Origin of the sequence: Coleofasciculus sp. E2-BRE-01, from assembly GCF_040221695.1 — a bacterium.
Classification (GTDB): domain Bacteria; phylum Cyanobacteriota; class Cyanobacteriia; order Cyanobacteriales; family Coleofasciculaceae; genus Coleofasciculus.
Window position 1 is genome coordinate 1 of sequence record NZ_JAVKEA010000088.1, and the last position, 57,671, is coordinate 57,671.

A 57,671-nucleotide genomic window follows, 5' to 3' on the forward strand; every position below is an offset into this window, starting at 1 on the left:
TTCATCCACAATGTTTTTTTCAAACAGGTTCCGTTTAATACATAGCTCCCCAACATTGCTCGCTTTCCCCCACACCCCACACCCCATACCCCACACCCAGTATCCTATCGTGGGTAATGTGGCTTAAGTTGACACCCATGGTTTAGGGACTGATATTGATGGTTTTCCTTAGCGTGGCTGCAAAACCCGCCCTGACCAAATGACGAATGACGAATGACAAATAACGACTGACAAATGACAAATAACGACTGACATTAATTTTCAATTAACCGATTTTCTTGCAAATAGGTGCGATCAGTAACTATCATTGTCAATAATCGGGTTTTTTTGAGAGGGTGATTATGCCTCCGTATACAGCCGCTTCGCTGAAAGCTGAACTTAATTCCCGGGGTTGGCGGTTAACGCCGCAGCGAGAAACGATACTCCACGTTTTTCAAAATCTTCCCCGAGGGAACCATCTCAGCGCTGAGGAACTCTTCCATTTGCTGGACAAGCGGGGAGAACCTATCAGCCTGTCTACAATTTATCGCAGCGTCAAGTTGATGGCTCGCATGGGTATCCTGCGAGAATTGGAGTTAGCCGAAGGACACAAACACTATGAACTGAATCAACCGTTCCCCAATCATCACCATCATCTAGTTTGCATTCAGTGCAACCAGACGATTGAATTTAAGAATGATTCGATACTAAAACAGGCAATGAAACAGGTGGACAAGGAAGGCTTCCAGCTCATTGACTGTCAGCTTACCATACACAGCATTTGCCCCGAAGCCCTCCGTATGGGATGGCCCTCCGCACTTCCCAGTAATTGGCGCTGCACGCGAGCGATCGTGGCAGAAGATCCCCAGGAGGTAGACAATTAGCTTAAACACGTCCTCATGAATTTGTCCAATGGTTGAACCAAGGACAGCCAAGCGGTGATATTCGGTGAGTAAAACTTCAATATATTGTGATTTTCATCACTGACAACGGTTGAGTGGTAGCTAAAATTGCACGGATTTAGCTGTTTTCGCCAGATAATCTAGGGATTTGTTAATTTCATTCCCCCTAACCCCTAAATTGTTAGATACTTTAGACTATCAAACAGACGAATAATATCCAGTAGCGATTTAAAGAAGATTACGGCGGTATGCATATCAGCGAAATTACCCATCCGAACCAGCTACACGGTTTGTCGATCCGTCAACTGGAGGAAATTGCCCGTCAAATTCGGGAACGGCATCTGCAAACAGTAGCCAAAAGCGGTGGTCATTTAGGTCCAGGGTTAGGGGTTGTCGAACTGACGTTGGGATTATATCAGACACTCGATTTAGATCGGGATAAGGTGATTTGGGATGTCGGTCACCAAGCCTATCCCCATAAGATGATTACGGGACGCTATAATCACTTCCACACCCTACGGCAAAAGGACGGGGTGGCTGGTTACTTAAAGCGTTGCGAGAATAAGTTTGATCACTTCGGTGCGGGTCATGCGTCTACCAGTATTTCAGCCGCCCTGGGAATGGCGCTGGCGCGTGATGCGAAAGAAGAAAACTTCAAGACAGTAGCGGTGATTGGTGATGGGGCATTAACCGGAGGTATGGCATTAGAAGCGATTAACCATGCTGGACATTTACCCCATACCCGGCTGTTGGTGGTACTTAATGATAATGAAATGTCCATTTCGCCCAACGTGGGCGCGATTTCCCGCTCTTTGAACCGGGTACGCCTGAGTAAGCCGATGCAGTTCCTGGCGGATAATTTAGAGGAACAGTTTAAGCATTTTCCCTTGTTTGGGGAATCCTTGACTCCCGAATTACAACGGGTGAAAGAGGGGATGAAGCGGTTAGCGGTTCCCAAAGTTGGGGCGGTGTTGGAAGAACTGGGCTTCACCTACATGGGACCAGTAGATGGTCATAATTTAGAAGACTTGATTACCACGTTCAAAGCCGCACATACCTATTCCGGTCCCGTCTTGGTGCATGTGGTAACAACCAAAGGTAAGGGTTATGCGATCGCAGAACAAGACCAAGTCGGTTATCATGCCCAAAGTCCCTTTGATTTAACCACCGGGAAAGCGATTCCCTCTAGCAAACCTAAACCCCCCGGCTATTCCAAAGTCTTTGCCCACACCTTGGTTAAATTAGCCGAAAACAATCCCAAAATCATCGGCATTACCGCAGCCATGGCGACGGGAACCGGGTTGACTAAACTCCAGGAAAAACTGCCCAAACAATACATCGATGTGGGAATTGCCGAACAGCACGCTGTTACCCTAGCCGCAGGGCTGGCTTGCGAAGGAATGCGACCTGTAGCCGCAATTTACTCCACCTTCCTGCAACGGGCGTATGACCAGATCATTCACGATGTCTGTATCCAAAACCTACCCGTGTTCTTCTGCTTAGATCGCGCCGGGATTGTTGGTGCTGATGGTCCGACGCACCAAGGGATGTATGATATTGCCTATCTGCGCTGCATTCCCAACATGGTGGTTATGGCACCCAAGGATGAAGCGGAACTGCAACGGATGCTGGTAACGGGTGTGAATTATACCGATGGACCGATTGCCATGCGGTATCCACGGGGGAATGGGTATGGCGTTCCCTTAATGGAAGAAGGATGGGATGGGCTACCCATCGGTAAAGGCGAAATTCTCCGCAATGGCGATGATATCCTGCTGATTGGCTACGGTTCGATGGTGTATCCCACGATGCAAACGGCGGAAATTTTGAGCGAACACGGAATTGAAGCCACTGTGGTTAATGCCCGTTTTGTCAAGCCCCTGGATACGGAGTTGATTTTGCCCCTAGCCCAGCGCATTGGCAAGGTTGTCACCTTAGAAGAAGGGTGCTTGATGGGCGGTTTTGGCTCAGCCGTGGCGGAAGCGTTATCGGACAATAATGTTTTGGTGCCAGTGAAGCGGTTTGGTGTCCCGGATAAGTTAGTCGATCATGCTAAACCTGATCAGTCAAAAGCCGATTTAGGGTTAACGCCGTCTCAAATGGCGGAACAAGTGCGCGAAGCGTTCTTTAAAAAACAGCCGTCGGTGGTGAGTTAATGTCCAATCGTGTAGAGACGTAGTATGCTACGTCTCTACGGGTACTGTTTCCAGCAGAAACGCTTGCACTTTTCCTAATTGTTGTTTTAAGGAATCCAGCCGCTCATTTGCTTTGACTAAGGTTTTTTCCCGCGCCTGTTGTTCTAATTGGGCGGCGATTTGGGGAATGAGTCGCACACCAATATTTGCACTCGTACCCTTGAGCCGATGCGCTTGTTGCTCAAGCATCTGGAAATCTTCCATCTGGAGAGCGTGATACATTTGTTCAAGTCCCGGTTGAGCATGTTTGACAAAGGCTTGTACCAGTTGCTTTTGCAAGGCGATTTGACCTCTGGAAATTTCCTGTAGGCGTTTTGGATCGAATAATGTGTGATCAAGGTAGAAGCCTGTAGACGCCAAATGACTCTCTCCCCCAGCTTCCAGACGTTCCACCGGAACGTCTCTACAAGTATCCCCAGACTTTGCCCAACGTTCAATCATTGCCTGTAAGGTATCTTGATCAAAGGGTTTACTGAGAAAGTCATCCATCCCCACCGCCAAACATTTTTCGCGATCGCTCTCTAAGGCACTCGCTGTTAAAGCAATGACAATCGTATGACGATTTGACCCGTCTTGGCGTCGTAATTCACGAGTCGCATCATAACCATCCAACACAGGCATCTGACAATCCATAAACACGATATCGTAAGATTGGGCTTGTAATTTCGCCAAAGCCTCTGACCCGTTACTGGCGCACTCAGCCTTATACCCTAGCATTTGCAACTGGTTCAGAATCACCGTTTGATTTATAGGATGATCTTCAACCAGTAAAATTTTCAAGTTGGATGAATCATTAAGATGAGTGGGTTGATGGATAGTGGCTTGCCAAGTCTCCAGATCTGCCTCAGGCGTCACCGCAGCCAATAAACTCTCCCATAGCTGTGACGCTTTCATCGGTTTAATCAGATACCCCAAAATATCCATCGATTCCAACTCTTGCACCGTATCAAGCTGATGCATTGTTGTCATCACAATCAATTTAGTGGACGCCAAACTGGGATTACAGCGAATCATCGGCACAATCGACTCACCCTGACTTCCAGGGAGTTGCAAATCCAGAATCGCCACATCATAGGGATGGCATCGTGTCACCGCATTCCGTAAAGCGTCCATGGTACTGGTACTATCCGTGGCTTCATCAATCTGTATCCCCCAGGCTTCGAGATGCGATCGCACGGTTTGGCGAGTTGTGGCATTTTCTGCGGTGACTAAGAGTTTGAGTTGGCGTACTGCTAAGGGAACGGCTTGGGCGGGCGGTAAGGGTTGTGTCTTAACGGGTACAGTAAACCAAAATGTTGATCCTTTACCCACCTCACTCTCAACCCCAATTTTACCCCCCAGCAACTCAACCAATTGCTGACAAATCACCAATCCCAAACCCGTTCCCCCATAGCGCCGTGTTGTTGAAGCCTCGACTTGGGAAAATGCTTGAAACAACTTGGATTGATCCGCCGAGTTAATGCCAATTCCGGTATCGGTGACGGAAAATCGCAAGGTAATTGAAGATTGAGATAAAGTATCTGTGGGTTGATGCCCACTGACCGCTACCCGCACCACCACTTCCCCTGCATCGGTAAACTTAATCGCATTACCGACCAAATTCAATAGAATCTGACGTAAACGTCCCGGATCACTCTGTAACTGTCGAGGAACATTGGGTTCAACCAAGATAGCTAATTCTAACCCCTTTGCCTCTGCCTGTACTGCTAAAACATCAATCACAGAATCCAGGCAACGTTCTAAACTAAAGTCAATCTGCTCCAAAAGCATTTTCCCGGCTTCGAGTTTAGAAACATCAAGAATATCATTAATTACAGTGAGCAGATGTTTAGCACAGCTTTCGATCGTGCGAGTGTAATTAAGCTGTTGAGGGTTCAGATTCGTTTGCAATAGTAACCCCATCATCCCTAAAACCCCATTAATCGGGGTGCGGATTTCGTGACTCATATTTGCCAGAAATTTAGACTTGAGCCGCGCCGTTGCTAAAGCCGCTTCTCGCGCTTCTACTAACTCATTAATCGGAAAACAGGCAAGTACAATTCCGCCAACATCCCCAGTTGAGGTATACCAGGGATGAATCGCCCAATGTTCATAAATTGTCGTACCATCAGCCCGTTGCCAGACAGCTTCACTCTTGGTAATAATCTCTCCCTGTAACGCCCGTTGATGAGCGTCTCGCCACGGTTCGGGTAGGTCCGGGAATATATCATAGTGACACCGATTGATCAGGGATTGTTCGTCTAAGCCATAAACAGTGAGCCACTGTTGAGAATGAGCCAGATAGCGCATTTGCCGATCAAACATTGCCATCGCTACGGGTGCAACGGTAATAATTTGTCGGAGTTGTTGGCGTTCTTGTTCTAAATTCTGATTGAGTTGCTGTAACTGGGTGGTTCGTTCTTCAACGCGATGTTCTAATTCCAGATTGGCTTGCTTCAGTGCAGTTTCCGCTTGCTTACGACTGGTAATATCTAGAGCCAAAGATAAAATTGAGACTAAATTATCGTCATCATCGCGAAGTGCCGAATTGTACCATTCGCAATCAATGATTGAACCCTCTTTGGTGTAGTTACGATTACAAAAAATACAGCGAGACGTACTACTATCAAGTAGATTCGTCATCACCACATCAACGGCATCCCTATCTTCAGTAAATACCAGTTGTAACTCATCAATCTGCCGACCTAGGACTTCCTCAGCCTTCCAGCCAAAGATTTGTTCAGCCTGTTGTGACCAGCGTTGCACTTGATAGTTACTATCCCATTCAATTACCGCCAAGGGAGAATTTTCTACGTGAAACGTGAGACGTTGTAGAGTATGCTGTAATTCAGTTTCTGCTGTTTTGCGTTCTCTGATTTCTTGTTCGAGTTGAGCCGGACTGGGTAATGCTAGGGCTTTGGGGATTAATTGCACTAGCAGGAAAGCTGTAGCCAGGGAAACGATCGCGGTGATTGCTTTGATGAGTCCACTAAGCCAGTAATCGGGATGCCATAGCGTCCACACGTCCATAATATGGGTCGTACCACAGGCTAAGATAAAGGCACTAAACAACCAGAATATCCAGTCAAAGGGCAAATCCTGTCGCTTGTGGACGAAGTAAACTAAGGTTACTGGAATCGAATAGTAAGCCAGTGCGGTTAACGAATCGGACAATAGATGAAGCCATACCAGTCCTGGTTGCCAAAGATAACAATGTCCATGGGGAATATAGTTTGCCAAGACTGTCCACATATTAACCCTCCCTCCTGGGTGTTGTGACGCTGGGTATTTCACGTTCATTGTTCATGGCAATGAACAACGGGTGATGAACTATTAATAATTGATATAGCAGATCGCGCTGGTCTATTTACAAGTCAAAAGGCTGAAGAACTGCTAAAAGCCCTATATAATCAGTATTTTTCCCCCCTATTGTCTATGACACACCGAGCGAAGTCGAGGTGTTACCTATTGCCCAGCGCGAAGCGCTGTAACTGCTTACGCGAAACGTTTCACTCGTTGTTCTCTAACTAACGTCAGACTTACCCAAGAGGCGCGATCGCTATAGCGGCGAATCATTCGTTGGCGCAGGTTGGGTTCGATTAACCAACCCACTTCAAGGACAAAACTGTGACCAGATTTAATCGTTAATGGACAATTAGAAGACGCGCCATCGGGAAGCAGTACCACCTGAACGGGTAATGAACCGTCCTGGAAATAGAGCATCGCTCCGTCGATTCTAGCACTGGAGGTTAGGGTCTGAACGGATTCACCGACGCCAAAGGTTAGCTGTTGAACGAGGCGGTTACTATCTGGGCGTTCAATCGTAAGTTTAGTGGAATAGGTATCCGGCGATCGCAAATCGGGATATAGGGTGATGGCTTCACCTTGCCATTCTCCCAGTAATTGATCAACGGTTAGGGGGGGACGTTCTGGGGTATCGGTTCCGGCGCGTTTTTCCCGAATTAAGGTTAACTGAGACAGTTGAGCCTCTTTATTGTAGAGTTGCACTAACCGCAGGCGACGATTTCCGGCAATTAAGCCCAATTCAGCGCCAAATTCGGAAAAAGGACCCCACTGCATTGAGCCTTGAGAAAATGCTCCGGTCTCAAAAAATAGCACACTTCTGGCTAAGGTACTGTATTCTAAGACCGTTTCTTCTACAGCGCGATCGCGGGGATAGCGACGAATCACTTGGCGCACTGTTTTATTTTGATTAAGTCCCTCCAAGCTGACAACCGTTGGAGTATCCGTCAACGCTTCTCCTTGCGGCGAGAAGCGGGTAAACGAACCTTGCCATTCGCCTAGATTTTGTAGTAAACAGTCCCATTGCGATCGCATTATTTTTCCTGTTCCCTGTTCCCTGTTCCCTGTTCCCCTTATTAACTCGACGCACTGGTATAAAACCGGAGGGCAAACCGCCAAAAGATACCGGACACTACCAGTAATCCTAACGCCAGAATCGCCGCACCCACCACCCAGACGAACTCACCGCGACCTAAAATCACCTCTGCGGGTATCGTGGTTAAGAACGCCACAGGGACAACAAAAGTAAAGAAAAATCGATAAACGGTGGGATAAGCCACCATCGGAAAACGCCCTGCTTCCAACAACCCGCGCAGCACTTCAGTCACATTATAAATTTTGACAAACCAAATACTCGTGGCTCCCAGTATAAACCAGAGGCTGTAAAGACTGATCAGACCAAACCCCAGGGGAACAGCACCCAAAAGGTAATCAACCCCACTAAGGTTAAGGCGTTCACCTGCATAAGCTAGGAGGATTCCAGCAAAAATTAAATCGGGCAATCCCCAAGGCGATAGGGTGCGAGATGATAGCCAAAACTGGGAACTAATCGGCTTAAGTAAGATAAAGTCGAGCGTACCCTGTTGGACATGCTGGACAATGCGATTGAGATTAGGACTTAGCAGCGTCGCCGCAAATCCTTGGAGAAGGGTAAAAATCCCCAGAATCACCAAAGCCTCTTCCCAACTCCAACCCTGAAAGGTGTAGCCGGTGCGATAAAACAAAAATAACCCAAATAAACTGCCCACTAAGTTTCCGAGACTGCTTAAGGCAGCAATCAGAAAGTTGAGGCGATACTCGAGTTCAGCGGCGAGAGCAGTCCTCCAGAACAACTGGAGTACGTTCAGATATCGTTTCATCTTGAGTGACATCCTCCCACACCAAATCATAGATCATGGTGTGGGCTTCCAACATCGCTGTTAGACATTGCTGCCCTGCGCCACTTATCTAGACTAAAAGCCCCCGACAGCCCGACTTGACAGCCAATTTCTTTCCCCCAGAGTCCCTGGGTACTTAGTTGCTCATAACCTCGGTTACAGATTTCTTGCGCTGAAGCTATATCCCTATCAACTTCATATTTGCATTCCGGGCAACTATGCCATCTATCAGACAGTTCTTTTGGGACTTCAATGCGGCAGTTTGGACAAGTCTGAGATGTGCCTCTGTGGTCAACTTCAGCAACATAAACACCGCGTTGCTTGCCCACATAATAAAGAATATCTCTAAACTGACCAAAACCGGCGTCAACTGTATGTTTGCCTAGAAACCCTTTCGCCATAGTTCGGAAATCAATATCCTCTAAGAAGATAGTTCCCGCCATGTCGCAGAGTTTATGAGCCAATTTGTACTGATAGTCTTTTCGCTTGAATGCAATATGATTATGCAATCGTTCTACTTTGCGTCTGGCTTTTTCATAGTTCTTAGAACGCTTCTTTTTCTTAGATAACCTGCGTTGTAGCACTTTCAGCCTACGATGCATATCCTTGAAAAACTTGCGTCCTGGTTCTACAAAGCCGTCACTGGTAGCCAAATAACTATTCAATCCAACATCAACCCCAATGAAATGACCATGAGGTACGGTATCAGGAAGAGAAATATCAGATTGAATGCTTATGACTACAAACCAACCTACCGCTTTTTTAATTACCCTAACTTGTTTAACAACAAAACCATCGGGGATTGGTCGATGCAAATTAATCTGAACTTTCCCAAGCTTAGGTAATTTAATCTGCCATCCGGTTATAGGATTTGTCTTGAATTGAGGGAAAAGTATCGATTTCTTATGTCCATACTTTTTGAACCTTGGAAATCCATAACCCCGATTTCGGAAAAAATCCCAAGCATCATGTAATCGTCTGATGGTTGTTTGCAATACCTGAGAAGGTACTACCTTTAGTCTTGGGTAATCCTTTTTAGCTTTGGGTAAATTGTTCTGTTGTTGCTGATACCCTGGAAAAGGATAATCAGCAGCTATTATGTATTCTGATTCTAAACTACACCTATCTATTGGACACTTCCTTGAAGCAATCCAATCTTTTAGCTCCCTAAGAGCATAATTATAAACACCTCTACAAGTTTCGAGCCACTCGTTCAGTGATTCGACTTGTTCGGCATCAGGATAGATTCGATAAGTGTAATTTAGATTCAGCATATATTGATTATAACTTAGTCTACTGTAAATAACAAGTTATAGTAAACGCTTATTTTGAGAGTATTTTGGGGGAATCCATGTTGTTACTGAGCTTGTCGAAGTATCCCAACGCGCTCATCAAAGATTACAGCGTGGGACTTATAGCTCCCCCAAACCCCCTCACAAGGTTAAGATAGCAGAAATCACCGCTTAGGTTGGCGGTTAGGCAGAGCAAAATTGTGACAAAATGTCAATTAAACCATGAGGATCTCCCATGAGAAAAATTTTAGTGATTGAAGACGAAAGCTTAATCCGGGATAATCTCTTAGAACTGCTGGAAATGGAAGGATTTGATGCCATCGGAGCAGACAATGGTCAGGCTGGGGTGGAAATAGCCAAAGAGTTTCATCCGGATGTAATTTTGTGTGATGTGATGATGCCTAAATTGGATGGTTATGGCGTTTTAGAAGCATTGCGTCAAGATCCTAGCACGGCTGAAACTAAATTTGTCTTTCTTACAGCCAGTGCCGATCAAATTAATCTGATGAAAATTAGAGGGTTAGGTATTGATCATATTCTCAAACCCTTTAATGTGGACAAATTCTTGACATTGCTGGAACATCAAAATGGTTAAATGACGTAGCCAAAACAGCCGCCAATGCAGAACGCCTAACTGAGATAATTCATGACTGGATCGATTGTGGCGTTCAGACCTACTATTTGCTAGTCCTTGCCTTCCTTGTCCTATCTACATACGCCGATCAACCGCAACTGAGTGAAATTCCCCAAGAAGCTAGCTTTCCCATCAAAATGCAACCATTGGCGCAAACGACGCCTTGGCGTTCATAATGTCAATAGAGTTCAAGGAATTTTTTGTGTCTCAAAAACGCAGGGTTTGGGTTATAGTCGTGCTAGTGTTAGCTGTGCTGGCATTTGTTGGTATATCGACGATTCCGCTGTTGAGGAGTGTTGTAGAGAGCAATCAGCCGTCTGCTGTTAGCACACCCAATGCCCAACCCAGCCTATCCACTGAACAGCAAGAGCAACTTGAAGAACAAGCGAAAGGGTACGAACTGGTTTTACAGCGAGAACCGGAAAATCAAACCGCGTTGCGGGGACTATTAGAGACAAAACTACAGTTAAGGGATATTGAAGGCGCGATCGCACCGTTGGAAACCTTAGCTGAACTGAATCCCGACCAACCCGAATATGGGGTGTTGCTAGCTCAGGCAAAAGAACAAACTGGCGATCGCGAAGGTGCATCCCAAGCTTACCGTCAGATTTTAGCCTCACAGCCCGGAGATATCAATGCCTTAAAAGGATTAGCCGCCCTGTATATTCAGCAAAACCGTCCAGAAGCGGCGATTGGTTTATTGCAAGAGACAATTAAAAACGCTGGACAACAGAATCAGACTCAACCGGGTAGAGTGGATGTGAGTTCTGTCAAATTGTTGTTAGGAGAAGTCTACCTGAGTCAACAGCGGTTTACCGAAGCCCTCACCATTTATGATGAACTGATCGAAGAAAACCCCCAAGATTTTCGCCCGGTATTGGCTAAAGCCCTAATTCTGCGCCAACAAGGGAAAACCGAAGAAGCCAAGCCTCTATTTACCACTGCGGTTTCTCTCGCACCACAGGAGTACAAAGATCAAGTCAAGCAACTTGCCACATTAAGCGAACAGCCGACACCTGCACCAACCGCATCCCCTGATAATAACGAGACACCTGATTTTCCCGAACCGCTTCCGGAAGGGGAAGAAAATCCTTAACAGTAAGGTTTGGGTTCCCAAACCCCTACATTGGTTGCTATTTCAACTACGATAGCTTTAACGGAGGCTTTTCGGTGGCAGGTATCAGACAATGGTGCGATTAAAACGGTGGCAGTGGATCGTATTGGCAATGCCGATCGCGTCCATCATTATCTTCTTACTCTTATCTGCGGGTTGGCAAATCCACGAGTGGGGAATTAATTGGATCTGGGGTATCTTTATCCTGATCTTCGCAGGTTGGCGTTGGCTGCTAGTAAAATGGACACGGACAACCGTCGATCAGGTAGAAGCAGCGGTAGCTGAAGTTAGCGATCAACTCGACGCTACCACAGAGGAAACAACTGCCTTACCCGCCACAGATGAGGCGACTCGAAACGCCGAAGCCGCCCTGCAAACGTTGCTGAAAAAAGCACAGGATGATCCGCCCATCTGGGAAGACTGGCAAACCTTTTGGCAACGATGTCAGGAACTTGTTGTCGCCATCGCCCATATCTATCAGCCGGAGGCGAAATATCCCTTACTTAATATCTATATTCCCCAAGCTTATGGGCTGATTCGGGGGACAGTGGATGACTTAGATCAGTGGATGCAGAAGTTATCACCAGCGTTGAGTCAGGTGACAGTGGGACAGGGATTGCAAGCCTACGAAGTGTACCAGAAACTTGAACCCTCCGCCCGCAAACTCTGGCAAGCGTGGAGTTGGGCGCAGTGGGTAGTCAATCCGGTGGCGGCGCTAGCCAAACAAGCGAGTAAGCGTTCGAGTAACCAAGCTACCCAGCAACTGTTGATGAATTTGGCACAGATGCTGCGCGAAGCGGCGTTAAAGAATTTATCTCGACAAGCGATCGCGCTTTATAGTGGAAGTACCCCACCGGGTTCAGCTACCGTCTCCCCACCCAAACCGCAACTCCCCCAGGTAAAAACCAAAACCCTGCGCGATATCCTCGAACAAGCTGAACCGATAGAAGCGGTTGAACAAAAGCCCGTGAGTATTTTGCTGGTGGGGCGTACTGGATCGGGTAAAAGTAGTCTAATTAATACATTATTTCAGGCAGAACGAGCCGAAGTCGATGTCTTACCCAGTACCGATCGCATCCAGAATTACCACTGGCACACTCCAACTGGAGAAACCCTGACGCTGTGGGATACGCCGGGATATGAACAAGTCAACCGATCCGATTTGCGGGACTTGGTACTCGATTATGCCACGAACGCCGATTTACTGCTACTGGTAACCCCCGCCCTCGATCCAGCGCTACATGTTGATGCGGAGTTTCTCAAGGAAATCCAAGCAGATATTGAAGACTTACCTGCCATTACAATCGTCACCCAAGTCGATCGCCTGCGCCCGATCCGAGAATGGCAACCCCCTTATGATTGGCAATGGGGTGAACGTACCAAAGAAAAAGCGATTCGGGAAGCGACAGAATATCGCGCCGAAAGTTTAGGGGAATGGTGCGATCAGGTTTTACCTGTGGTGACGGCGGATTGGAAAACTGGGCGTACCCCTTGGAATATCGAGGCGCTATCCTTAGCATTAGTTGACGCGATCGCACCTGCCAAACAACTGCGTCTTGCCCGCTTTTTGCGAAACCGAGAAACCCGTACAGCGGAAGCCGCTAAGATTATTGACCACTATACGTTTCAGATGGCAACGACTCAGGGGTTGGCAGCGTTTCTGAAAAGTCCTGTGCTACAGTTTGTATCCACAGTAACAACCGGATCTCCCACGTTAGCCTTTGCCCTCGCTGAACAAATTCCCGTCGAACAGTTACCCGTAGTCATTGGCAAATTACAGATGGCGTATGACTTATTCTCCCTGCTGAGTGCAGAGGATACTCAGATGCAATTCGACTTGCGATCGCTGTGGTCATTATTGCTGGACAATTCATCTTCACCTGATCGCAATGCGTGGGCATTTGGTCACGCTTTGGTAGAATATTGGACACAGAATATGAGTGTTGAACAATTACGCCAGAAGTTTAAGTTTTATCTGAACCAGCAACTGGACTTTGAAGAAAAGGAAACAGCGTAAGTATTTAACCGTAATATGGTATGAATTAGGAAATATCCCGGTCAAACACTGTTGTACCACTAACATCAAGACGCGATCGCACGATGCCTACCTCTAGTCACCCCCTCGGAAAACCTGAATTTCGTCGCGAACATCGCTTAGGACTCGTCGTGTATGGTGGTGTTTCTCTCGCCATCTATATGAATGGCATCTGCCGCGAATTCTATAATGCGGTACGGGGTCGAGGTATCTATAAACTGATTAAAGCCCTAACGGATGCGGATATTGTTGTTGATATTCTATCCGGAACGTCAGCCGGCGGAATTAATGGTGTGTTACTGAGTTACGCCCTTGCCAATAGCACCAAAGACACAGTTGTTGACTTTAAAGAATTTGGGCAAATTTGGCGTGAGAGTGGGAATATCCGCGAACTAATGCATCATCCCTCAACCCAAGAAACCCAACGGGAGTCGGTTTTGGATGGTGCAGACTATTATCAAACTGCCCTAGCCGAAGCCTTTGAAAAAGGCATTTATAATCGCACGGATGCGCCAGATGGGGAGTGGGTATCTGAGTTGAATGAACTCGATTTATTTGTCACAGGAACTGACATCCTGGGACGAATTTACCAGCTATTTGATGATACAGGTCGAGTCATTGAAGTCAAAAATCACCGCCAGATTTTTCACCTCAAGCATCGTCAGGGACGTCACGAACCCTTTAATCCGGATAGTGACCCAGCGGATTTAAATCGAACGCCAGAACAAACTTATCAATCCCTGGCAAAACTTTGCCGAATTACCTCATGCTTTCCCGTGGCATTTCCAGCGGTTAATGTTGGCTTAAATAACGATGCCAATGACATTGATCAGCGTCTGATTCGATGGGGACAATTGGAAAGCCGTGACTTACCAGAACAACGACCGCCAGATGGTTATCAACTCCATTTTATTGATGGTGGAGTGTTGGATAATCGCCCCTTTAGTTACACAATTAAAGATATCTATTTTCGCACCGCTAACCGTCCTGTCGATCGCAAGCTGATTTATATTGATCCCAATCCCGATCGCTTCTTGGCAAATCCTAACTTTAATTCCATGGCGAAGCCTAGCACCTGGGACGTGCTTCAGGATGCGTTAGTTGGACTCCCGACGTATGAAAGCATTAGCAACGATTTGGAGTTAATCCAAGCCCAAAACGATAAAATCAGCCGCTATAACAGCATACTCGCTAGTGTGGAAGCACCCGATCCATCAACTCCTAGTATTTCCCACAAAATTACCGTCAATGAAGAGATTTACCTCCGCAGCCGCCTGATTGGTTTGCGCGATCGCATTCTCCCCCTGATTTTACGCATGGATCGACAGCAAACCATGGCTTCAGGGACAGATAAAAAAGTCATTTTAGATAAAACAGGACAACAGTTAATTGCGGGTATCATCAGCCCAACCAACAGTCAAGATAAAGATATAATTCTTCAACAAGCTAGTCAGCATATTCGTAATCTGGATATAGACTATGCGTTGAGGAAGCATTTCTACATTATTGATAAGCTATTTCAGCAGCTTGAGAAAACAACCGAAATCGCTGAATATAATAAGCAGCGATTACTCGTCAGTCGGTTAAATCGACAACTTAAACTGCTAGAAGTAATCCGCTTTACCTTAGATACATTACTCAGTCATCCGCAGGTTAGTGAATCTTTCTACAGTTTACTGGAGCAAAATTTAGAAAATTCTGATCCGGAATTTCAACAGCAGTGGCGCAAGCAGGTTTATGATCGTCTCTTGCGTTTGCACCGCTTTTTCTTTGATGCGGATGGTTTAAATGACCTGTCTCCATCAGGCTTAGATCAAAATCGCCTGGAGTTCGTTCCCGCCAACTTTTTTAAGACATTGCCCACCGCTGCGGAACAGTTAGGAGTAGCATTAAATCAGCTTCAAGAAAAACAGATTAACTGGTTACCGCAAAAACAGATTTCTAGTATTATTGCCCAATTCCAGCAAAAAATTCGCCAACTTGATGATGATCCATCACTGCTAAACCGTATTTGGTCGGATCAAAAATACAAGGATAGCGATCCAGAAAACTGTAGTCAACTGTTTTGCTCCATTCTTCATCAAATTAATCAGGCATCAGAACGGTTAATTCAAACCAGTAAACTCAACGATTCTGAGGATATTATTAATCGTTACCAACAGTTTTGTGACTTAGATCGGGTACTCTATCCCTTTGAATATTTAACCAATCTTTCTGAAAAAGATATAATTGAAACAATTCGCTTTAGTCCCGATGATGCTCAGCTAGGGTTAGGGAAGGGAAAAACATTAGATGATAAATTGGCTGGGGATACCTTACAAGCTTTTGGCGGATTTTTCAAAAAATCCTGGCGTTCCAATGATATGTTGTGGGGGCGATTAGATGGACTCAATCGTCTTGTTGAAGCCTTAGTGACTCGTGAATCATTGCAAAACTTTTCAATTTTTTTGGCGCGACAAACCCAAGAACAAGGATGTACAGAAGATGAATACTTAGAACAACTGGTTCAAGACTGTTTCCCCGATACCACAACCAACACTCGTCAGAAACTCAAATCCCATCTTCACTTATTAGCTGATCCAAATCTGTCTGATGCAGCGATGCATATTATTTTAGACGATCTGGTTTTAGAAGGTCATCGCTCAATTTTAATGACCGACTTAGAAACAGTGATTGAAGATGAAATCAGCGAACAACTAACCTGGAATCGCCAACGGGTTAAACCCACTGATCCTGATGATATGGAACGATTACTGGCTCAACTCGGTGATCAACCACCTAGCTATCAACCCGTTCCAGGTTATTTTGAGAAAACGGTGAATACTCTAGCGGCAGCAAAATTAGCCAAAGATGCTATTGGTAGGTTCTCTCCCCAAGCCAAAGAAGACTTCTTTCGCAATCAATACCGGATTGGTAAAGAAACCATTTTAAAAGATATTCCCGGAATTGTGCTGGCAAATCTTGCTACTCGTGCGGCTTTAATCCTGCGAGATATTATGATTACGACTCTAGGAAAACACCGTGCCAAGAAACTTCAAGGGCTTTTAAGTTATCAATTTGTGAATAAGTCATTACAACTTGTCTATTGGTGGTTACAATTGAAAAGTCCCACCGCGTTTCAGAGTCGCAATTTTATCGGTAAGCGACCGCTAATATTAGTTCTTCAGGTACTACTCCTACTCACTGCCATTATCTGTGTGGTAATTACTGTCTCTAATTCACCTATACCTACCGCCGTCGCCCTCATTGCTATAGTTTTGTTTTGGTTGCTAGGGTATGCGTGGAAAAAGTCTTAATTGTCATTTGTCTTATGTCATTTGTTAAAAAGAATAGAGACTTCCATTTTAAAATTCATGTCATGTTATGAATGCCGATTTTGTAATGCTCTCATTTCCTGCTGCACATCCACAACAATCTGTAACGCCTCATTGAGTAAACGTCCATGTTCCGTCGCTTGGTCGCTAACTTGTAACGCTGTTAATGCCATGAGGTTATTATCAAATAATTCAGAATTGCATTTGATAAACTTGTCATTTTCCCTCAGAATTCGTTCAGTTTTTAAGGCTCGAATAATATCGTCACGGGTTAGCCGAAGTGCCTGAATAACTTGTCCCCGATTTGTTAACGCCACACCCGGATTACCAACGGCTTCAATTTTGTCATTAATATTAATGGCTTGAATCACTCGATTAAATCGGTTTACATCTTCAAATAGTCGAATTAAATTCTTGCATTTACGGCTAATGGCAATTTTGCGAATATCGTTGAAGAATAAGGTGATGGCAAGAATGGAAGGACTCGCAATTAACAACTTAATATGTTCCGGAAAAACCTGGAGAAGTACAAACCCTGTTAAACTAATCAGGATAATAACCAAAAGGGTTTTCGTAATCTCCGCGATAAATTTAGGCAGAGTCGGTGGTTTCAGGACAGTATCAACACTTACTCCACTCAAATGTTTGAGTTCTCCTTTGGTAATTTTTAGTCCCTGTAAGTCAGGTTGCATTTTAGGTATGATAGTTTGACTCTAGCGATTCGGGCTTGGCTTAATCAGTGATACACCTAATTGTATCTTCCTCTGTATTAGCACATCCTACCTACTGAAGAAACCTGATGACTCATTCTTTAGTTCACTCAATTCGGCAAAAGTTCCAGTCGTGGTTTACCCAGGCGCAAGCCGCAGTAGCAATCGAGGATGAAGAGGTTGAGTTGCCCGATGGGATTCAGACTCAACTGGGGCAAAAAATCCAGGCACTCCCCTGTTCTCAGGTTTATCAAACCACAGTGCAAGAGGCGATCACCGCTGGGGTTGAAAACTGGCAACGTCACCTGGATGTCGCCAATAGTTTGATCATTTTGGGCAGCCCCGTAGAACCAATTGCCAAAATTTTGAGCGATAGTCTGCAAACCTGGCACAATCCCCCTGTAGAGGTATTCACACCTCTACCTTGGCGAATGCGCCCTCATGATCCATTAATCATGTCTCAACAAATTCAGCAAGCCCTGCAAGGCTACCCACAGATTGGTGTTAAAAATCCTAAGGATATTGGCGATCTGCTTGAGGCAGACTCCCTGGCTGATCGAAAAACATTGATGATGATTCCCTGTCTGGATCAATGTTTTCTGCGCTGTATTGGGGGTTGGAATAGCATTGAATACTTACGAGACATGGTTATTCATAATCGCAATTGCTTTTGGGTTATAGGCTGTAACCATTGGGCTTGGGATTTTCTGGATTTTGTGTGCCAGATTAGCGCCTATTTTAGCGAAGTGAAACCGTTACCGGAACTAGATGGAGCGATGATTCAAACCTGGTTAAACCCGATTGCCAAAACGATGGTTGAACCAGAAGCGATAGAAGACTCAGAAGATAATCTTCGTCAGGCTTATTGGAGGACTCTTGCTAGTCAATCCTCTGGTGTCAGTAGTATTGCCTTTGGCGTATGGCTAAATAGCTTACGAATCAACCGCGATCAACTAGAGGATGGTAATTTATCTCAAATGAACTTGAGCGAGACAGCGACAACCAACAAAACCCGTTTTACCTTACGTCAAACTAAACCCACATTGCCTAGTTTGCCATCATTAACGGGGATTGACCGCTATTTACTTCATTCGTTGCTAATTCATGGGCAGATGAGCCATGTCCATCTTGCCTTGAGCTTGGGTGAACCCGAAAGCCAAATCCAAGCTCGGATTCAGGGGTTATTGCGAGCCGGGGTACTAGCTAGCAGCAATGGCATGCTATCAGTACGTGCTGCCCATTATGCCAAGCTGAAAATTGAATTGACGAATAATAACTTTTTTGTTGGCGAGGATTAACCATGAGTGTATCGGGTTTTGAGCTGATCAGTTTTGTTCAGGCAATGCCGGCGTTATTGGCACAAACCGAGGCATCGGAAACCTTACCGCAACAAGTTCTTACCAATATTACACTGCAAAAAATTTTTCGTTCTCTCGTCGCTATTTTGATCGCTTATGGGAGCATGTTTGTCATTCAGTCGCTCACTAGCTGGATTTCAGAACGAGTTCCCCGCCGCTTTCGATTATTGATCAAACAATCTTTGCCCTTTTTGAAAGGGTTGATTTTGATCCTAACGTTTTCCTATCTCCTGAATCTGTTTCTGAACTTGTCTCAGGAGAACCTCCTCGCATTGACAGGTACGATCGCTATTGCCCTGGGTTTTGCCTTTAAGGATTACGTGAGTTCGATCATTGCAGGAGTAGTTGCACTGTTTGAAGCTCCCTATCGAGTGGGCGATCGCATTCAAATTGAAGAGCATTACGGTGAAGTTGTGGGCTATGGTTTGCGTGGAATTCGACTCCAGACTCCTGACGACAACATTGTCACTATTCCCCACAACAAAACCTGGACTGAAGCTGTCTCCAATGCCAACAGCGGAGAGCTAGAAGCTCAGATCGCCACTGACTTTTATTTTGCTCATACTGTAGATGCTGAACAAGTCATCCAGATTCTGTACCAGGCAGCTTACAGTAGCAAATATACGCAGCTAAAGCTCCCCATTGTAGTTGTCATGCAAGAACAAATGTGGGGGACTCAGTTCAAGCTGCGGTCTTACCCAATGGATGCCCGCGATGAATTTATCTACAAAACCGATCTGATTCGCCGTGCCAAGCAAGCCTTTGCTCGCCAAAATTTACCTTACCCAAAGTTATCAGGTATCCAAAACAATGACAGTTGCTCCTGATCAGCTAAAGTTTAAATTTGTCCGGTGAGGGCTTGAGGAACAAGTGAAAATCCTGGCTCTCTTAGACTGGTTATGGCAAATTAGCACAGTCTAGAAGAGCGATTTGAATTTTTCTTTTATGTCCTAATCTTAGTGCGTAGTGCTATACAATATACAACCCGTTTTAACGGGTTTTAGCTTTAAGCCAGAACTTTAGTTCTAGGCTTAATTATAGGGAGCATTCTAACAAGCTCTTTATAAAATTAAACCGAGTCTATGTTTAAAATATTATTCCGTCAATTACTTGAATTTTTCTTCTGAATAATTTGCTCATACCACTTCATTAAAGGAGTTGCACTAATTCCATGTATAACAATGGATGTTACAACAGTTATAGAAGTTATCCAAGCAATTCTTGCACCCAATTCCCCCTCTAAACTCTTGCCAAGAGCATAGGAAAGATAGTACAGAGAGCCGACTCCTCGAACGCCAAACCAACCAAATAGACAACGAATAGCTGGGTGAAACCGTGAGCGAGGTGACTGAGAAAAACCTAAGTTAGTCGTGCTAATCCAAGCACCTAAAGGTCGGATGGCAAAAATTAATAATCCTGCAATTAGAAGGGCTTCGCCACCAAATTCGAGAATTGGCTCAATTCGCAGCAGGGAACCTAACAACAGAATCGTTCCCACTTCCATCAATTTTTCAAGTTGTTCGGTGAATTCCAGTTGAGAAAGTCGCCGATTAGGATTAGAATGACTCCGCTGTACCATTAACCCAGCAACAAATACCGCCAAAAATCCGTAACCGTTAATGACTTCTGTTAGCGCATAGGTGATTAAAATAATGCTGAGACCAATAAAGTCCTCCATTAACACATCAATAGAGCGGAAGTTTTGGAGCTGCTGCTTAATCCACATAACTCCCTTTCCAACCAAAATACCCATGGCAATTCCAGCCGCGATCGCCCAAATCAAATCAACAAAAATCCATTGTGTCAACCAAGTTTGCCAATTGTCGTTTTCTAACCAATGAATTCCAAAATAGACAAAAGGAAAGGCTAACGCATCGTTCAATCCCCCTTCAGACGTTAGACCAAATCGCAACTCATCTCTATCTCCTATATGTGCCAATTGGACTTCGGATGCCAACACCGGGTCAGTTGGTGCGAGAATTGCCCCCAACAAAACAGCCGCTCCCCAGTTCAGATTCAATAACCAATGGCTAATTGCTGCTATGGCAAAAATTGAAATCGGCATAAGAAAAGCGATGAGCCGAATTGTTGATTTCCAAGCTCTTAGTCTCAGAGGGCGATTCATTTTTAAGCCGCAACTAAACAGAGAGACAATCACCACAAATTCTGTGATGCGCTCCAAAAATTCCGTTCGGATCTGAAGTTGAATCAGATTAGCTCCATAAGGACCAAGACAAATTCCCACAACTAAGTAAATGAGAGCGTAAGAAAGAGGTAATCGCTTAATCCAGCCTGAACCTATTGTGACCAACAGGAGCAGTAAGCCAATGACCAACAAGGCAAGAATATAGATATCCACAAAAGTAATACCTTATTTAACAATGGGAAAGGCTTTCTAAGACGACACGGAAAGGCGATACTTTAATCCGTCTCGATGTATCCTTTTAGAGTTCCTGGTATTCATATCAGGGAGAGGTTAATTCACTCACTCACTAACGCCAACCGGACGAACGACTAAAATACCGATCGCGTGCTTGATCTTGCCTACATACTGCTGTAAATCTTGGGAAATTGTCACCTCTCCAGCAGGTGAGGCATGAATCAAACGAATTCTACCATCTGGCTGGCGATCAATGAATCCGGTATGGGTGACATCTAATCCCGCAATAGTCGTAGCGATGCCAATAATATCTCCAGATTGTAGCTGATCATAGCTGTGGTGAATTTGCTCGGTGGGAATATAGTTTAACGGAACAGCATTAAGCTGATCTTCCATCTCTAAAATACACTGGTAATTTGCCTGATTATTCACCAGTTGAGGATAACGGTGGCGGTGGGTACTCATGAAATTAAGCCGCTTATTTAACGAGATTCCTCCCAGCGCCTGGGTAATATTGGCTACGGTTCCCCGTTTCTCGTTATCCTGAACCCAAGCCGAGAAATAATGCAAACGGCTACAATAGCCATCGAGTTGACCATTCTGATAACGCTGATCGCGAAGATGATTGACAAAGGTGGGATAGGAATAATCCTGTTGTGCTACAGTTCGTGCGATCGCGAGTACTGTTTCCACAAATAGCACACAGTCAAATGCCTGAAGCGTTACCACCAAGTTTTCCTCTGGCGATTGGTCTAATAAGCCTGCCTTATAGGGTGTCCCCACAAATCGGTGTGCGATCGCCTGTATAATATCCGTCATCGGTTGCTCATGCAGGTGCTGGGCAATTACCCAGTCCATAATGTGCTGGAATTGTTCCCTCTCCTCTGGTGCAGGATTCATCGATTCTGAGACAGTAACATTTGAAGTATCGGTCAGTAACGTCTGGGAAGGGGGAAACATCAAGTCAGAATAATCTATCAGTTCCTCGTTCTCTGCTTCCCAGACGTAGCAAGCGGCGTCTCTACAGACTTCCCCACCTCCTAGAGTATCCTCCGAACGAGTTGCCGCTTGACTAACTGAGATAGAATCATAGTCCTGAGCTTGAAAGGCGATATCTGACGTAAAACCGCCAGAAATTGCCAATCCCACAAAAGCCCAGCCAAACATTGTTCTCATTATTCCTCCTATTTCCCCGGTTTAGAAGGGTGGGTTGAGTCAAGTTTCTCAATTAAGGTTATCGGTAAAATCCGCCCCTACCCCCCTCCCTCACAAGGGTAGGTTTTTTAAGATTGGGGTTGAGGTAAGACAAGGTAGACAGGTAGACCATCACTTCGACTTCGCTCAGCGACCGTAGACAAGGAAGAGTGAGAACGAAAAATAGGGCGTTTCGGCTTTTAGAAGTTAGTTTGACCGAACCGAATTCTGTACGGTTTTCCCCCCTTGTCTTCTTTCCTTCCTTGTCCTCCTTGTCTTGTCCCAACCCTAAAATAAAAAACCTACACCTGTCAGAACGAGGGGGGTGGGAGAAGGGTTTAGGGGATGAGGGGGAAAATGTCACGGAGTAGATAGACACAGCTTAAAACCTTGCCAGCCTACTACTCAATCGCCTGTTGTAGGATTGCTTTATTCACCGAAGCCTCAAAAGTTTCCAGGGATGCAAGATTCGTCGCCAATAATTCCTCTACCCTAGCCGCCACCTTCCCAGAGACAAGATCACGCCAAGCCTGACGCTGTAGGGAATGTCCATCTTGCTTACACCATTGTGCGATCGCCTCCGATAAATCTTCTATCGTATTGGGTAACGGTTCAATCAACGCAGCCAACTCAGCCAAGTCTTGCGGCGAAAAGAGCGATCGTTGATCCTGTAACAATTCAATAAACGCCACAACATTTTGTTCATAGAAAAATTGTGATGCTTGTTGAACCACTTCCACCGACAAATCCAATCCTTCAGCAATCATCTCCACACTCAAACCCAACTGCATCAGGCGGGGTATGGAGTTTAACTTTGTTTCTTGTCTGCCTTCTGCTAACCCTTCTTGCTTCGCTTCCTGATAAACTTTAGTTTGTTTGAGTTCACTTAACCCGAACATAGCTTGTATCTCCTCTCGGCTTTTTTGCGGTAATTTGTAAACGATGATTGTCTCGATTAAATCAATCAGATTCTGTTTAATCGTCTCATCAGTTATCTGGACTAGGGCAGACGACCTAATCGCACCTGTGGATGTAGCTGACTTTTCACGGGAAGTCTACAAACTATTGTAGAGACGCGCCATGGCGCGTCGGGGCGGGTTTAGTTACATCTGGGTGCAACCGAAAAGATAGTCGTGAAACCCGCCCCTACACAATTCACACTCACGTTGCACCAGATACCGTGAAAAGTCAGGTGGATGTAGGGGCGACCCGCCTGCATCAATTAACAGACCACTCCACTCAATTAGGTCGGGTCGCCCTTTATTCAATAATTAGGTGGACTCGCTTCGCGAGAAGCAAGCTACGTCATTCGTCATTTGTCCTTTGTAAAAGTTTGAGTCTTTTGGGCAAAACAAGCATGGGCGTACTGTTTTCTTTTGTCCGACTACTTACAACAAAAACGCTGAAACTTTTCCGTTTCCCTTAAAACTGGATTCACCGCAAACCATTTCCCTTGTTCGTCTTGATATTCAAATACAAACAAACTCCGTAAAAGGGTATCATGTCCCTCCTCCCCACTCACATTTTGTTGTTTCACCACATCTGCTAGTAATTCCCATTCATCATCAGTAATTGCCGAGACTAAACGATCCCGATTGTTGCGAATCGCCCGTTCTATTGTATTTCGTGATAAGGGTGTATCTTCTTCTTGGAGACAGGTATAAATTATCCCCAATAAGTTTCGCACATGACCACCACTCATTCGACATAATCGATCTAAGGTTTCTGGACTATCAAATACCTGTGTAACTAAATCAAGTCGCGCTTCAGGTTCTATCTCTGGAAACGCCCTAGCTAATACCAATTGCCGAAATAAAGCCATTCCCGCTTGATTATCCTGCACTATCGCGCGATCGCACTGATACCATGGGTAAGACTCTCGGCGCTACCCCACCGCCAAATCGATTCGTTAAAGCCTGATAATCATTGGAGAACATCAACGTTAAAGGAATGGTATACACGAGATGACAATTTAGCCGACGTAACTGTTCACCGCGATCTACAAATAAGTATTCCGGTTGCGTGCGTCCACCATCATTACGTCGATCTTCCACCCGATCCAAATTATCAACAATTACCACTAATCCTTTCTTTCCTTGGTGTTGCAATTCTTGATTTGCCCGCGCCAAAATTTCTTCGTTTAACGACTCTAAAATTCCACTGGTGCGCGGTTCTAGGTACTGACGTAAACGACTTCGTAAACTTGGACTTGCTTTCGTTTTAGCGGTAATTTTGCCCAATTTCATCGGTAAGGGCAAATTCGCTTCGGCAGATAATTCCAGTGGTGTCTGCAAAAAATCAACCATTTCTTGCCAGCGATCGGCAAAATACCTCGGTCTAAGCTGAATTCCTACTTCTGCCAAGCTTTCCGTCACCTGACGGATAATTGCCAATAAAATATCACTAATATCCACATCTGCCATATCCAAGTCTTGAGTAGACTCAAAATAGACGACATGAAAGCCTTGTGTCTCTAAGTCGGCTTGTAAGCGACGTAACTCCGTAGACTTACCACAGCCAATATGTCCCGTAAACAACTGACAAGTCGGTTGATTAAGACGCGAACGTAAACTAATTGTTCGTGCCAATGCCTCAATAATCTTACCACCCCGAACTGAGGCAAAATCAATATAATACTGCCGATCTTCAGGATTCGCGATCGCGAGGGTTTTACTCGGATCGCAGGCGTCAAAGAATCTCAAAAAATCTAATTCCATAAGGGATTAAATTAAAGACTTAAACAAGGAAACTTAACCGAATGAAGGGCTAAAGCCCTTACTACGAACTCGAACTACGAACTGCGATAGTCCTGACCAAAATTGATTAACGTCTGTCGATAAAACTCTGGCATTCCGGTATCAAAATATTGTCCTTTGACCCAATATCCCATCAATCCATCCTCTTGGCGTAATGTATCCAAACAAGTGGTTAACTGAAATTCACCTTTATAACGCTGATTCTGGTTAATACTGTCAGCCAGAATCTCAAAGATTTTCGGCTTGAGTACATACATGCCAAAAATCCCTAAAAACTTATCCTCCGCCATCCCTGCAACACGCAGGTGCGATCGCGCATAGTCCAGATCCGGTTTTTCACAGACTTGTGTCACCGTTAAAATAGAATTCATCTCCTGCCAAACCCCAGTCACACAACCCGCTTTATGGATAATATCGGCAGACATTTCTGTCAAACCAATCACACTTTGACCCGTTTTTTCATAAATTTCTAGAACCTGACGAGAACAAGGAATTTCGGTATCGGAGGTATAAACATGATCGCCAAGTAACAGTAAAAAAGGCTCTTGATTCACCCAATCCTTCGCACAAAATACAGCATGACCATAGCCCTCTTGCTCATCCTGGGTTAAGATAGTAATCTGCTCTCCTAACTCTTGCAGATACTGACAATACTCCTGATTGGCATCAGAGAGTTTGTCCCAGAGTGCCTGTTTCGGGGGAGTTTTAAAGAACGCCTCAAAAATTGCGCGATCGCTCGGTTGCACCACAATCCCGATTTCTTCGATACCACCGCGCCTTGCTTCTTCCACAATCGCCAAAATAACTGGCTTCGTTCGCCCATCGCGATCGATAATTGGAAATAGTTCTTTTTTCACCACCTTTGTAGCTGGAAACAGGCGAGTACCAAATCCGGCGGCGGGAATTACGGCTTTACGAACAATCGAGTTGGACATGAGCTAAATTAAATTATGAATTATGAATCAAGATAAGACAATCTATTTTAAAAATTAGTTTTAATCGTTGCCAATGCCATTAACAACCACAAACACACTCAAAGAATGGGCGGTTGCCGTTGATGCCTTAGAACAGGGTAAGACGATTATGCTACTGCGTAAAGGCGGCATTCGGGAAGAAAACAATCGCTTCCACGTCACTTACAATCGGGTTTTACTTTATCCTACCTACGAACATCAACAGCCTCATTTACTCAAACCCGATTATGCCTCTCAGGTAACACCTGTCGCCTCAGGTTGGCATCCGCAAACGGTACGGATTGGCAGTTGGGCAACCATTACCGATATTTTTCAAGTCAGCACTCAAGCCGCAGTAGATGCCCTGCTACCCTACCACATCTGGAATGAACAATTTGCCAGTGGGCGTTTTAAATGGAAGCCACTTCAACCGTTGTATGTCCTCCTACTACGAATCTACAAGCTCCCCTCGGTTCAACGTCTACCCTATTGTTCTGAATACGGCGGCTGTCGTTCTTGGATTAATGTAGCTGAACCTATTTCTCTAGACGGTGCTGTACCCGTTGTTAATGATGCCAACTATAGCCAGCAAACGGCACAAATCCGTCAGATTCTAGAGTCAGGGTGTAGGGTGTAAGCATGAAATTGTTCAAGATGCTCAAAAACCTAATAGTTCGTAGTAGGGGCTTTAGCCCCTAATTTCTTATGTTTTTTGGCTCTTCTAGAAAGGAAGCTTCATCGTTAGTGAGAAAGGATAACCTGGTGGGTTACGGCGGACATAAGATTACAGAGTTTGTTTCTCTATTAAGTATCGCCTAACCCACCCTACGGGTTAAGGTTAATTTTGGTCTATAGCACGAAATTAAGTCAAACAAGCGTGAAAGAAATTAATTTATACAACCAAGAGAACAGTGATAGACTCGATCGCTATCTTGCTCAACAATTACCGGATTTGTCGCGATCGCGTATCCAAAAACTGATTGAAGAGGGCAATGTACAGCTTAACCATAATCTCTGCACCTCTAAAAAAGCCACCATTCAACCCGGAGACTCTATCCACCTAACTATACCCGATGCCAAACCCTTAGACCTAAAACCAGAAGCGATTCCCCTGGATATCCTCTATGAAGATGACCAAATTCTGATTGTCAACAAACCCGCTAACTTAGTCGTGCATCCCGCCCCTGGACACGAAAACGGCACACTTGTCAATGCCCTGCTTGCCCATTGCCCCAACCTAGCTGGAATTGGGGGTGTTCAACGTCCCGGAATTGTCCACCGTTTAGACAAAGATACCACCGGTGCGATCGCGATCGCCAAAACAGACCACGCCCACCACCACCTACAAGCCCAACTCAAAGCCAAAACCGCCCGTCGGGACTATCTTGGTGTCGTCTATGGTTCTCCTTCCACCGAGACAGGCACAATTAACCTGCCCATCGGACGCCATCCGAGCGATCGCAAAAAAATGGCAGTCGTTCCCCTAGAAAAAGGCGGACGCTCTGCAATTACCCATTGGCAGATTAAAGAACGCCTTGGTAACTATACCCTAATCCACTTCCAACTGGAAACCGGACGAACCCATCAAATTCGCGTCCACACCGCCCATATCGGACATCCGATTATCGGAGACCCCGTGTATAGTAAAGGTCGAGATATCGGCGTCAATCTCCCTGGACAAGCCCTTCATGCATGGCGACTACGATTACAGCATCCCAATGCAATTGCCCGTCCCCTCTCTCCTAACCAAGGAGACCAGAGGACGGACAATAAATCTGGGGACTGGATTGAGGTTATTGCCCCACTCCCCCCAGCCTTTAGCACACTCCTAACCGTACTGCGGCGGCGTGCTTCATCCGCTAATACCTAACGCTTAGGTACACGGGACATGTAATCGATATTCTGGGCAGACAGGCGGGGCAGCGGATTGGGTTTGGCATTAACTCCCCGTGCCATATCCAGGAAGTTCGTAGGATCACCGGCTTTAGCCTGCTTGTCTTGCGGGACAAAACGGCGTACTTCGTTCTGCCAAATAATTTGGGGGAAGCCCAATTTAGCACGGTAGTAGCCGTCGTAGCGCGGTGATTTAATGTTAAAGGGTCTTTCACCTTGACGACGACCAGGCAATACACGACGCCGTTGATAGGGAACGGTGTCATAGCCAAAGTTGGTCAGGTACTCTTCGCTGTTGAGTAGTTGATCAACGAAGCCCTTAATTCCCTTCGTCGCCACGACGATAGACCAAGCAATTTTTTCGCGTTCGTTGTAAACATCGCGCCCCAGTACCCGTTGCACGCATTGTTCAACAAAGCGATAGTTGCTGTTTTTCTCGTAGAAGCTGTTGTAGAAGGTTTTCGACAGCAGCAATCCACGAATGAAATCCCGCACGGTTAGTTGACCATTGCGGAGTTGGGATTCCAAGAACCGTTCCCGATCCCAAGCAAAGGCATAGAAGAAGATCTGACGGTATGCCGCTTCGATCAATTCATCCAAGTCTGTGCCGAACAGGATGTTCTCAGTTGTATAAATCCTCGGTTGCTCATCCCCCGGTACTTCATAACCAGCGACACGCTGATTTTGACTTACCGGAGTGTAGCCTAATAAAGGTAGCGCCACGTTTAAATCTCCGTAATCTTAGAAAATCTTACAAACCTTAACTTTCAACTATATAACAGATTATGTAACCTTCTTACAAAATTCGTCATTTGTCATTCGTCATTTGTCATTTGTCATTGGTTATTTGCTCCCCCAGCTTCCCCGGCTCCCCCGGCTTCCCCAGCTTCCCCAGCTCCCCCAGCTCCCCCAGCTCCCCCAGCTTCCCCAGCTCCCCCAACTCCCTCATCTCCCCTGTTCCCTCCTAAAAGTAACCCATCCAGAACGCCAAGGGATTTGCCAGGGAACGACAGTGGGGCCAATTTCGCAAATAGTTTTCTAAATCAGGTTGCCAGACTGGAGGTCTTAATCCAAGTCCTAAGCAAAGATGAGACAAAACTTCAAAAAACCGCCGATCATGACCGGGCGATCCTACATGAGCATGGGCATATTCATGCACAACGATACCTAACCAATCTGGCGGTGCTGTTCGTCCCACATCAACGAGGATGGTAACTGGATTGAGGAGAATGTTACAAAAGCCATCAATCCCATATTCTTGGGCTAATGGCGCTGCCCCGATCTGGATCGGACGACGTAATTCTGGATGAAAACAATCATGACAGGCATTGAGACAAGAATTGAGTTCAGCGTTGACGGTATCAATGTTGTAGCCAATCCACGTACAGATGCGATCGCGTACCCGATGATTATCGCTGATATCCACCATACGTGGCTCTAATGCTAGCTGACGTACAGATTCTAGGTACTCATAGCCACGTACCAAGGGTTCATTTCTACTCTGGGATTTTCTTACCCCATACAGACTCAAATTGTCTCGCTGCTCAAACATGTCATAGATTCTAACTGTTAACGAGGTGACAAGCAAGCTGAAACCACGACTAATCAGGCTTTCAGGACTGTACCCCGATGGAGACATTTTGACAGATTCCCCAACAACGATAGATAAGCCTGATCAAAATGATAAGCATTAGTTGCTGAAAAAAAACTGCCAAAAAAGATACAAAAAACTCGAAATATATCTTTACATTTACCAACAATTTGTTAATATTGTTTGTAGTGAATAAATTTTCTGCCTGCCTCCAGAGAGTCCAAAACGGCTCAGGGCAAGCGCTGACGTAGTATTCTGATAATTACCTAAACAGGAGATCCTGAATGCCTTTTACCATTGATTCAGCTCGTAGTATCTTTCCAGAAACCCTAACCGCTGATGCTGTGCCAGCTACGATTGCCCGTTTCAGTCAACTTAGTGCTGAAGATCAATTGGCATTGATCTGGTTTGCTTACCTGGAAATGGGCAAAACCATCACTATTGCTGCACCAGGAGCCGCCAGTATGGTGCTTGCAGAACCAACCTTGAATCAAATTAAGCAAAAGTCCTTCCAAGAGCAAACCCAGATCATGTGTGACTTGGCAAACCGCGCCGACGCGCCGATTAGCCGCACTTATGCCAGTTGGTCGGCTAATATCAAGCTTGGCTTTTGGTATCAGCTCGGACAATGGATGGAACAGGGAACAGTCGCGCCTATTCCCGAAGGCTATCGCTTATCCGCCAATGCCACCGCCGTGCTACAAGCCATTCGCAACCTTGACCCGGGACAGCAAATTACGGTGCTGCGGAATGCGGTTGTGGATATGGGGTTTGATCCGAGTAAGCTGGATAGCAACAACAAGGTGACTGAGCCGATTGTTCCGCCTAAGGACATGTCTCAACGGACATCGGTGGCGATCGAGGGGGTTGACAACCAGGCGGTGTTAAGCTACATGAATTACATGAATGCCAATGACTTCGACGCCCTAATCAAACTGTTCACTGATGATGGAGCGCTGCAACCTCCATTCCAAAGACCGATCATTGGTAAAGATGCCGTTTACCGCTTCTTCCGGGAAGAATGCCAAAATCTGAAGCTGTTGCCGGAACGAGGGGTTTCTGAACCGACAGAAGAGGGGTATATTCAGATCAAAGTCACAGGTAAAGTTCAAACGCCTTGGTTCGGTGCCGGAGTAGGAATGAATATGGCGTGGCGATTCTTGCTCAACCCTGAGAACAAAATCTACTTTGTGGCAATTGATTTATTAGCCTCGCCGAAGGAGTTAGTTAACTTGGCTCGCTAAAGCCATCCTGAGTAGGGGTAAACTATAGCAAGTTGTAAATGATCGAGCGAACACTCCCTGCTCCTATTGATTGGGAGTGTTCGTCATACTGGATAATGCAAGTAAACGAAATTGTTTGGTCTGAAGTAGAGCAGCAAATCGCCAAAGATGCTTTTGAGAAAGCCTATCAACGAGAAACGAATGCTTTGATCGCACAGGTGCGGGAATACGCCAGTGGAATTACTGAACTCAATGAGGTTTGGCGTCTGCACGATTTTTTGAGTGCAAGGCGGCACGATATTGATGGCAAGTACGACTACGATTATTCCGCTCTCCTGTTTCTTTTCGCTAGGTTAGTTAAAGAAGAGTGGCTAAAACTGGAAGATTTGAGCGGTCTAGATCAGAGTAAACTGGCTAAAATAAATGCCTTGGCTCGGATGTAACCTTCCGCACACTGAATCAGGCTCTCTTGCCCTTAGTGTGAAAAAATCCCAATGTTGCTGATTGCTTTCTGAAACTATTGATCTGAAAGACTTGTCCTATAATATTTTCAGCAACAATAAGCTTTGCTTATAAGCCAAAGTGCAAGAGAGCCTTTTGGGTGAGTAAAAATAATAGCTTTGCAATAATTCTCAAATGGCATCCATTCTGTTGTTTTGTTCACAACCGAACAGCAATTGCGTTTGGTTTTATGATTTCCCCTCAACTCCCCGTTTGCTATAATCTTCCTGAATGGTTAAACCCGGAAACCCGGATATCTTAAGTTAGCAAACAGAAAGGACTTTTAGTCGTTTTGGAATTACCACCAATCAAACCTATCAAGCCACCTGAAGAACCGCCGCCTATTCACGGTAATTGGTACTTGGTCAATGTTCGCCACAAGAAACGTGATTTATTTTTGAGATGTCTGAATGTTGTTATCAAACAAAATAATCTGGACGATTTGATTTTAGCGGTTGAAACTCCTGATGATTCAGTGTACGAAGATATCGTTTTATTAAATTTGGCTAGCTTTAAAGCCGTGCGACCTCACATTCAAACGATTGAGTCCTGTCAGAGAATTGAACCGAAACCATTGCCACAAGCACAAGTGAGTCTAATGTTGGCAGCTAGCCGCTAGACGCTGAATTGTAACTGGGCGATCGCACGATTAAGTCGTGCTTGTACCACCCGATCCGACTCTTGAGTCAACGCCTGCTGTAAGGGAGGCATAACTTCTGGTTGGGCAATATCTTGTAAGGACGCGATCGCAGCATAACGTAGCGCCCAATCCTCTGGTGTCAGTAACGCCCAGGTCAATTTGTCTATGGCTTGACGAATAATCGCTGCATCCTTGGCTAAACTGCCAATTCGCCCTAAGCCGCGTGCAGCGACGCGCCGGACATTTCCTTGACAGTGATTGGCGACGGATGTGCCAACAACGTCCTCTAACAAACTCAGCGCCTTTGGATCACCAATTCGCGCTAAAGCCTGAATGATGTGGGCTTGCACTGCTTGGTCACCAGAGGCTTCAAAGGCGGCAATTAAAGGATTAACACTGGCTGATCCCAATCCCACTAACCCGTCTACGGCGGCGGCTGGTACAGCCGGATGATGATGACTTAATGCCCCAATTAAGGCTGTAATTACATCATCGCTAGCACGCTGCGGGTGAGCGACTAACTCATGAATCGCTTCTATGGCTTCGTTAGGCGTAACCGCTTGTTTTAATTTTTGTCCGTTGTTATTTGTCATTGGTCATTGGTCATTGGTCATTGGTCATTGGTCATTGGTCTTATGTACAGTCGGGGCGGGTGTAGGGTGCGTTAGCGAAGCGTAACGCACCATTTCAAAAGATAGTAGTGAAACCCGCCCCTACACAATTTCCCCCATCTGACACACCGAGCGAAGTCGAGGTGTTCCCCCATCTCCCCCATCTTCCCCATCTTCCCCATCTCCCCTGCTATAGCTGAATTAACAACTGATCAATCGTGTCCATCAGAAACTGGCATTTATCCTGCTGGTTGGTTTCGGCGTCCGGATCACTTTCTAAGATGGCTTCTAACATTCGCTTGATATTCAGCAGCTTTAAACTATTCGGCACCTTCGCCTCAATGATCGCTTGCGCTGCGGCTAAATGACCGATCGCGCCTAGGTCAAACATTGCCGCCCAGCGCAAATACATATTGGGATGATCCAAATTCTGAATGATCCGCTCAATATATTGCGGCTCTTTTGTCAATAGATATAAATACCGAGCTGCCGCACATTGAACCCGTTCCGACTGATGGGTTAAAAAGGGTTCAATCTGGGGACGAGCTTGCCAAACTTCTAACGTCCCTAATGCTTCAATCAAAGCCTCATAGGGTTGCTCGACTTCAGTGTTTAGCAGATTCAGCAAGGGGGAGATAGCTGTGCGATCGCCAATTGCCGCTAAAGCCTGAATCGTTGCCTCTCGAAGGCTCAGATCCGGACAATCTAAGGCAGCAATTAACGCAGGTACAGCTTGGGGATTTTTTAACTCACCCAATGCTCGCGCCGCCTGACGTCGCAAGGGATATCCACCCGCTTGAGTACGATAGGCTTCATCTTGGAGAGCTTCACATAGCACCGTCCACGAGTCCTGTACTTTATTCTTACCCAACCACCACGCGGCATAATAGCGCAACTGATTATCGTCTCCGTTTAAGGCTGCGATCGCCGTTTCTGCCGAACTTATGGGTTGGGGGGGAGAAGCGGTAGTCATTTATACAAAAATTCGTAACCCTAAATCACTTTCTATTTATATTAAGTAGGCTGGTGGAAATAAACGCAACTATATTAAGTTATGTGAATAGACCTCAAACCCTTACATAAACAAATGACAAATGACGTAGCTTGCTTCTCAAGGGTAGCGAGTATGACGAATGACAAATGACGAATGACAATCTCAGCCGTTAACTTTTATTATCCCCACCTACTTATACAAGATTCGGGTCTGATTGATAGACAATAACTGCTTATCGCCTATCCCCCAGACCCGATACAGGCTAGTACAAGGGAACTCAAGGAGAGCCTACTATTCAAACCCGCTTGTGGCTTGTGTAGATCTGTTCTCAAACATCTCTACTGAATGCATGACTTCCCAGGTAGCCTCAATCATTTCTAGCTCAAAGCATTGATGGCATAGTTGAGGTAAATGTTCGCTTCACCTGCAACATCTCCCGATAAACCATGATTGTCACGGACAAATTCGAGAGCCGCCACGTACCAACTGGACGACAAACCGAGAGCCGCGTTGAATTCTTTAACACCAGCAATCACATATTCATCCAGTGGACCCGTTCCACCGACTACGCAGCAGTAGCTGATGACGCGCAAGTAGTTGTTAATATCCCGCACACACTTGGACTTGCCTTCTGGAGTCGAGGCATATTGGGGTCCTTCCATTTGAGTGGTGTAGGGGAATTTCTGATAAACATGATTAGCCGCGGCTTCAGACCATGCCTCACCATTATCAGTAAACGCTTTGGCAGCATCCAGACCCGCCTTCGCCCGACTGAAACGACCAAAAATGGCTTGCATTTCAGTGTTAGTCGGATAAGAACCGCGCACGTCAGCAGAAGCAATCGCCTCGGTAATTGGGGTTTTCATGAGTATCTTTGTTCTCCTAAATGATTGACTTGGTTAAGTTGTCAGATTTAATTGTCAAAAAGCCGTTTAAACTCGACCTTAAGCAACGGCTGCTGCTGCTGTATCAAAGTAGCCTGCTAACTCAGACATTAGAGCGCTGCAATCTCCTTGGGTAATGCCATTGGGGTCATTGGCAATAGCGATCGCGGCATCTTTCATCTTGCCAATCCCGGATGCTACGGCATCTCCTGGTGTTCCTAGCGCTTGGTAGGTTTCCCGCAGACCATTGAGACAACGGTCATTCATCACACTGGCATCTCCTGCCAACATAGAGTAGGCGACATAACGGAGAATAAAGCCCATATCCCGGATACAAGCGGCATGGTTACGATGATGGTCACAAGCACCACCGGGAGCGAAGACTTGGGGACGTTCAGCCACTAATTCTCGGTACGCATTAGCGACGATCATGGAAGCGTTACTGGTGAGACGGTTAACCGTATCTAAACGCTTATTGCTTTCTGACACCATCGCTGAAAGTGCGTTGATTTGATCGCCACTCAGATAGGCACCACTTTTATCGGCTTGCTCTACGACTTTGGAAAACGCATCAAGCATTTTAATTAATATCTCCTAGCTAAACGTTGTTTGAATCATTGATCGAGGTGGCGAGATTCGCCGGAGTCTGGCATTGGGTCAAATCCAGCCCTGAGAAAATTTATCGGATCATCGTGGTCCATGAATTGCTCAAGTGGCTGCACTATTGACTTGACCAATACGACACCTTGAGAGTGACTCTGGCAACCGTTTTACCGCTTGCACAACAATCCGCAAATCCTCGACTTCAGGGAAAGCTGGGTTCTGCCCCAAATAATCCATAGGTTTCTTTATACAATAGGCTGAATATTTTTAAGCATTAAAAAATATTAAGTTGCATGTCATTGTACATATTTTTGCTCAAACCTTCTCATAGAAAGGGCTAAGAATTGTTCGCTTGATTAAAAAATTTACATTTTGAAAAGTAATCAGCGATTTAAAGTTTACTTTTGTTAAGACTACGACGCCGGAAACTTACGGGCAATCTCTGATTTGCCAACGCTTTGAGCCTTCTCTTGCCGTCTGGCACATCACCTCACTCAACGTAATGTTTCTTAATAGATAAGGGTGTTAAGGGGCAGAGAGTCATCGTAGCTTTAGAACATTAAGACTAAATTGCTTTGTAGCTACTAAAAAGTCAGGCAGTAACCTTTAGTAAGTATATTTGCTTAAGTAATTATTACCAAATTTTTCATAAAGACGATGAAGAGGGGGATCAAGATCTCCCCCCCTAGACAGAACTGAATAATGGGGTTGTAGCATAATCCGGAAATCTGTAACCCTCTGGTAATGCTAGTTTGAGCAGTTTGGGCATCCTCAGGATTGGCGAGTTTGATCCGCCAAGGATTAAAAACTTAACAATTTGTAATAAATAAAAACTCAACATCATTGTATAAAAGTAACCTGAAGGGTAAAGATGACAGGTAAATGTTAACCAAAGCACCAAAAAACCGTTATTTGGGGGGTTCTCATAATCAGCCGGAAATCTTCTCAGGTTTCTTGACGCTCCGTTTACGTTTTCTTTCTTAGAACGTGATTGGTATTCGTGAGAACAGACCCGATGAGGTGTTAAGGTTTCACTGTCTCGACCTAACCTGTCTAGATTTAAACCCTAGACTCAACCAAGCAAAGGAGGATTTGAGTTCATGTTTGATGCATTCACCAAGGTGGTAAGCCAAGCTGATACGCGAGGCGAAATGCTGACCGGCTCTCAGATAGATGCTTTGAATGCAATGGTTGCTGAAAGCAACAAGCGGATGGATTCGGTTAACCGGATCACCAGCAGTTCGTCCAAAATCGTTGCTGATGCGGCTCGTGCTTTGTTTGCGGAACAGCCTCAGTTAATTGCTCCTGGTGGTAACGCCTACACCAGTCGTCGGATGGCGGCTTGCTTGCGGGATATGGAAATCATCCTGCGCTATGTTACCTACGCAATTTTTGCCGGAGATTCCAGTGTACTGAACGATCGCTGCCTAAACGGTTTGCGTGAAACTTATGTAGCGCTGGGTGTACCCGGAGCGTCTGTTGCTGCTGGCGTGCAAAAAATGAAGGATGCCGCGATCGCACTTGCAAATGATCGTAACAATATCACTCCTGGTGATTGCAGCGCTTTAATGTCCGAAATCGGTAGCTACTTTGACATGGCTGCCAACGCGGTTGCCTAAAACAAGGTAAAACAAAGATTGCCTGTTGAAGTTTAAACTTCATCAACACGTTTGAAAAAGTAAGCAAAAGATTAAGGAGATATCTCGACGATGAAGACGCCATTGACAGAAGCAGTCGCTGCTGCCGATTCACAAGGACGTTTCTTAAGCAGCACCGAAATCCAAATTGCCTTTGGTCGGTTTAAGCAAGCTCAAGCCAGCTTACAGGCAGCTAGAGCCTTAACTGACAAAGCGCAAAGCTTGATTGATGGTGCAGCTAACGCGGTGTACCAAAAGTTCCCCTACACCACTCAGATGCAGGGACCGAACTATGCTTCTACTTCCGAAGGGAAAGCCAAGTGTTCTCGTGACATTGGTTACTACCTGCGGATGGTAACCTACTGCTTAGTCGCAGGCGGTACCGGTCCGATGGATGAGTACCTGATTGCTGGGATTGATGAAATCAACAGTACCTTTGAACTGTCTCCTAGCTGGTACATTGAAGCCCTCAAGTACATCAAAGGTAACCATGGCTTGTCTGGCGATCCTGCCGTTGAAGCCAATTCCTATCTTGACTATGCGATCAACGCCCTGAGCTAGATTGATCGCCTTGCCCGGAAAGGCAAGCAGTTGTTAGCAAAAAGGGTTAGCAATTGTTTGCGTTTCCGGGTATCGTTTTATTCATTTTCAGGGAGGGTTAAGATGACAAGTTTAACGGCAGCAAGGCGCTTAGGAATTGCTGCATTTGCTGAGTCTCCCAAAGTGGAGTTGCGTCAAAATTGGACAGAAGATGATTTGCAATTGGTGATCCGAGCCGCTTATCTACAAGTCTTCGGTAACGATAACTTGATGGAGTTTGATCGGTTAACCAGTGCCGAATCACTGCTGCGTCACGGAGAAATCAGCGTTCGCAATTTTATTAGAACCCTAGGTCAATCAGAACTGTACCGGGAAAAGTTTTTCTACTCCACTCCACAAGTGCGATTTATCGAACTGAATTATAAGCACTTTTTGGGACGAGCGCCCTACGATCAGTCAGAGATTGCCTATCATACTGACTTGTACAATCAACAGGGGTATGAGGCGGAGATCAACTCCTACATTGACTCAATGGAGTATCAAGAGAACTTTGGCGAGTCCATTGTTCCCTATCCGATTGGATTTGAAACCCAACGTAGTCAGAAAACCGTGGGTTATAGCCGGATATTCCAACTATTTGGCGGATTAGGCAGTAGCGATCGCACTCAGCCTGCGGGAAATCGTTCTCGTCTGTTGCGGGAAGTAGCGCTGAATACCTCGTCTCCGATTTACGCTGATTCGCAAGGACAAGCGATCGTGGGTACTCGGGGCGGAACTCGCGAGCAGATTTATATCGTGCGGGTAATTCAAATCCCCAAACCCGGACGCATGACCCGAATCCGCCGCAGTCAGACGGAATATTACGTCCCTTACGAACAGCTTTCCCAAAAGTTACAACAAATCAATAAGATGGGCGGTAAAGTGACAGACATCATACCCGCTTAAAGATTTCAACATTGGCGTTTAATTAGGAGACATTTAAGTGGCTATTACAACAGCAGCGTCCCGATTAGGGACAGAAGCGTATAGTAATCCAACTCCGGTAGAATTGCGTCCCGATTGGGTTGAATATGATATCCAAGCGGTCATTCGTGCCGTCTACCGTCAACTGTTGGGCAATGACTATGTGATGGCGTCTGAACGCCTAACCAGTGCCGAGTCACTGCTGCGGAACGGGTATATCAGCGTGCGCGAATTTGTGCGTTGCGTTGCCAAATCAGAACTTTATAAAACCAAGTTTTTCTACGGCAATTTTCAAACTCGTGTAATTGAACTCAATTACAAGCACCTATTAGGTCGCGCACCTTACGATGAGTCTGAGGTAATTTACCACCTGGATCTGTACGAAACCAAAGGGTACGAGGCTGATATTGACTCTTACATCGATAGTGCAGAGTATCAAGAAAACTTCGGTGATTATATCGTTCCGTATTATCGCGGTTTTGCCACTCAACGGGGTCAGAAAACCGTCGGGTTTACCCGTATGTTCCAACTGTATCGCGGTTATGCCAATAGCGATCGCGCTCAGTTGGCAGGAAGTGAGTCACGTCTGGCGACTGATTTAGCACAGAATTTTGCTTCAGCCGTGGTTGGACCATCCGGTGCGAATGAAGGCTGGGCATATCGCCAGTCTGGGAAGGGTGAAACCCCGAATAAGGCATTGGGAGGTCCTGTTCCCTATGGCACACAGGGCAAAGTCTATCGGGTCGAAGTAGCGGGGATTATTAATCCCAGATATCCGAAAGTGCGTCGCAGCAGCAAAGCCTTCTTAGTTCCTTATGAGGAATTATCCAACAAACTCCAACAGATTAACCGTCTAGGGGGTAAAGTGGCGAGCATTACACCAGCTTAGTCCAAGAAGGCCGACGTTGACGTCTGCTATAAATAGGCAGATTGAACCGATCTGAACAGATCAGATGGGACTGGGGACTGGAGAGATTAGGACTAGAGAGAAAATAGCGGAAATCGCTATATTATTTCTAATCTCCTAACTCTTGAGACTCTAGTCCCATTGGTATGTTGAGTGAGCAGACAAGTTGAGAATTAAGCCAGATAAAAATAGCTGTTTATCGGTCTAAATCAGAAACTTGGATGATTGATAATTAAAATAAAAAAAAGGAGAATTGATTACTATGCTAGGTCAAGTAGCAGCAAGCAGTACACCTAACAGCCCATCGGGGAACCGTTTCTTTACCTATGAAGTCACGGGTTTGCGTCAAAACGAAACCAATGACAAAAACGAATACCCTTTTCGCAAAAGCGGCAGTGTCTTCATTAAAGTGCCTTACAATCGCATGAATGAAGAAATGCGCCGCATTACCCGCATGGGAGGGACAATTGTCAATATTCATCCCGTGAATTCTGATAGTTAGTTGGCGGATTAAGGCAAAAGCTGGTAAACGGTAGGGGGTAAGGGGGAATACTATGCTCATTATCTGTTACCGATTACCAGCTTAGGAGGAACAGTTTTGAGTTTTGAGTTTGTAGGGGCGGGTTTTACTACTATCGTTTCTTACTTAACCCAGATATAACTAAACCCGCCCAGACGAGTGAAAGACATAAGACAAATGACATAAGACAAATGACATTTGTAACTGAACAATCGAGTGGTGGCGAGTCTTTAACAATAGAACAAGCACTGGCGAACCTCAAGCAAAGGGATGATTTAAGTCTTTGCTATTATGCCGCATGGTGGCTGGGAAAATTTCGGGTTCGAGACGCCGCCGTAATCGACGCCTTGATTGTGGCGCTAGAGGAAGAGGCAGATCGCACCGAGGCGGGCGGATATCCCCTGAAACGCAACGCAGCACGGGCGCTGGGGAAGCTAGGCGACCGCAAAGCAGTTTCGCCACTGATAAACTGTCTAGACTGCTTAGATTTTTATGTGCGGGAAGCCGCCGCGCAGTCGTTAGGGAGGTTAGGTGATCCCGTTTGTGTTCCTCAGTTAATGCAATTATTAGAGGGTGGGATAGAAGCAGCTAAACCCGTACCCGGATCACCCCACTTAGCACAACCGTATAATGCCGTCATAGAAGCATTAGGCAGCTTAGGGGCAAAAGAGGCGATCGCATTAATTGAACCCTTTTTAGAGCATAATCAAGAACGGATACAGTACGCCGCCGCACGAGCCATGTATCAGTTAACTGAGAATCCCGCCTATGGCGATCGCTTAGTGCAAGCCCTGAAGGGGAAAAAGTTACAATTACGAAGGGCTGTACTAGCCGATTTAGGGGCGATTGGCTACTTAAAGGCAGCGGATGCGATCGCCCAAACCCTAGCGGAAAATAGTTTAAAGCTCATTTCCCTCAAAGGGTTATTAGAGCATGAAGTGAAAAACTCTGCCAGCGAATCCGTTCAGCTATCAGAAGCAGCCATCCATGTGATGAAGCTAATGGATGACTTGCTATAGCCTTGTAACCAATGACGAATGACGAATGACAAATGACAAATGACCAAAACATCATTCAAGCCGTTGAACAAGCCGATTCTGCCCCTAGCTTACTCGCCGCCGTGCGAACCCTAGCCAACGCCAAGATAGAAGCAGGGATACCCACATTAATTGCCGTCCTCAGTTATAACAACCCCGGTGCCGCCGTCGCCGCCGTTGATGGATTGGTGAAATTAGGAGACATGGCGGTAGAACCATTACTCAACCTGCTTGATGAATATAACTATGGGGGAAGGGCTTGGGCGATTCGAGCCTTAGCCCAACTTGCTGATCCTAGAGCCTTAGATACCTTACTGAATGCGGCTGAAACCGACTTTGCCCTAAGCGTGCGTCGTGCGGCAGCGAAGGGGTTAGGAGATATACAATGGTCAAAATTGTCTCCTGAAGAGATTCCCTCAGCCCAAGGGCGAGTGCTGAAAACGCTACAGGTAACCTCCCATGATCCCGAATGGGTAGTGCGTTATGCTTCCGTGGTGGGGTTGCAAGGATTAGCCACAGCAGTATCCGAAACACAACCGGATTATTGGCAACAGATTATCGCTCATTTTGAGCAACTGATGAATAGTGAGTCAGATTTGGCAGTTCGCACCCGCGTACAATTCGCCTTGGCGCAACTGCAACCGGAAATGGCAAAAGCTGGGTAGGTGGTAGCACTGGCTATCGCCCATCAAACCGTAAAATTTATTCCACAATTTTAGCTGTGCCACGCCAGTATGTTGGCGGAGATTAACTATAAGGATTTAATTGGGATTATTTTATGGAGAAAAAGCCGCAAGTCGATCGTCAACGGGAGCATCAAGCCAACGAGCGCACCTTTCTGGCTTGGCTGCGAACTTCGATTGCTTTAATCGGGTTTGGTTTTGCTATTGCTCGATTTGGCATCTTTTTACGTCAAATTCAAGTAGCAGTGACTCAAGCAGAAGCAGAAATACATCCTCTGTTCAACTCTGAGAACCTGGGAGTAATGCTGGTTATTTTTGGAATTGTGACAATCGCCTTAGCCGCTTGGCGTTATAATAGAGTCTTTTGGCAAATCGAGCGAGGAGATTATCGACCAAATCGACTGATAATTTGGATAACAACTGGGATAGTCATGGTTCTGGGATCTTTAAGTCTTCCGTTTGTGTTTTGGCGCAATCAGATACCCAGCCCTCCAGCGTCGCCCCCAAATAAGCAACAGTCTCATTACTAAAGAATTACAAAAATTGACAGTGGAAACCGGAAATTAACCCTGATGCCTTGTTAGGTGGTGAGGGGGTAATGGAGAGGAGCGACGCAAATAACTCCACCTTAGTTTTTCCACGACTCATCTAGGGCAAAATTACGGATATTTTTCAGGACAAAGCCGCTATCTTCCCTAACTAAATCTCCTGTACAGGCAATAGGCAGCCGTTCTTGATAGGCTTTTATAGCAAGAATGTAATCATGGTTAAATAACTCCATCTGAATTTCTCTAAGTTGATCACATACTACACCTAAAATGACAATATTCCCGCTTAATTGGTCAGCATTAGGAGTATGAATTTGCCTAACAAATCCCGGAATTTTTATGTTATTAGCTGTAGTAATAAGTTCGCTAATAATCTCAAGTTGAGAACGATTTTCTATTGTTTCCAGTGTTTCCAAAATAACACTCATAGAAACCGGAAACCCCGGTATGTCCTGATTTAGGGGTAACAGAATAGTTACCGACTCTCCTCCCTTATTTCCTTGTATCCAAATTGAGGCTTTATCCGGCAAATGGTTCTGTTTATGCCAGCCGTGATTTTGCAAGTAGTTTGCTACTTGTTGAGGTTGGATTGATTGCAGAATATTGATATCCTTTACAGTAACATTCATAGAGCTTCTCCTCTGGCGATACATTGCATAAGACTTTTTAGGGCATTCACCGTAAATCTATTTACTCTAGGAATAGATACAGTTACAGTTTCCTGATTCTCTGTCGATGCTTCTCCAGCTAGGGATATCCAGTAACCACAACGTTTGAGACAGAGTTCCTCTTCTGATTGATATAACCAGTCATTAATGTTATCAGGTACTAGAACAACCACGAGGATTAGAGGTGGATATGTTAATATTCACCCTGATTATACCCTCTACCCAGTTATCCGAGTATTTTACCCGAATCTTGTCCCTAAGCAACAAATTTTTAACTGTTGTTGGTTGAAGCGAAACCTGCCGCCTGCATCAGTTGAAAAGAACAGATTATGACAACGCGATCGCAAACCACTCAACTTCAGTTTTTCCACGACTCATCTAGGGCAAAATTACGGATATTTTTCAGGACAAAGCAGCTATCTTCTCTAACTAAATATCCCGTACAAGCGATAGGAAGCCGTTCTTGATAGGCTTTTATAGCAAGAATGTACTCATGGTTAAATAACTCCATCTGAATTTCCCGAAGTTTATTACACACCACCCCTAAAATGACAATCGTTACGCTTAATTGGTCAGCATTTGGCGTATGAATCTTTATGACCACTCCTTGAATCGCCAGGTTGTTAGCCGTCGTAATAAGTTCGCTAATAATTTCCAGTTGAGAACGACGTTCTGCCTTCTCTAAAATTTCCATAATTTCATACATCCGGCGCGGATAATCATCAAAATATTGGTCTACAGGTAACTGAATTTTTAATTTGTCTTCCGAGAAAGTATCCCTTGTCCAAATCGACACCTTATCAGGAATACGGTTGCGCTCATGCCAACCTGTTGCTTGCAGATAAGCTTCCATCTTTTGGGGTTCTAGATGACTCAGAATATCGATATCTGAGATAATGGCTTTCATAAATTTCCTCCGGCTTCTATCTGTTGCATCAAATTTTTTAGCGTCTCGACTGTAAATAATTGTTGGCGAGGTAAATACACTGTAACGCTCTCTGTATTTAATGTCTGGGGTTGTCCGCGTAGCGATTTCCAGTAAGCACAGTGTCTCATGCACAGTTCAGTTTCAGATTGCTGAATCCATTCCTCTAAATTTTCCGGAATTAACACAAGGACAAGAATTCGAGGGGTAACGGTTCTTTCTTTTCTTAATTCATTGTAATTTTTCAGTTTGAGCGGGTATCTAATCACATCATCGCTGAGGAATGCGATTGAGGTAGACTATTGGCACGATTTATCCGATCCAAAATATCGGACAAATTGCCCAAACCGACAGAATTCCTTTCCTCTGTGATGCATCCCAAGCCGTCGGTAAAATCCCGATCAATTTTCAAGACTGGGGGATTACCTACCTCGCCATCTCCGCCCATAAACTCTATAGTCCAGTTAGGTCACTAACTTGGTAATTCGATCGCGAATTCCGTTCCTTGACCGGGAGTCGAATCGCAGCGCAACTCACCCCCATGGCGTTCCACGACAATCTGATAACTGATGGATAATCCTAAACCCGTTCCCTTACCTACAGGTTTGGTGGTAAAGAATGGATCAAATATGCGTTGGTAAACCTCGGTCGGTATTTCTGCACCATTATTTCCCATATATATTACCACCTTTGAACCACCCTGATTCTCGCTATCCTTAGACCCTTCCTCACCGGGAATCACAGCCGTGCGAATCCAAATTTTGGGTTCAAAGTCTAGGTCAGCTTCAAGTTTCTCCTCTAGCGCATCAATGGCATTACTGAGGATATTCATAAACACCTGATTGAGCTGACCCGGATAACATTTAATCTTAGGGAGTTGACAATAGTCTTTAATCACCTGAATTTGAGGACGGTGGGATTGTTCTTTGAGTCGGTGCTGTAAGAGTAATAGGGTATTATCAATCCCGTCCTGAATATTGACCTGCTTGCACTCCGCTTCATCCAAACGCGAAAAATTGCGTAAGGATTGGACAATCTTAATGATTCGATTCGCGCCCTCTTCCATAGAGGCTAGTAGTTTTGGGAAATCGTAGGCAATAAAATCAACATCGATAGTATCGAGTTCTTCCGCGATCGCGCTGACAGGTTCCGGATAGTGCTGTCGATAAAGCTGGACTAAGTGGAGTAGGGTTTGAGCATACTCCGTCGCTGGCTCGATATTCCCATAGATAAAACTGGTGGGGTTATTAATTTCGTGGGCAATTCCCGCCACCATTTGCCCCAACGACGACATTTTTTCGGCTTGAATCAGTTGGGTTTGAGTGCGTTTTAATTCATTGAGAGTGAATTCTAACTCCCGTGTTTTTTGCCGCTCTCGTTCCTCCGCCTGCTTGCGCTCCGTGATATCGGTAATTGAACCAACAGCGCGGACGGGATTGCCTAATTTGTCCCAATGTGCCTGTCCCCGTACCAACACCCATTTATAACTTCCATCTTGACAGCGCATCTGATACTCTAGGGAATAATCAGGCGTTTCTCGGTTAAGATGTCGCTCAAAGGTGTCCTGAACTAAATAGACATGAGCCGGATGAATGTAACTCATCCATTTGTCAAACGTATTGATAGTCTCATAGTCATATCCGAGTATTTCTAGACAACGGGGCGATAAGAAATGCTCATTGGTAATCAGATTATGATCCCAAATCCCATCATTGTTACCTGAGAGCGCTAATTGCCAGCGTTCCTCACTCTTTCTCAGTTTAATTTCTGCCCGTTTGCGATCCGTGATATCCTGTCCAATACCAATACTGGTGCCATCACTGAGGCGAATATTTGCCCAGGAGGTTTCCAGAATTTGACCGTTTTTAGTCCGCAGGCTGAAATCTCGCCATTTTCCGGAAGCCTTGAACATAAAATCTAAAACTTTCTGGCGATCCGTTGGATTGGGATAACATTCGGTTAACAAATCAATCGTATCCAATTCACCTTTATCCCACCCTAAAACCCGTTCCACCTCTCGGTTAACTAATCGAATATGACCCGTGGCATCATAAAAACAAATCATCACTGGAATATGGTCAAAGATGGTTTGTAGAAGTTCCTTCTGGTAACGGAGTTGATCTTCTGCTTGTTTACGTTCGGTGATATCGCGGGTAGAACCCACCATTCGCACCGGATCTCCGGCGTCATCCCAGAGGGCTTGGGCGCGAGAGTGTAGCCATTTGTAGGTTCCATCCTGACAGCGTAGACGATACTCGATCGCGTAATGGGGTATTTTTTGCGCTAGGTAATCTTGCAGACTCTGATTCACCAAGCCAATATCATCAGGATGCAGATGGTTTTGCCATCCCTGAAAATCAAGTTTAAATTGATCGTTATCGTATTCCAGGATTTCGCGGTAGCGATCAGAGATTAAGGCTTCCCCCGTGGTGATATTCCAATCCCAAATCCCATCCTGATTCCCCTGAAGCGCTAATTGCCATCGTTCTTCACTTTCCCGCAGGGCGGCTTCAGCTTGTTTGTGATCGCTAATATCAGTGGCGGTTCCTAAAATTTGCTCCGGCTTCCCTTCCTGGTTCCAGGTAAAGACAGTCTCCCGACTAGAAAGCCACCGCCATTCCCCATTTTTGTGTTTAATCCGATATTCTAAATCAAAAACTTGGTCAGTTTGGGCGGTTTCCAAGTGCTGAAAATGGTGGAGAATTCCCGGTAAATCATCGGGGTGCATCAGCGTCACCAGAATATCATCCTCCATCTGAATCACGTCTTCCGGTGTATAGCCAAGCAGGTTCTGGATTTTGCGGTTAAAGTAAAGAATTTGCTTATTGATGCGGTCATAAATATACAAGATACTGGGATTTGCCTGAGTAATCGCCCGCAGCAACCGTTGGTTTCCTTGCAGGGCTTCTTCAATCTGTTTTCGCTCGGTAATATCTTGCATTTGAGCAAGACTATACAACGGGTTCCCCCGACTATCTCGCACCAGGGAAACGCTCAAGAGAATCCAGATACTATGTCCCTGTTTATGAATATATCGCTTTTCTAAATGGTAGTAACGAATTTCACCGTTGAGGAGTTGACGGGTATAATCCCGTTCCGCTTCTCGATCACTAGGATGGGTGATTTCTGGGCAAGTCTTGGCTAATAATTCGGCTTCGGAATAGCCAACCATTTCACACAAGTAACGATTCACTTTCAGGAAATAACCATCGAGGGCGACTAACGCCATCCCACTAGCGGCGTAATTAAACGCCTTACGGAAACAGTCTTCACTCTCTCGCAGTTCAGCTTCCATCCGTTGGCGATCGCTAATATCCCGCGCCACCCAGACAACCGAGTGTTCCGCGATCGGCGAAATACTGGCGCTAAACCAAACCTCTCGCCCCTGTAGCCACAGACAGTAATCTAGAGTCAGGGTTTGTTGAGTTGCGATCGCCTGCTGAATCGTTTCCACCCATACTGAATCGGTTTGACTGGGATCTCCCAACAATCGCTGGATCGTCTGATCTATAAATGTTGTATCCTCATACAGACAATTTGAAGCCGTGGGAATAACTTCAATCTCTTGAATCTGGTGATCATGAGTATTAATAACCAGGACAATATCCGTCATTGCCTCAAATACAGCCCGGATTTTGGCTTCAGAGGATTGAAATTTCGCTTGCAGTAATTCACGCTTACTAATTTCTTGTTGTAGTTGCTGATTTAACTGACGTAATTGAGACGTTTGCTGATCTAACAAATGTTCTAAGGTATCCACGGTTTGATAAATATCAATGGGATTAATCGTGTTCAGGATCTGCGTCTGCGTAATTAAACCTGCCAATTCTCCGGCTTCACCTGACACAACCAACCGTCGCACGCGATGCTGCTGCATGAGTTGATGGGCACTCCAAATCGAGTCAGTGGGTTGAATGAGTAATAGCGGGGTACTCATTACGTTGGTAACGGGGGTGTTTGCCAAATCCAATCCCAAGTTGCCAAACTGGACAATATCCCGTTCGGTGACAATACCGATTGGGCGGAGTAAGTTTTGATTGTGTAGGGGCGGGTTTAGGAAATTCGGTTGTGCTATTGGTAAGGTTTCTGCAAAACCCGCCCTGACTGAATTTTGCTGGGAAACCGGAAATTCAGCCTCTTTGACAATCACCACACAACTGACTCGTTGTGCATTCATCACTTGTGCGAGTTCCAGAATAGAAGTTGTCTCCATGGCGTGAATCACAGGAGTAGACATCACATCGGAGACTTTTTTGTGGTTCAGTAAATCAACGGGTTGGAGAACATCGCGAATTGTTTGCGGTGTGATTACACCGATTAAATTTCCCCTCTCTCCCACCACCGGAAGATGACGAATTTTATACTGACGCAGCCGATTAATCACGGTAACAATATCTTGGGCTTCAGTTTCTGTGATCGTCATCACTGAAGTCGTCATCACAGACGCCAGAGATAAGGTTCGCCAGTCAACACCGGAAGCAATGAGTTGCACGGTATCTCGTTCAGTAAAAATACCTACAACCTTACTATTCGGTTGATGATTGGCTAGTACAAGTAGACAACTGCTGTGAGTCTGAGTCATCCGCGCTAAAGCCTCCTCCACCGAGATATCAGGTGTCACGGTGAGAGGATAGCGATTGATCGCTAAACCATTGTTATGATTCAGTTTAAAAGCAGTAGCAATGCTCATGGAGAAGCGCTCCTGAAACCAACGGTTTTTCTGTCTTCCTATTTAATTCAAGATTTCTAGACTTGTTTCAGGGTTTTATCTAATTTTTTCTCTGGATACTTCATTCTGGCTGGCTGGGGCGATGTTTTTTTTCTGCGATCGCCACGAAATGACTTAGGATTAAACCTGTCAAGTCCAATGAGTAAACCTTAAGTATAGACGACTTTTTGGGATATCTCTATTTTTTGGTCAGAGAAATACTATGGAACGCTTAATTTCTGCCTTGGGGCTGCTGGTATTCATCGGCTTAGGCTACGTTTTATCTGTCAATCGGCGGGCGATTCGTTGGCAACCTGTATTATGGGGAATTGCCTTGCAGTTAATTCTGGCGGTGTTAATTCTCAGGACAGCACCAGGGTTGGTTGTCTTTGAGTTTTTGGGGCAGTTAGTGACTCAGTTCCTGAATTTCTCTGATGCTGGGGCGAAGTTTGTCTTGGGGGAAAATTTAGAGGAGCGCTTTATTGCCTTCAAAGTCCTACCGACAATTATCTTTTTCTCGTCTTTCATCACGATTCTTTATCACTATAAAATTCTGCCCCAAGTGGTTAAGGCGGTGGCTTGGGTGATGTTCAAAACCTTGAAAACATCGGGTGCAGAAACCCTGAGTGCAGCAGCGAATATCTTTGTCGGTTCAACGGAAGCCCCGCTATTAATCAAACCTTACGTATCAACAATGACGCTTTCGGAGTTACACGCCGTCATGACAGGAGGATTTGCCACTGTAGCTGGGGGTGTCTTGGCGGCTTATATTTCCTTTGGAATTCCAGCCGAACATCTCATCGCTGCTTCGGTGATGTCCGCACCAGCCGCTTTAGCCATTTCTAAACTGTTGTATCCGGAAACAGAATCCTCGAAAACCGCCGGGAAAATTACCCTGGAGGTGAAGCCGACAACAGTGAATGGGATTGATGCGGCGGCGACGGGGGCGCTGGATGGGTTGAAATTAGCCGCCAATGTAGCAGCAATGTTGATTGCATTCTTGGGACTGTTAGCCATGGTGAACGGCATTTTGGGGTGGTTGGGTGGATTAGTGGGACTACCCCAGCTCACGCTAGAATCAATTTTAGCGATTATTTTGGCTCCCGTGGCGTGGTTAATGGGTGTTCCTTGGTCAGACTGTGGTCAGGTAGCAGTTTTGTTAGGGAAAAAGACGATTTTGAGTGAGTTTATTGCTTATCTGGATCTCAAAGCCTTGATTGAACAATCTCAGCTATCGGAACGGTCAATTATTATTGCTACTTACGCCTTGTGTGGCTTTTCCAATATTGGTTCAATTGGGATTCAACTGGGTGGAATTGGTGGAATTGCACCAAATCGGCAACCTGATTTAGCACGGTTAGGGGTGAGAGCATTAGTTGGCGGAACACTCGCTTGTTTTATGACGGCTTGTATTGCTGGAATGTTACTGTAAAAATTATAAAATAACATGGCACATCTTTCCTTAAAACCTGCCCTCGCCACCAATAATTGAATAAGCCACTGTAGGGGCGGGTTTAGGGACTAAATTCATATTTCACCGATAAAGGAACAACAAAACCCGCCCTCCTCACCGATAATTGAACAAAACGATTTAACAGCTATGTCTAAACGCAAATCCTCTAACTCCTCCAAAAAGCGTGTAGCTTACCAAGAATTTGGTAGTAATTCGGCGGCTACGGAACGCGGAGTCCAAGAACTTCCACCCAATCAGCAAAACTTGCGCGTTCAAGCGTCTCGTAAGGGGCGCAAGGGGAAAACTGTTACGGTGATTAGTGGTTTTCAATGTAAACCGGACACCTTAACCCAACTTCTCAAACAGCTTAAAACTAAATGTGGTAGTGGTGGCACGGTTAAAGATGATACCTTAGAAATTCAAGGGGATCATGCTCAAAAAATGCTGGAAATTTTGACGCAGTTGGGGTATAAAGCCAAAATTAGTGGCGGTTAGCGCCTTTTGAAAAATGTTGTAGTCAGTGTATCTAATTAGTTGGGGGCGCAAGCCTTGCGCCCCTACATTTGCTATACTATGAAAAACCTTTTATAACAAAACTACGATGATTGCTTCTCCTCAACATCCTTATCTTACACCTGACCAATACCTCATAATGGAGGAACAGAGTCCGATAAAACATGAATATATTGATGGGCAAATCTATGCTATGGCGGGAGCAAGTGACCCTCATGTTACGATTGCTGGAAACCTTTTTGCTCTACTCCGTAGTCATGTCCGTGGTTCGGGTTGTCGAGTCTATATTGCCGATATGAAAGCCCGCATAGAATCGTTAAATCGGTTCTATTATCCTGATGTTATTGTTACTTGTGATCCACGAGATCAAGAAACCTCGACGTATAAGCGATTCCCGACTCTGATTGTTGAAGTTTTATCGGATTCGACTGAAGCATTTGATCGAGGCGATAAATTTGCCGATTATCAGGAACTGGAAAGTCTGCGAGAATATGTCTTAATTAATACCAAACGGCAACGAATTGATTGCTTCCGCCGCAATGATAAAGGGCAGTGGGTGTTGCAGTTTTATACTTCTATACAGCAAGAATTTAAACTCGAAAGTATTGGTTTTACCGGAACGTTGGTAGCGATTTATGAAGATGTAGTTTTTTAATGGAAATTTTAGTGTTGGGCAAGTCAGAGTATTACTATACATTTCTATTTTCAACACAGTTTAACTACGATTAGTAATTCTTGATAAATAACTCACTTCCTTTTGCTGCACTCTTTTTTTTATAATTATTCATACCATACTGGAGTTTCCATTCGACTATTTCCGCAAAACTGAATAGTTTCCTAATTTCAGGTGAGTCATCATAGGTGATTAACCATCTATAATTGCACTTTTGCATAATATTAGCAAATCGCTGATGATCAAACGAAGTATGTAAATTACCTCTAACACCATATAACTTAGACTTTTGTGCTTGATAGTAAGGCGGATCAAGAAATATAAATACATTTTCACCGTCTTGAAAAATTAGTTTTTCATAATCTCCATGGGTAATCGTTACGGATGTAAGAAATGGGGCTACATTAATTAGTCTATCTATAGAAGACTCTGTGAATCTCTGTTCAAAAGCTTTTTGAGAATATCCTCCTGAATCTACTGTTCCTGAAAAGGTAATTCTATTCAATATGAAAAATCTAGAAGCCAATTCTAGCTCAGATAGATGAGTTTTTTTTGCTTTCAATAAGTTGTACAATTCTCTACCATTTGGATAGATGTATCGAAGCTCTTTTATATTTTTTACAAGTTCTTCGTTATTGATTTTTGCCATCTTCCAGAAGCAGTATAAATCATGATTTAAATCATTAATCCAATAACGTATAGGAAATAATATCCTACTATTTTCTAAGCCTAGGAATACAGAACCTCCTCCGACAAATGGTTCTCTAAATTCTTGAATGTCCCAAGGTATATGCGGTAATATTTGATCCAATGCCTTGGACTTGCCGCCGGGATATCGTAGGGGACTTTTGCTCATTTTAATTTGCCGAGGTTATTAATATGGACAGCTTATGATTTACAGTACACTCTTGAGCAAGTGTCATAATAGTCTGTGACTGTATACGACTAAATCGATTTCTTTTACAAAATTCTCCGATGAGAGCATCATCTGCTGGCAGTGATAAAGAACCAACTATCTGTCCTGTTATTTTGAGGCAGACGATAAAGCTGATTTCGCATTCGTCAAGTAATAGTCTTTCTAGATTAGCGAACAGTATTAGTTTAAATAATCCATCCTTGATGTCAGCTTTTGCAGGAAATTTTCGGCTACTATTTTTTGATTCTTGTAGAATGTAAGTATCGTCTTCTCGGTAAACTTCATCAACAGTGAGGTAGTACTCTCCTCCTAAATAATTAGAAATTTCAAATATTCCCTTGTCTCCGTCTGCCAAATACTCCAATGCATGACTGGTAATAACTTCTCGTTGAGCGGCTTTTAGAGAATTCGGTAAAGTATATTGTTTGAAATTTTGCAAACTAAAATAATTGTTGATATTAAACTGTTCAAGAACATTCAGTTGAATATCTCTAGGATGGACTGCAACCCCCTGATTTTGAAAAATAGCTTGATAACTATCTACTGCACATCTATAGACGTTGTTAAAATCCTGTTGAAAATGGGTCGTGTTCCAGTGTAAAGCTGTTAACTGATAGTTGGCTATTTCTTGAATCTTTTGTTTAACATAATCAGGATTAAATTTTTGCTTGGTCAACTTAGCCGAGTTTGCCTTAGCTATTTCCGCTTTGTCATACCAAGCTAATATGATGTATACATTCATTAAACTCATCCAAGAAAAGGTGATAAAGTTGATTCGATCATTATCACCTGCCAATCCCTCATCCTTAATGATTGGAATAATTGTTACTTTTTTGGTGTTTAAATAATAAGTGTTGTATATTCTAGCAAAAGGATAAGAGCGAGTTCTTTTCGGTGAAACCCACTTTGAGAATGCCAAGGTATTTTCTGGACTGTCTAATTCAATGATTCCACAGGCTCTTGAGGTATTAATATTAAATGAATTTAGCGGGTAAACTTTTAATTTAGAACGTAACTGAGGATTATAGCGAATATCTCTAATAAATCCCTTGAAAAATAAGGATGTCATAATTACAGTAAATGTCGCTGAATTGAGCGTTTATAGTGAGTGTTTTAACGATGAGGGCGAAGACAGCGCAACGATGAACCTAGTTTAAAAGCCTAAATCTGCTTTAGCTGCATCGGCGGCGGCAAATACTTCTTCATCTGACTTTTCATCCCAGGAGGGTTCGCCAATTTCTGCGTAGAAGCCTTGATCATAAGGACGAGTTCGTACTACAACTGGCATGGGTACGGCGTGTCCTAATATTAATGCCTGTTGTTTGGAATCTAATTTAGCTAACACCGATCGCAAACTTTGTCCCCCTGAAACTCCGGTGAAGATCGCCTCGATGTCTTTATCGTCATTCAGTAAACAGGTAATCCGGGTGCCAACCTGGGACATGACTTCATTATCAATCCCTGATGGACGCTGATCGACAATCAGTAATGTAACGAAATATTTCCGCATCTCCCGGGCGATAATGCCAAAGATGGTTTGACGCACTGTGGCTGAATCCAGGAAACGGTGCGCCTCTTCAATCGTAATCACCAATGGGTGCGGGCGATCGCATGGATTTTTGCTTTGCAGAAATTTCTCCGCCTTCCGCACGTATTTACCATGAATGCGGCGCGTCATCACATTCGTGGCTAACATATAGGAGAGCATATTCGATTGAGAGCCAAATTCCACCACCACATGCTTCCCCGCATCTAAGGATTGCAGAATCTGGTCAATATAATTTTGGGGACAAGCACTCCGCATGTACTTCAATTCATCCAAACGCAGTAACTTGCGCTGTAATGCCATAATTGAAGACTTATTTCCCCGCTTCTCATCGCAAAACATCTGGATATCTTCATTCGTCATATTCAGGAGTTGCGTAATCCAGGTTTTGCCAAACTCATTGCGGAGAATAATCGCATTTTCTAGACTCGCTTCAGATAGGTTTAACTCCCCGCGCACTAGCATAATATCTTCAACTTCAATTTGATCGTAACTGAGATACATGGCTTGGGCGTCTCGAATTCCTCGGCGTTGGGTGGATTCGGGGTCAAGGGTATAAACTTGGACTTGGTTGGGAAAGAGTTGGCGTAATCCTTTGACTGTACTAAATTGTTTTCCTTCTGATACCGCTTCCCATCCATATTCGGAGTGCATATCGAAGATTAAATTAACCGCCGCTTGCTTGCGAATAATCCCGGATAATAATAAGCGAGTCAGAAAGGATTTCCCGGTTCCCGATTTGCCAAACACGCCATTACTGCGTTCCACAAACCGATCCAGGTCTAAGCATATTGGCACGTCCATGTCAAGGGGTTGACCCACCGAAAAATTCCGCCGATGGGGATCATCTTCCCAGCCAAACACCGCCCGGAAATCGCGTTCACTGGCGTCATAGACTTGGGAGAAGTGACTGGGAATTGTTTTCACCGGAAGCAATTCCATGTCCTCACTACTTTGAGGTTGAAATGAAGCTAAGGGACTTTTGCCATTCAGGTTAAGGTTAGATGTCTCCCGTTTTCCCTCCGTTGGCGTGAACATCAGCATCGGAGTTAAATTGATCGTCCCAAACGTGCCGCTTCCGGCGAGAACCTCACGTAAAAAGTCATCGTTGGGATGGGGGGGATTCGCCCAAATCCGCTGACTGGAGGTTCCTAGCGCCACATCCGTCAGCATACAGAAAAAGCGCGATCGCATCCCTTGAACCACCAGAAACTTACCCACGCGCATATCTTCGACGGAGACATCCGCCTCCAATCGCACTTCCAATCCGCCGGAGAGAGAACCTTGAATGACTGAACCTAAGGGTTTATCTACATCCATCACTGCTAGGGTTTGAACGAAGCCAAGCCTATCTTATCGTTCTCTTCTGGGTTATTGGGCGTTTTTCTAGGATTTCTCGCGATAGCGAGTATGACAAATGACAAATGACAAATGACGATAGCAAGCCGTTAACCTTAATTATCCCCACCTACTTAACAATTAAGCGATCGGTTGAGTCAATGGCGTAGCTGTAAACCAATTCCTTCTCGGCGATTGCGGAGATCATAGTAAATAACCGCCTTAATGATTTGCCAAAATGGCATGACTAAAAGACTGATCAAGGCAAAGGCGATAAATATTAATAATATGAATATACCTATAGCAGAAATCAATGCCTCTAGCGAGGGATTAATCAATAAGGTAGGAATCATTACCAAAATAGGAATCAAAGCGATTAATCCGAGCGGAATCGTGATGAGAGTAGCAACGGCAATTACGCCCATCAGTTGGGGAATAAATCCCTTGCTTAATTTCCAACTGCGCTCAATGGAAGTGTTGGGTTTCATATTAGGTTCTACAGCTAATGGTAACTCAGTAACAAAGAAGTGGGCGTAGACCCAGAGGTAAATACCTAGCGCTACCAAGCTCATCACGTCTCCTAGACTTGATACTATTCCCCCGACAATGCTTGACAGAATCGACAAACCCGTATTAACACCAAAGGCAATTAAACCAATTAACATTTGCGCTATCCAGAAATCCCACATTTTCCGATTGAGCCGATTGCGAATACTATCGATGGTTTCCGGTTGTTCAGCAAACTCACTAACGGCATGGCGTGAAATAATCGCCTGAATTTGATAGGATTTTGCCCAGCCATAAATTGGGACTAACATCCACAAAAACGCCTGAAATGCCAGACCAAAGTATAACTTGAACCGATCGCGATACAAACGTAGACTAGCGCTAACCACATTACCTATACTCAAGGGTTTCATCGGTTGGCGAGGTTGGGAACGGCTGGATTGAGTGCTACGGTGTGAGGTATGAACGCTTGGTTGTCGATTAGGTGACGATGTATACTCTCTAATAGGAGCGTGTCGAGGAACTGCGGCAAAATTTGAACCCGGTGGTGGTTCTAAGTCGGCGGATGGGGAACTGGAAAATGTATCACTTTCAGCAGCAACATCTTCAGGAGTGTGATGCAGATTTAAATCAGGATCGGAATCGTGAATGTCTGCGACTTGAGGAGGTGAGGATTCTATATCAAAGCTTTGATTCCAAGCAAAAGAGTCTTGTCCTTTCTTACGCCCATAAACTTGCACCGTTTTAATCGTCTCAACGCCTAGCTTGGTTAAACCCTGACGAATAAAAGAAACCATCGCCTTTTGGTTGGGAATTTGCGCTGATTCTACCAAGACTTGCAAACAATCGTCTTTGCGATTAACCTTAGCGATGATGTGCTTGGCTCGCAGCGAGCGGTTAATCATTGCCGCAATTGCTTTAGGATTACCTTGTTTAGCGAGCTTTAACGTGTTTGGCTCAGCCATAGCCCTGTCTCCAGTTGGGGTACGTTCAGATTCGATCGAAGTGATCAGCAGACACCAAAGAACCTTCATAGATTACTCTAATTTTCGCGGCTGCTTTTACGTCAAATGCCCCTTTTTGTGATATTTATTTACATTTCCCAATAAAACTTCAGGAAAATAGACTTGCCAATAGGAAAATAGACTTGCCAATTTCCGGCTACAGATGGTAAGGAAACAGGGAATCGGGACTTCAAGTTTAGAACTGAAATCCGAGTAAATTCCAGTACGCCAACACCCCAATGAAAACTAAGGTGGCTAATGTGATCACAGAATAATGCGATCGCGCCCCAAAAGACCAATCGTGATTTTTCCAAGCTAACACGGTAAAAGCCAGTAATCCCAGGGTAGCCAAAGCGGTTAACACAGGAAGACACAAGAATGCGATCGCGACAGGGAGAACGCCATAGACTAACTTCCAGACGCCGATCAGCCAGAGTGATAGGGGTAAACCAATCAGGAAGACTAGATTTAAAGTCGCGATCGCTCCCGCTAATAGCCACGCTGATTTATACTGCTGTTTATCCGAACTCGGCTTGCCCCGCCACCATTTAATTAAAGGGTGTACGATTCCCCTAATCATGGCGGATAGGAACACCACAACACAAAACCCAACCAGTCCAAACTGCACCCAAATCCCTTCATACCAGGATATACGCTCATAAGTACCAATTTTGGGAAACAGGGGATTGTAGGCAAACGTAATCTCTCCCGCCTCATTTTCCTCAAACGCCGTAAACGTCGGCGTATCCACTCGTTTAAATAACAGGGGGGCCACAGGTTCGAGTTGAACGGGTTTGATTTTATTTAAAAAGAAGAGATTGGGCGTCTGAATTTGCAATCGGTTGTTATCACCTTTTTTAATGTGGATATGTTTGAATGATCCTGCTAGTTTTGCCAACGTATGGCGGGGATATTCCATATCTCGATAAGTTCCCGTAAACCGCTCCAGTTCTACCTGAGAAGCATCAAGGGATTGAACGGGTGTAGAATTTTGGTCAACCGGAAAATAATGATCAAAAAACTGGGTAAGGAATTTACTATGAATTCCGCTAAAACTATTAGAGGCAATGAAAATACCAATATTTTGGCTAGGGATTAACGTCAGCGAACTCGAATACCCCCGCAAGCTGCCTAAATGCCCGATCGCACGCATATTATTAACCAGACGTTCCCGAAACCCGTAGCCAGTTCCGGGTAATTTTGGGTGAGGTTTAAAGTGAGTCTGGTGCATGAGTTTCGCCGTATCCGCCTCTAAGATACGCTGGTTTTGATAACGCCCCTGTTGCAAATGAGCAATCATAAAATGCGCCATATCCGTGGCGGTGGCACTGAGGGAGGCAGCCGGTGCAATATCAAGGTAGAGGTAGGGAACAGCTTTGTAGTTGCCTTTTTGATACTGATAGCCAACTGCCAAATCATCCGCTAAATCCGGTGGTGGCGGTTGAGCAAAGCTGCTGCGCTGCATATCGAGGGGTTGTAAAATATGGGCGTTGATATAGTCCTGATAAGGACGACCTGATATCTGTTCCACCAAGTAACCCAATAACGCGATCGCATGGTTGGAATAGCTGTAAAATTTCCCCGGTTGCCAGACAATCGGCGGCATATACTCAGCCAGGTAATCCCCTAGAGGTGTCATCTCTTTTTCAGTGCGGGCGGCGAGTCCAATC

General features: G+C 45.0%; 50 protein-coding genes and 3 pseudogenes (1 of these 53 running past the window's edge). 25 read left to right on the forward strand and 28 right to left on the reverse strand.

The window, feature by feature from the left end; translation table 11 throughout:
• Positions 1-341: 341 nt before the first annotated feature.
• Positions 342-863, forward strand: coding sequence for a transcriptional repressor (locus RIG66_RS10685; RefSeq protein WP_006104329.1), 522 nt, complete (start codon positions 342-344; stop codon positions 861-863).
• 266 nt (positions 864-1,129) lie between these two features.
• Positions 1,130-3,037, forward strand: a complete 1,908-nt coding sequence (gene dxs / locus RIG66_RS10690) for a 1-deoxy-D-xylulose-5-phosphate synthase (RefSeq protein WP_446377821.1) — start codon at positions 1,130-1,132, stop codon at positions 3,035-3,037.
• 27 nt (positions 3,038-3,064) lie between these two features.
• Here the strand turns inward: dxs and RIG66_RS10695 are convergent, their stop codons facing one another.
• The 4 genes from RIG66_RS10695 to RIG66_RS10710 form a co-directional block, all read right to left on the reverse strand.
• Positions 3,065-6,307 (reverse strand): response regulator, encoded by a 3,243-nt coding sequence (locus RIG66_RS10695; RefSeq protein WP_446377823.1) that lies wholly within the window; start codon positions 6,305-6,307, stop codon positions 3,065-3,067.
• 243 nt (positions 6,308-6,550) lie between these two features.
• Positions 6,551-7,393 (reverse strand): DUF3598 family protein, encoded by an 843-nt coding sequence (locus RIG66_RS10700; RefSeq protein ID WP_446377825.1) that lies wholly within the window; start codon positions 7,391-7,393, stop codon positions 6,551-6,553.
• Between the two features lie 41 nt (positions 7,394-7,434).
• On the reverse strand, positions 7,435-8,217 hold the full coding sequence (locus RIG66_RS10705; protein ID WP_446377827.1) for an ABC transporter permease: 783 nt from the start codon (positions 8,215-8,217) through the stop codon (positions 7,435-7,437).
• Positions 8,218-8,243: 26 nt separating this feature from the next.
• The gene (locus tag RIG66_RS10710) at positions 8,244-9,509 is read right to left on the reverse strand and encodes an RNA-guided endonuclease InsQ/TnpB family protein (protein WP_446377831.1); all 1,266 of its coding nucleotides are present in this window, start codon (positions 9,507-9,509) and stop codon (positions 8,244-8,246) included.
• Positions 9,510-9,762: 253 nt separating this feature from the next.
• Here RIG66_RS10710 and RIG66_RS10715 point away from each other — a divergent pair, with 253 nt between their 5' ends.
• The 4 genes from RIG66_RS10715 to RIG66_RS10730 all read left to right on the forward strand — a co-directional run bounded on the left by RIG66_RS10715 (position 9,763) and on the right by RIG66_RS10730 (position 16,606).
• The gene (locus RIG66_RS10715; protein ID WP_446377833.1) at positions 9,763-10,122 is read left to right on the forward strand and encodes a response regulator; all 360 of its coding nucleotides are present in this window, start codon (positions 9,763-9,765) and stop codon (positions 10,120-10,122) included.
• A gap of 241 nt (positions 10,123-10,363) precedes the next feature.
• Positions 10,364-11,257, forward strand: a complete 894-nt coding sequence (locus RIG66_RS10720) for a tetratricopeptide repeat protein (protein ID WP_446377835.1) — start codon at positions 10,364-10,366, stop codon at positions 11,255-11,257.
• Positions 11,258-11,348: 91 nt separating this feature from the next.
• The gene (locus RIG66_RS10725) at positions 11,349-13,292 is read left to right on the forward strand and encodes a GTPase family protein (protein WP_446377837.1); all 1,944 of its coding nucleotides are present in this window, start codon (positions 11,349-11,351) and stop codon (positions 13,290-13,292) included.
• Positions 13,293-13,375: 83 nt separating this feature from the next.
• Positions 13,376-16,606, forward strand: a complete 3,231-nt coding sequence (locus RIG66_RS10730) for a patatin-like protein (protein ID WP_446377839.1) — start codon at positions 13,376-13,378, stop codon at positions 16,604-16,606.
• A 65-nt stretch (positions 16,607-16,671) separates the two neighbouring features.
• On the opposite strand, the gene RIG66_RS10735 is transcribed toward RIG66_RS10730, so the two are convergent.
• Entirely contained in the window at positions 16,672-17,316 is a 645-nt protein-coding gene (locus tag RIG66_RS10735) for a hypothetical protein (RefSeq protein ID WP_446377841.1), read from the reverse strand.
• A gap of 107 nt (positions 17,317-17,423) precedes the next feature.
• Here RIG66_RS10735 and RIG66_RS10740 point away from each other — a divergent pair, with 107 nt between their 5' ends.
• Positions 17,424-18,632, forward strand: a complete 1,209-nt coding sequence (locus RIG66_RS10740; protein ID WP_446377843.1) for a MarR family transcriptional regulator — start codon at positions 17,424-17,426, stop codon at positions 18,630-18,632.
• A gap of 44 nt (positions 18,633-18,676) precedes the next feature.
• Positions 18,677-19,519 (forward strand): mechanosensitive ion channel family protein, encoded by an 843-nt coding sequence (locus RIG66_RS10745; RefSeq protein WP_446377930.1) that lies wholly within the window; start codon positions 18,677-18,679, stop codon positions 19,517-19,519.
• 275 nt (positions 19,520-19,794) lie between these two features.
• On the opposite strand, the gene RIG66_RS10750 is transcribed toward RIG66_RS10745, so the two are convergent.
• The 6 genes and pseudogenes from RIG66_RS10750 to RIG66_RS10775 form a co-directional block, all read right to left on the reverse strand.
• A complete protein-coding gene (locus RIG66_RS10750; RefSeq protein ID WP_446377845.1) occupies positions 19,795-21,051 on the reverse strand; it encodes a cation:proton antiporter in 1,257 nt (418 codons plus the stop codon).
• A 126-nt stretch (positions 21,052-21,177) separates the two neighbouring features.
• Complete coding sequence (locus RIG66_RS10755) at positions 21,178-22,248, reverse strand: N-acetylmuramoyl-L-alanine amidase-like domain-containing protein (protein ID WP_446377847.1); 1,071 nt, start codon at positions 22,246-22,248, stop codon at positions 21,178-21,180.
• A gap of 419 nt (positions 22,249-22,667) precedes the next feature.
• A complete protein-coding gene (locus tag RIG66_RS10760) occupies positions 22,668-23,165 on the reverse strand; it encodes a hypothetical protein (protein WP_446377849.1) in 498 nt (165 codons plus the stop codon).
• 6 nt (positions 23,166-23,171) lie between these two features.
• Positions 23,172-23,291: pseudogene (locus tag RIG66_RS10765) on the reverse strand (DUF2887 domain-containing protein); the annotation flags it as partial.
• 359 nt (positions 23,292-23,650) lie between these two features.
• A pseudogene (locus tag RIG66_RS10770) lies at positions 23,651-24,983 on the reverse strand (P-loop NTPase fold protein).
• A 74-nt stretch (positions 24,984-25,057) separates the two neighbouring features.
• On the reverse strand, positions 25,058-25,957 hold the full coding sequence (locus RIG66_RS10775; RefSeq protein WP_446377851.1) for a sugar phosphate nucleotidyltransferase: 900 nt from the start codon (positions 25,955-25,957) through the stop codon (positions 25,058-25,060).
• Between the two features lie 73 nt (positions 25,958-26,030).
• Here RIG66_RS10775 and RIG66_RS10780 point away from each other — a divergent pair, with 73 nt between their 5' ends.
• Positions 26,031-26,612 carry a DUF1802 family protein gene (locus tag RIG66_RS10780; RefSeq protein ID WP_446377853.1) on the forward strand — a complete coding sequence of 194 codons (582 nt, stop codon included), beginning with the start codon at positions 26,031-26,033 and terminating at the stop codon, positions 26,610-26,612.
• A gap of 240 nt (positions 26,613-26,852) precedes the next feature.
• Positions 26,853-27,845, forward strand: coding sequence for an RluA family pseudouridine synthase (locus RIG66_RS10785; RefSeq protein WP_446377855.1), 993 nt, complete (start codon positions 26,853-26,855; stop codon positions 27,843-27,845).
• Here RIG66_RS10785 and RIG66_RS10790 read toward each other — a convergent pair.
• Positions 27,842-28,591, reverse strand: coding sequence for a phycobilisome rod-core linker polypeptide (locus tag RIG66_RS10790; RefSeq protein ID WP_446377857.1), 750 nt, complete (start codon positions 28,589-28,591; stop codon positions 27,842-27,844). The two genes, RIG66_RS10785 and RIG66_RS10790, sit on opposite strands and share 4 nt — an antisense overlap.
• Positions 28,592-28,832: 241 nt before the next feature.
• On the reverse strand, positions 28,833-29,507 hold the full coding sequence (locus tag RIG66_RS10795) for a hypothetical protein (RefSeq protein WP_446377859.1): 675 nt from the start codon (positions 29,505-29,507) through the stop codon (positions 28,833-28,835).
• Positions 29,508-29,743: 236 nt separating this feature from the next.
• Between RIG66_RS10795 and RIG66_RS10800 the strand changes: the two genes are divergently transcribed.
• The 3 genes from RIG66_RS10800 (at position 29,744) to RIG66_RS10810 (ending at position 31,802) form a co-directional block, all read left to right on the forward strand.
• Positions 29,744-30,703 (forward strand): orange carotenoid-binding protein, encoded by a 960-nt coding sequence (locus RIG66_RS10800; RefSeq protein ID WP_446377861.1) that lies wholly within the window; start codon positions 29,744-29,746, stop codon positions 30,701-30,703.
• Between the two features lie 95 nt (positions 30,704-30,798).
• Positions 30,799-31,125 carry a hypothetical protein gene (locus RIG66_RS10805; RefSeq protein WP_446377863.1) on the forward strand — a complete coding sequence of 109 codons (327 nt, stop codon included), beginning with the start codon at positions 30,799-30,801 and terminating at the stop codon, positions 31,123-31,125.
• Between the two features lie 350 nt (positions 31,126-31,475).
• Complete coding sequence (locus RIG66_RS10810) at positions 31,476-31,802, forward strand: chromosome segregation ATPase (RefSeq protein WP_446369125.1); 327 nt, start codon at positions 31,476-31,478, stop codon at positions 31,800-31,802.
• Here RIG66_RS10810 and RIG66_RS10815 read toward each other — a convergent pair.
• From RIG66_RS10815 to RIG66_RS10835, 5 genes are all read right to left on the reverse strand, one after another.
• A complete protein-coding gene (locus RIG66_RS10815; RefSeq protein WP_446377865.1) occupies positions 31,799-32,416 on the reverse strand; it encodes a HEAT repeat domain-containing protein in 618 nt (205 codons plus the stop codon). The two genes, RIG66_RS10810 and RIG66_RS10815, sit on opposite strands and share 4 nt — an antisense overlap.
• 208 nt (positions 32,417-32,624) lie before the next feature.
• On the reverse strand, positions 32,625-33,407 hold the full coding sequence (locus RIG66_RS10820) for a HEAT repeat domain-containing protein (protein WP_446377867.1): 783 nt from the start codon (positions 33,405-33,407) through the stop codon (positions 32,625-32,627).
• Positions 33,408-33,805: 398 nt separating this feature from the next.
• Positions 33,806-34,294, reverse strand: a complete 489-nt coding sequence (locus RIG66_RS10825) for a phycocyanin subunit alpha (protein ID WP_446377869.1) — start codon at positions 34,292-34,294, stop codon at positions 33,806-33,808.
• A 78-nt stretch (positions 34,295-34,372) separates the two neighbouring features.
• A complete protein-coding gene (locus RIG66_RS10830) occupies positions 34,373-34,891 on the reverse strand; it encodes a phycocyanin subunit beta (protein WP_446377871.1) in 519 nt (172 codons plus the stop codon).
• 129 nt (positions 34,892-35,020) lie between these two features.
• A complete protein-coding gene (locus RIG66_RS10835; RefSeq protein WP_269546324.1) occupies positions 35,021-35,152 on the reverse strand; it encodes a hypothetical protein in 132 nt (43 codons plus the stop codon).
• 863 nt (positions 35,153-36,015) lie between these two features.
• Here RIG66_RS10835 and RIG66_RS10840 point away from each other — a divergent pair.
• From RIG66_RS10840 to RIG66_RS10875, 8 genes are all read left to right on the forward strand, one after another.
• Positions 36,016-36,534 (forward strand): phycocyanin subunit beta, encoded by a 519-nt coding sequence (locus RIG66_RS10840; protein WP_446340616.1) that lies wholly within the window; start codon positions 36,016-36,018, stop codon positions 36,532-36,534.
• 90 nt (positions 36,535-36,624) lie between these two features.
• A complete protein-coding gene (gene cpcA / locus RIG66_RS10845; RefSeq protein ID WP_446377873.1) occupies positions 36,625-37,113 on the forward strand; it encodes a phycocyanin subunit alpha in 489 nt (162 codons plus the stop codon).
• Between the two features lie 102 nt (positions 37,114-37,215).
• Complete coding sequence (locus RIG66_RS10850) at positions 37,216-38,037, forward strand: phycobilisome rod-core linker polypeptide (protein ID WP_446377875.1); 822 nt, start codon at positions 37,216-37,218, stop codon at positions 38,035-38,037.
• A gap of 37 nt (positions 38,038-38,074) precedes the next feature.
• Positions 38,075-38,944: a phycobilisome rod-core linker polypeptide gene (locus RIG66_RS10855; RefSeq protein WP_446377877.1), complete on the forward strand. Its 870-nt coding sequence runs from the start codon at positions 38,075-38,077 to the stop codon at positions 38,942-38,944.
• Positions 38,945-39,224: 280 nt separating this feature from the next.
• Positions 39,225-39,464, forward strand: a complete 240-nt coding sequence (locus RIG66_RS10860) for a phycobilisome linker polypeptide (RefSeq protein ID WP_446377879.1) — start codon at positions 39,225-39,227, stop codon at positions 39,462-39,464.
• A 209-nt stretch (positions 39,465-39,673) separates the two neighbouring features.
• A complete protein-coding gene (locus tag RIG66_RS10865) occupies positions 39,674-40,501 on the forward strand; it encodes a HEAT repeat domain-containing protein (protein WP_446377881.1) in 828 nt (275 codons plus the stop codon).
• A 32-nt stretch (positions 40,502-40,533) separates the two neighbouring features.
• Positions 40,534-41,184 carry a HEAT repeat domain-containing protein gene (locus RIG66_RS10870; RefSeq protein ID WP_446377883.1) on the forward strand — a complete coding sequence of 217 codons (651 nt, stop codon included), beginning with the start codon at positions 40,534-40,536 and terminating at the stop codon, positions 41,182-41,184.
• Between the two features lie 113 nt (positions 41,185-41,297).
• Positions 41,298-41,732 carry a YidH family protein gene (locus RIG66_RS10875; protein ID WP_446377885.1) on the forward strand — a complete coding sequence of 145 codons (435 nt, stop codon included), beginning with the start codon at positions 41,298-41,300 and terminating at the stop codon, positions 41,730-41,732.
• A gap of 98 nt (positions 41,733-41,830) precedes the next feature.
• On the opposite strand, the gene RIG66_RS10880 is transcribed toward RIG66_RS10875, so the two are convergent.
• The 4 genes from RIG66_RS10880 to RIG66_RS10895 all read right to left on the reverse strand — a co-directional run bounded on the left by RIG66_RS10880 (position 41,831) and on the right by RIG66_RS10895 (position 43,612).
• Positions 41,831-42,379, reverse strand: coding sequence for a hypothetical protein (locus RIG66_RS10880; RefSeq protein WP_446377887.1), 549 nt, complete (start codon positions 42,377-42,379; stop codon positions 41,831-41,833).
• Positions 42,376-42,591 (reverse strand): DUF4365 domain-containing protein, encoded by a 216-nt coding sequence (locus RIG66_RS10885; protein ID WP_446377889.1) that lies wholly within the window; start codon positions 42,589-42,591, stop codon positions 42,376-42,378. Before RIG66_RS10885 ends, RIG66_RS10880 begins: the two co-directional genes overlap by 4 nt.
• Positions 42,592-42,776: 185 nt before the next feature.
• Complete coding sequence (locus RIG66_RS10890) at positions 42,777-43,325, reverse strand: hypothetical protein (protein WP_446377891.1); 549 nt, start codon at positions 43,323-43,325, stop codon at positions 42,777-42,779.
• A complete protein-coding gene (locus RIG66_RS10895) occupies positions 43,322-43,612 on the reverse strand; it encodes a DUF4365 domain-containing protein (protein WP_446377893.1) in 291 nt (96 codons plus the stop codon). Before RIG66_RS10895 ends, RIG66_RS10890 begins: the two co-directional genes overlap by 4 nt.
• Before the next feature lie 32 nt (positions 43,613-43,644).
• Between RIG66_RS10895 and RIG66_RS10900 the strand changes: the two are divergent.
• Positions 43,645-43,806: pseudogene (locus RIG66_RS10900) on the forward strand (aminotransferase class V-fold PLP-dependent enzyme); the annotation flags it as partial.
• Positions 43,807-43,815: 9 nt separating this feature from the next.
• Here the strand turns inward: RIG66_RS10900 and RIG66_RS10905 are convergent.
• Positions 43,816-48,033: a PAS domain S-box protein gene (locus RIG66_RS10905; RefSeq protein WP_446377895.1), complete on the reverse strand. Its 4,218-nt coding sequence runs from the start codon at positions 48,031-48,033 to the stop codon at positions 43,816-43,818.
• 241 nt (positions 48,034-48,274) lie between these two features.
• Between RIG66_RS10905 and RIG66_RS10910 the strand changes: the two genes are divergently transcribed.
• The 3 genes from RIG66_RS10910 to RIG66_RS10920 all read left to right on the forward strand — a co-directional run bounded on the left by RIG66_RS10910 (position 48,275) and on the right by RIG66_RS10920 (position 50,672).
• Positions 48,275-49,483, forward strand: a complete 1,209-nt coding sequence (locus tag RIG66_RS10910) for a NupC/NupG family nucleoside CNT transporter (protein WP_446377897.1) — start codon at positions 48,275-48,277, stop codon at positions 49,481-49,483.
• Between the two features lie 168 nt (positions 49,484-49,651).
• Positions 49,652-49,999, forward strand: coding sequence for a translation initiation factor (locus RIG66_RS10915; RefSeq protein WP_446377899.1), 348 nt, complete (start codon positions 49,652-49,654; stop codon positions 49,997-49,999).
• 106 nt (positions 50,000-50,105) lie between these two features.
• Positions 50,106-50,672: a Uma2 family endonuclease gene (locus RIG66_RS10920; protein WP_446377901.1), complete on the forward strand. Its 567-nt coding sequence runs from the start codon at positions 50,106-50,108 to the stop codon at positions 50,670-50,672.
• A 70-nt stretch (positions 50,673-50,742) separates the two neighbouring features.
• Here RIG66_RS10920 and RIG66_RS10925 read toward each other — a convergent pair whose 3' ends face one another.
• The 5 genes from RIG66_RS10925 to RIG66_RS10945 all read right to left on the reverse strand — a co-directional run.
• Entirely contained in the window at positions 50,743-51,552 is an 810-nt protein-coding gene (locus RIG66_RS10925) for a DNA adenine methylase (RefSeq protein ID WP_446377932.1), read from the reverse strand.
• A complete protein-coding gene (locus RIG66_RS10930; RefSeq protein ID WP_446377903.1) occupies positions 51,548-52,675 on the reverse strand; it encodes a hypothetical protein in 1,128 nt (375 codons plus the stop codon). The genes RIG66_RS10925 and RIG66_RS10930 overlap by 5 nt, the downstream gene beginning before the upstream one ends.
• A gap of 84 nt (positions 52,676-52,759) precedes the next feature.
• A complete protein-coding gene (locus tag RIG66_RS10935) occupies positions 52,760-54,472 on the reverse strand; it encodes a helicase HerA domain-containing protein (protein ID WP_446377905.1) in 1,713 nt (570 codons plus the stop codon).
• A gap of 176 nt (positions 54,473-54,648) precedes the next feature.
• Positions 54,649-55,962 carry a hypothetical protein gene (locus tag RIG66_RS10940; RefSeq protein ID WP_446377907.1) on the reverse strand — a complete coding sequence of 438 codons (1,314 nt, stop codon included), beginning with the start codon at positions 55,960-55,962 and terminating at the stop codon, positions 54,649-54,651.
• A gap of 235 nt (positions 55,963-56,197) precedes the next feature.
• Positions 56,198-57,671 carry the 3' portion of a serine hydrolase domain-containing protein gene (locus RIG66_RS10945; RefSeq protein WP_446377909.1) on the reverse strand. 590 nt of this gene lie beyond the right edge of the window, so 1,474 of the gene's 2,064 nt are visible here — the last part of the coding sequence; its start codon lies beyond the right edge, outside the window; its stop codon occupies positions 56,198-56,200.

Coding starts and splice junctions, on each gene's coding strand:
- RIG66_RS10685 (WP_006104329.1), top strand. CDS start 342: ATGCCTCCGTATACAGCCGCTTCGCTGAAAGCTGAACTTAATTCCCGG.
- dxs (WP_446377821.1), top strand. CDS start 1,130: ATGCATATCAGCGAAATTACCCATCCGAACCAGCTACACGGTTTGTCG.
- RIG66_RS10695 (WP_446377823.1), bottom strand. CDS start 6,307: ATGTGGACAGTCTTGGCAAACTATATTCCCCATGGACATTGTTATCTT.
- RIG66_RS10700 (WP_446377825.1), bottom strand. CDS start 7,393: ATGCGATCGCAATGGGACTGTTTACTACAAAATCTAGGCGAATGGCAA.
- RIG66_RS10705 (WP_446377827.1), bottom strand. CDS start 8,217: ATGAAACGATATCTGAACGTACTCCAGTTGTTCTGGAGGACTGCTCTC.
- RIG66_RS10710 (WP_446377831.1), bottom strand. CDS start 9,509: ATGCTGAATCTAAATTACACTTATCGAATCTATCCTGATGCCGAACAA.
- RIG66_RS10715 (WP_446377833.1), top strand. CDS start 9,763: ATGAGAAAAATTTTAGTGATTGAAGACGAAAGCTTAATCCGGGATAAT.
- RIG66_RS10725 (WP_446377837.1), top strand. CDS start 11,349: ATGGTGCGATTAAAACGGTGGCAGTGGATCGTATTGGCAATGCCGATC.
- RIG66_RS10730 (WP_446377839.1), top strand. CDS start 13,376: ATGCCTACCTCTAGTCACCCCCTCGGAAAACCTGAATTTCGTCGCGAA.
- RIG66_RS10735 (WP_446377841.1), bottom strand. CDS start 17,316: ATGCAACCTGACTTACAGGGACTAAAAATTACCAAAGGAGAACTCAAA.
- RIG66_RS10740 (WP_446377843.1), top strand. CDS start 17,424: ATGACTCATTCTTTAGTTCACTCAATTCGGCAAAAGTTCCAGTCGTGG.
- RIG66_RS10745 (WP_446377930.1), top strand. CDS start 18,677: ATGCCGGCGTTATTGGCACAAACCGAGGCATCGGAAACCTTACCGCAA.
- RIG66_RS10755 (WP_446377847.1), bottom strand. CDS start 22,248: ATGAGAACAATGTTTGGCTGGGCTTTTGTGGGATTGGCAATTTCTGGC.
- RIG66_RS10760 (WP_446377849.1), bottom strand. CDS start 23,165: ATGTTCGGGTTAAGTGAACTCAAACAAACTAAAGTTTATCAGGAAGCG.
- RIG66_RS10775 (WP_446377851.1), bottom strand. CDS start 25,957: ATGTCCAACTCGATTGTTCGTAAAGCCGTAATTCCCGCCGCCGGATTT.
- RIG66_RS10780 (WP_446377853.1), top strand. CDS start 26,031: ATGCCATTAACAACCACAAACACACTCAAAGAATGGGCGGTTGCCGTT.
- RIG66_RS10795 (WP_446377859.1), bottom strand. CDS start 29,507: ATGTCTCCATCGGGGTACAGTCCTGAAAGCCTGATTAGTCGTGGTTTC.
- RIG66_RS10800 (WP_446377861.1), top strand. CDS start 29,744: ATGCCTTTTACCATTGATTCAGCTCGTAGTATCTTTCCAGAAACCCTA.
- RIG66_RS10805 (WP_446377863.1), top strand. CDS start 30,799: ATGCAAGTAAACGAAATTGTTTGGTCTGAAGTAGAGCAGCAAATCGCC.
- RIG66_RS10815 (WP_446377865.1), bottom strand. CDS start 32,416: ATGACAAATAACAACGGACAAAAATTAAAACAAGCGGTTACGCCTAAC.
- RIG66_RS10820 (WP_446377867.1), bottom strand. CDS start 33,407: ATGACTACCGCTTCTCCCCCCCAACCCATAAGTTCGGCAGAAACGGCG.
- RIG66_RS10825 (WP_446377869.1), bottom strand. CDS start 34,294: ATGAAAACCCCAATTACCGAGGCGATTGCTTCTGCTGACGTGCGCGGT.
- RIG66_RS10830 (WP_446377871.1), bottom strand. CDS start 34,891: ATGCTTGATGCGTTTTCCAAAGTCGTAGAGCAAGCCGATAAAAGTGGT.
- RIG66_RS10835 (WP_269546324.1), bottom strand. CDS start 35,152: ATGGATTATTTGGGGCAGAACCCAGCTTTCCCTGAAGTCGAGGATTTG.
- RIG66_RS10840 (WP_446340616.1), top strand. CDS start 36,016: ATGTTTGATGCATTCACCAAGGTGGTAAGCCAAGCTGATACGCGAGGC.
- cpcA (WP_446377873.1), top strand. CDS start 36,625: ATGAAGACGCCATTGACAGAAGCAGTCGCTGCTGCCGATTCACAAGGA.
- RIG66_RS10850 (WP_446377875.1), top strand. CDS start 37,216: ATGACAAGTTTAACGGCAGCAAGGCGCTTAGGAATTGCTGCATTTGCT.
- RIG66_RS10860 (WP_446377879.1), top strand. CDS start 39,225: ATGCTAGGTCAAGTAGCAGCAAGCAGTACACCTAACAGCCCATCGGGG.
- RIG66_RS10865 (WP_446377881.1), top strand. CDS start 39,674: ATGACATTTGTAACTGAACAATCGAGTGGTGGCGAGTCTTTAACAATA.
- RIG66_RS10870 (WP_446377883.1), top strand. CDS start 40,534: ATGACAAATGACCAAAACATCATTCAAGCCGTTGAACAAGCCGATTCT.
- RIG66_RS10875 (WP_446377885.1), top strand. CDS start 41,298: ATGGAGAAAAAGCCGCAAGTCGATCGTCAACGGGAGCATCAAGCCAAC.
- RIG66_RS10880 (WP_446377887.1), bottom strand. CDS start 42,379: ATGAATGTTACTGTAAAGGATATCAATATTCTGCAATCAATCCAACCT.
- RIG66_RS10890 (WP_446377891.1), bottom strand. CDS start 43,325: ATGAAAGCCATTATCTCAGATATCGATATTCTGAGTCATCTAGAACCC.
- RIG66_RS10905 (WP_446377895.1), bottom strand. CDS start 48,033: ATGAGCATTGCTACTGCTTTTAAACTGAATCATAACAATGGTTTAGCG.
- RIG66_RS10910 (WP_446377897.1), top strand. CDS start 48,275: ATGGAACGCTTAATTTCTGCCTTGGGGCTGCTGGTATTCATCGGCTTA.
- RIG66_RS10915 (WP_446377899.1), top strand. CDS start 49,652: ATGTCTAAACGCAAATCCTCTAACTCCTCCAAAAAGCGTGTAGCTTAC.
- RIG66_RS10920 (WP_446377901.1), top strand. CDS start 50,106: ATGATTGCTTCTCCTCAACATCCTTATCTTACACCTGACCAATACCTC.
- RIG66_RS10930 (WP_446377903.1), bottom strand. CDS start 52,675: ATGACATCCTTATTTTTCAAGGGATTTATTAGAGATATTCGCTATAAT.
- RIG66_RS10935 (WP_446377905.1), bottom strand. CDS start 54,472: ATGGATGTAGATAAACCCTTAGGTTCAGTCATTCAAGGTTCTCTCTCC.
- RIG66_RS10940 (WP_446377907.1), bottom strand. CDS start 55,962: ATGGCTGAGCCAAACACGTTAAAGCTCGCTAAACAAGGTAATCCTAAA.